The 57,671-nt window shown below is 48.2% G+C and carries 35 protein-coding genes and 2 tRNA genes (1 of these 37 only partly in view); 6 read left to right on the forward strand and 31 right to left on the reverse strand.

What is annotated here, in order from left to right; genetic code table 11:
- From DXA36_RS17605 to DXA36_RS17650, 10 genes are all read right to left on the reverse strand, one after another.
- A protein-coding gene (locus DXA36_RS17605) for an ABC transporter permease (RefSeq protein ID WP_118680794.1) crosses the window boundary here: on the reverse strand, nucleotides 1–406 show its 5' portion. Its footprint begins 542 nt before the window's first position; 406 of the gene's 948 nt are visible here — the first part of the coding sequence; it begins with the start codon at nucleotides 404–406; its stop codon lies beyond the left edge, outside the window.
- A gap of 116 nt (nucleotides 407–522) precedes the next feature.
- Entirely contained in the window at nucleotides 523–2,241 is a 1,719-nt protein-coding gene (locus tag DXA36_RS17610) for an extracellular solute-binding protein (RefSeq protein ID WP_118680795.1), read from the reverse strand.
- 291 nt (nucleotides 2,242–2,532) lie between these two features.
- Nucleotides 2,533–3,276, reverse strand: coding sequence for a response regulator transcription factor (locus DXA36_RS17615; RefSeq protein WP_118680796.1), 744 nt, complete (start codon nucleotides 3,274–3,276; stop codon nucleotides 2,533–2,535).
- A 2-nt stretch (nucleotides 3,277–3,278) separates the two neighbouring features.
- Nucleotides 3,279–5,006, reverse strand: a complete 1,728-nt coding sequence (locus tag DXA36_RS17620) for a cache domain-containing sensor histidine kinase (RefSeq protein ID WP_118680797.1) — start codon at nucleotides 5,004–5,006, stop codon at nucleotides 3,279–3,281.
- 154 nt (nucleotides 5,007–5,160) lie between these two features.
- Complete coding sequence (locus DXA36_RS17625) at nucleotides 5,161–5,391, reverse strand: hypothetical protein (RefSeq protein ID WP_118680798.1); 231 nt, start codon at nucleotides 5,389–5,391, stop codon at nucleotides 5,161–5,163.
- 132 nt (nucleotides 5,392–5,523) lie between these two features.
- On the reverse strand, nucleotides 5,524–7,767 hold the full coding sequence (locus tag DXA36_RS17630; protein ID WP_118680799.1) for a glycoside hydrolase family 88/105 protein: 2,244 nt from the start codon (nucleotides 7,765–7,767) through the stop codon (nucleotides 5,524–5,526).
- Nucleotides 7,768–7,931: 164 nt separating this feature from the next.
- Nucleotides 7,932–10,490, reverse strand: coding sequence for a hypothetical protein (locus DXA36_RS17635; protein WP_118680800.1), 2,559 nt, complete (start codon nucleotides 10,488–10,490; stop codon nucleotides 7,932–7,934).
- Nucleotides 10,491–10,608: 118 nt separating this feature from the next.
- Nucleotides 10,609–12,282: an extracellular solute-binding protein gene (locus tag DXA36_RS17640; protein WP_118680801.1), complete on the reverse strand. Its 1,674-nt coding sequence runs from the start codon at nucleotides 12,280–12,282 to the stop codon at nucleotides 10,609–10,611.
- Nucleotides 12,283–12,384: 102 nt separating this feature from the next.
- The gene (locus tag DXA36_RS17645; protein ID WP_118680802.1) at nucleotides 12,385–13,245 is read right to left on the reverse strand and encodes a carbohydrate ABC transporter permease; all 861 of its coding nucleotides are present in this window, start codon (nucleotides 13,243–13,245) and stop codon (nucleotides 12,385–12,387) included.
- A 12-nt stretch (nucleotides 13,246–13,257) separates the two neighbouring features.
- Entirely contained in the window at nucleotides 13,258–14,226 is a 969-nt protein-coding gene (locus DXA36_RS17650; protein WP_118680803.1) for an ABC transporter permease, read from the reverse strand.
- Between the two features lie 483 nt (nucleotides 14,227–14,709).
- Here DXA36_RS17650 and DXA36_RS17660 point away from each other — a divergent pair, with 483 nt between their 5' ends.
- Nucleotides 14,710–15,039 (forward strand): helix-turn-helix domain-containing protein, encoded by a 330-nt coding sequence (locus DXA36_RS17660; protein ID WP_118680805.1) that lies wholly within the window; start codon nucleotides 14,710–14,712, stop codon nucleotides 15,037–15,039.
- A gap of 735 nt (nucleotides 15,040–15,774) precedes the next feature.
- On the opposite strand, the gene DXA36_RS17670 is transcribed toward DXA36_RS17660, so the two are convergent.
- The 11 genes from DXA36_RS17670 to DXA36_RS17720 form a co-directional block, all read right to left on the reverse strand.
- On the reverse strand, nucleotides 15,775–17,529 hold the full coding sequence (locus tag DXA36_RS17670) for a hypothetical protein (RefSeq protein ID WP_118680857.1): 1,755 nt from the start codon (nucleotides 17,527–17,529) through the stop codon (nucleotides 15,775–15,777).
- A gap of 326 nt (nucleotides 17,530–17,855) precedes the next feature.
- A tRNA-Met gene (locus DXA36_RS17675) sits at nucleotides 17,856–17,929 on the reverse strand.
- A gap of 8 nt (nucleotides 17,930–17,937) precedes the next feature.
- Nucleotides 17,938–18,010 (reverse strand) — tRNA-Val (locus tag DXA36_RS17680).
- Between the two features lie 113 nt (nucleotides 18,011–18,123).
- The gene (locus DXA36_RS17685) at nucleotides 18,124–20,190 is read right to left on the reverse strand and encodes a beta-galactosidase (protein WP_118680807.1); all 2,067 of its coding nucleotides are present in this window, start codon (nucleotides 20,188–20,190) and stop codon (nucleotides 18,124–18,126) included.
- Between the two features lie 114 nt (nucleotides 20,191–20,304).
- Nucleotides 20,305–21,372 (reverse strand): LacI family DNA-binding transcriptional regulator, encoded by a 1,068-nt coding sequence (locus tag DXA36_RS17690; RefSeq protein WP_118680808.1) that lies wholly within the window; start codon nucleotides 21,370–21,372, stop codon nucleotides 20,305–20,307.
- A gap of 145 nt (nucleotides 21,373–21,517) precedes the next feature.
- Nucleotides 21,518–23,302: an ABC transporter ATP-binding protein gene (locus tag DXA36_RS17695; protein WP_182479134.1), complete on the reverse strand. Its 1,785-nt coding sequence runs from the start codon at nucleotides 23,300–23,302 to the stop codon at nucleotides 21,518–21,520.
- Entirely contained in the window at nucleotides 23,295–25,109 is a 1,815-nt protein-coding gene (locus DXA36_RS17700) for an ABC transporter ATP-binding protein (protein ID WP_118680810.1), read from the reverse strand. Before DXA36_RS17700 ends, DXA36_RS17695 begins: the two co-directional genes overlap by 8 nt.
- 95 nt (nucleotides 25,110–25,204) lie before the next feature.
- Nucleotides 25,205–25,921 (reverse strand): LytR/AlgR family response regulator transcription factor, encoded by a 717-nt coding sequence (locus tag DXA36_RS17705; protein WP_118680811.1) that lies wholly within the window; start codon nucleotides 25,919–25,921, stop codon nucleotides 25,205–25,207.
- A 361-nt stretch (nucleotides 25,922–26,282) separates the two neighbouring features.
- Nucleotides 26,283–28,061 (reverse strand): extracellular solute-binding protein, encoded by a 1,779-nt coding sequence (locus DXA36_RS17710; protein ID WP_118680812.1) that lies wholly within the window; start codon nucleotides 28,059–28,061, stop codon nucleotides 26,283–26,285.
- Between the two features lie 42 nt (nucleotides 28,062–28,103).
- Nucleotides 28,104–28,997, reverse strand: coding sequence for a carbohydrate ABC transporter permease (locus tag DXA36_RS17715; protein WP_118680813.1), 894 nt, complete (start codon nucleotides 28,995–28,997; stop codon nucleotides 28,104–28,106).
- A 14-nt stretch (nucleotides 28,998–29,011) separates the two neighbouring features.
- Nucleotides 29,012–29,941, reverse strand: a complete 930-nt coding sequence (locus DXA36_RS17720) for an ABC transporter permease subunit (protein ID WP_118680814.1) — start codon at nucleotides 29,939–29,941, stop codon at nucleotides 29,012–29,014.
- A gap of 336 nt (nucleotides 29,942–30,277) precedes the next feature.
- On the opposite strand from DXA36_RS17720, the gene DXA36_RS17725 reads away from it, so the two are divergent.
- Genes DXA36_RS17725 through DXA36_RS17735 form a run of 3 tightly spaced genes read left to right on the forward strand, consistent with a single transcriptional unit; the run spans nucleotide 30,278 to nucleotide 36,383 of the window.
- Entirely contained in the window at nucleotides 30,278–32,074 is a 1,797-nt protein-coding gene (locus DXA36_RS17725) for a sensor histidine kinase (protein WP_182479135.1), read from the forward strand.
- Complete coding sequence (locus DXA36_RS17730; RefSeq protein WP_182479136.1) at nucleotides 32,067–33,653, forward strand: response regulator transcription factor; 1,587 nt, start codon at nucleotides 32,067–32,069, stop codon at nucleotides 33,651–33,653. The genes DXA36_RS17725 and DXA36_RS17730 overlap by 8 nt, the downstream gene beginning before the upstream one ends.
- Before the next feature lie 45 nt (nucleotides 33,654–33,698).
- Entirely contained in the window at nucleotides 33,699–36,383 is a 2,685-nt protein-coding gene (locus DXA36_RS17735) for a hypothetical protein (RefSeq protein WP_118680817.1), read from the forward strand.
- A gap of 31 nt (nucleotides 36,384–36,414) precedes the next feature.
- On the opposite strand, the gene DXA36_RS17740 is transcribed toward DXA36_RS17735, so the two are convergent.
- From DXA36_RS17740 to DXA36_RS17755, 4 genes are read right to left on the reverse strand one after another with little or no spacing between them, the layout of a single operon-like run.
- Nucleotides 36,415–37,878, reverse strand: a complete 1,464-nt coding sequence (locus tag DXA36_RS17740; RefSeq protein ID WP_118680818.1) for a sulfatase — start codon at nucleotides 37,876–37,878, stop codon at nucleotides 36,415–36,417.
- Nucleotides 37,879–37,891: 13 nt separating this feature from the next.
- Nucleotides 37,892–38,758 (reverse strand): carbohydrate ABC transporter permease, encoded by an 867-nt coding sequence (locus DXA36_RS17745; RefSeq protein ID WP_118680819.1) that lies wholly within the window; start codon nucleotides 38,756–38,758, stop codon nucleotides 37,892–37,894.
- Nucleotides 38,759–38,772: 14 nt separating this feature from the next.
- Complete coding sequence (locus DXA36_RS17750; RefSeq protein WP_118680858.1) at nucleotides 38,773–39,660, reverse strand: carbohydrate ABC transporter permease; 888 nt, start codon at nucleotides 39,658–39,660, stop codon at nucleotides 38,773–38,775.
- A gap of 16 nt (nucleotides 39,661–39,676) precedes the next feature.
- Nucleotides 39,677–41,017 carry an extracellular solute-binding protein gene (locus tag DXA36_RS17755; RefSeq protein WP_118680820.1) on the reverse strand — a complete coding sequence of 447 codons (1,341 nt, stop codon included), beginning with the start codon at nucleotides 41,015–41,017 and terminating at the stop codon, nucleotides 39,677–39,679.
- A 312-nt stretch (nucleotides 41,018–41,329) separates the two neighbouring features.
- Here DXA36_RS17755 and DXA36_RS17760 point away from each other — a divergent pair, with 312 nt between their 5' ends.
- Nucleotides 41,330–43,108, forward strand: a complete 1,779-nt coding sequence (locus DXA36_RS17760) for a cache domain-containing sensor histidine kinase (RefSeq protein WP_182479137.1) — start codon at nucleotides 41,330–41,332, stop codon at nucleotides 43,106–43,108.
- Nucleotides 43,105–44,640 carry a response regulator transcription factor gene (locus DXA36_RS17765; protein ID WP_118680822.1) on the forward strand — a complete coding sequence of 512 codons (1,536 nt, stop codon included), beginning with the start codon at nucleotides 43,105–43,107 and terminating at the stop codon, nucleotides 44,638–44,640. Before DXA36_RS17760 ends, DXA36_RS17765 begins: the two co-directional genes overlap by 4 nt.
- A gap of 109 nt (nucleotides 44,641–44,749) precedes the next feature.
- Here the strand turns inward: DXA36_RS17765 and DXA36_RS17770 are convergent, their stop codons facing one another.
- From DXA36_RS17770 to DXA36_RS17795, 6 genes are all read right to left on the reverse strand, one after another.
- On the reverse strand, nucleotides 44,750–46,420 hold the full coding sequence (locus DXA36_RS17770) for a methyl-accepting chemotaxis protein (protein ID WP_243114679.1): 1,671 nt from the start codon (nucleotides 46,418–46,420) through the stop codon (nucleotides 44,750–44,752).
- Nucleotides 46,421–46,632: 212 nt separating this feature from the next.
- Nucleotides 46,633–48,402 carry an arginine--tRNA ligase gene (argS, locus tag DXA36_RS17775; RefSeq protein ID WP_118680823.1) on the reverse strand — a complete coding sequence of 590 codons (1,770 nt, stop codon included), beginning with the start codon at nucleotides 48,400–48,402 and terminating at the stop codon, nucleotides 46,633–46,635.
- A 112-nt stretch (nucleotides 48,403–48,514) separates the two neighbouring features.
- Nucleotides 48,515–49,195: an epoxyqueuosine reductase QueH gene (locus DXA36_RS17780; protein ID WP_118680824.1), complete on the reverse strand. Its 681-nt coding sequence runs from the start codon at nucleotides 49,193–49,195 to the stop codon at nucleotides 48,515–48,517.
- Nucleotides 49,196–49,200: 5 nt separating this feature from the next.
- Entirely contained in the window at nucleotides 49,201–52,398 is a 3,198-nt protein-coding gene (gene carB / locus DXA36_RS17785; RefSeq protein WP_118680825.1) for a carbamoyl-phosphate synthase large subunit, read from the reverse strand.
- Nucleotides 52,391–53,587 carry a carbamoyl phosphate synthase small subunit gene (locus DXA36_RS17790; RefSeq protein WP_118680860.1) on the reverse strand — a complete coding sequence of 399 codons (1,197 nt, stop codon included), beginning with the start codon at nucleotides 53,585–53,587 and terminating at the stop codon, nucleotides 52,391–52,393. Before DXA36_RS17790 ends, carB begins: the two co-directional genes overlap by 8 nt.
- A 200-nt stretch (nucleotides 53,588–53,787) precedes the next feature.
- The gene (locus DXA36_RS17795) at nucleotides 53,788–57,579 is read right to left on the reverse strand and encodes a phosphoribosylformylglycinamidine synthase (RefSeq protein ID WP_118680826.1); all 3,792 of its coding nucleotides are present in this window, start codon (nucleotides 57,577–57,579) and stop codon (nucleotides 53,788–53,790) included.
- Nucleotides 57,580–57,671 lie beyond the last annotated feature (92 nt).

Consider the following 57,671-nt stretch of genomic DNA (forward strand, 5'->3'; position numbering starts at 1 on the left):
CCACCCAGGATATAAAGTGAGGCATATAGGTCACCGTCTGTACAAGGCTCCGTATTTTCTGATTGGCAATCTCATTGATAAATAAAGCAAACAAAATAGTAACGGGAATCGTCACCAGCTGTCCTATCAGATTGATTCCCAGCGTATTGACAAGCATCCTCCCGAAATCATGATTGGCAAAAATGATCTTAAAATTCTGCAGTCCGTAAAAGGGGCTGGTAAAAACCCCCTTAATCCCTTCCGTCACCTGATAATTCTTAAACGCCAGTATCAGGCCGAAAAGCGGAACGATACTGAACATGAGAATTAGCAGGGTCCCCGGCAGCATCAGCAAATGAAGCTGAAGCTGCGATACCGGATCCTTTCCCAGCGAATATCCCTTTTTGTTTTTTCCGGCTCCCGCCATAATTGATTCCTCCTGTCTGCTGCTTGTTTTGCGGAACAAAAGGCGCCTGGGCAGCAACCGTTCAGCCGGCCCAAGCGCCTTTTCCTGGTTATATTACTTTCCGCAGGACATTTGTTTTAGTAAAGATCCGCATTCACATTTTCGATTGTTTCCCCGTAGGCCTCATAGTTCTGCTGCAGCGTCTTATTGTATTCCGCATCAATTTCCGAAATGGAATATCCCTCCAGTGTTTCCAGCATACTTTCGTATTCTTTCTCAAACTGTTCGTCTGTCGGGGCAGAAACTATCTTCGCCTTCTGGGATTCCAGATAACTCTTTACCTGGGAAACCTTGATTCCCAAATCGCTGGAAGGCTCAATCACATTACCATCCTGGAAGGAAAGCAAATCGGAATCATAAATATACGTGTCTTCATATTTGCCGATAGCTGTACTCACCTGATTAAATACAGCGCCGTCCGTCCCCTCTGCCGGAGGCGCCTGTGTGCTCCACGCAAAATCCGTATTGGCAAAAGGCCACAATGCGATGTTTTTCTTATAATCGGTCTCAAACCTCTGGTTTCCTTCTTCCGTCCTGGTTGCGATTCCCTTATCATCCAGCGTATAATCCACACCTTCCACACCGTACTCATTCAGGAACATTCCTTCCCGGCTGGTGGCAAAGCTCAGCATTTTGGCTATCTGCTCCGGATTTTCACAATCCTTGGAAACAAAGGTCTGAATCCAGCCGGAACCCGCCTGCAGTGAAATAGGTACAATCGGACGGGCTTTCGTCTCCGCAAGGATCGGTCCGTAGGATACAAAAGGAACCGTTTCCTTCTTACTGCTCTGTGCCGGATTTCCGATCCAGCAGAATACTCTTCCGCCTTCAATATAAGTCTTTAATGCCGCTTCATCAATCGTAAGGGAATTGATATCCAGATATCCCTTTTGAATCAGATTGTTTACAAATTTCAATGCTTTTTTATAGCCGGGATCCAATTCCTTATGCCGGTAATTCCCCTCCGCATCCACCGGTGACACGCCGAACGTTTCTGCTATAATACCATCCAGTGACTGCCGTATCCATAAGTCCGCATGGAGCATAACAGGGAATACGGATTGCCCGTCCACCGTATAGCCTGAATTCTTAACCAGTTCACATGCCTGGTAAAATCCTTCTTCCGTCTGCACATCTTCCTGCGTAATTCCCAGTTCATCCATAATTGTCTGATTGAACATAATTGCGGAATTATGCCCCTTTGTCACATTATCCACATAAACCTGGCTGCTGGGAGGATTCACCTTCCTGTTATCATTGGAATTCATATGGCTGGGTACGGAGTACCAGCCTCCAAATTTATAAGTAACCGCTTTCTTGATATCCTCCGGAAAATCCGTAAGCAAATGGGATTCCGGATCATACGTCTGCAAAAATTCTTCCATGGACCAAACCTTGCCGGACTGAATCAGCTGCTTAATCGTATCCGCATCTGTAATGGAAATCAAATCCGGAAGATCATTGGAAGCGATCATAAGCCCCAGCTTCGTGTCCGCATCCGTCGGCGGCTGCTCAATCGTAAAGGTTATCCCGGTCTCCTCCTTTACCGCATCCAGGAACGGAGAAGTGGTCACTCCCTTTTCCCAGCCGTTCGGTCCCCAGCCTGTCACATCGGAAAACCAGTATACATCCGCCGCCCCTGCCGAAACCGCTTCTGCACCGCTCTCCGTGCCTGCCGCCGTCCCGCTCTCTGCAGACGTATCGACTCCCGATGCCGATCCGCACCCGAACAGCCCCGCCAGCATCACACCTGCCATAGCAGCTGCTATAAACTTATTTGTACCATTCCTCTTCATAAATCAAAACTCCTTTACCCTCAATTAATCTGTTACCGGAACCATTTTTCTTCATCACCAATGCATTGTTGAATTCAATTGTCTGACTGTGTTTATTATAAAGACTTCCATTAACGAATAGTATGAAGATATTTTAATTTTTTAGGTAATTTTTTTACTTCCCCCTATTGTTCACACCCCTTGTGTCCTGTATATTCCGTGCATAAAAAAGGGCCTCTTCCGCCCTTTTTGGTTTTTCCCGGTTCCCGGTTTTTCTTCTTCACTAAAACCTGCCTTCCCTCCCTGCTGTGCCTACGAAAGATTTCTTCGGAAAGCGGAAGGGCTGATTCCTGTTGCCTTTTTAAATACTTTGAGAAAGTAAAAATAATCGCTGTATCCCACCTTTTCCGAGATATCCTCTATGCTATCATTCGTCAGACGCAGCAGCTCCTGGGCTTTGCAGATTCTGATTTCCAGAAGATGATCACTGTAGGATTTTCCCGTCCGCCGCTTTATCATCTGGCTCACGGAGCTGATACTTATCCCGAACTCCTCCGCAAGCTGCTGCTGCGTCACCGTCCTGTAATTGTCCCTGATATACTGCAGGATTTCCTTTAACAGACGGCCTTCCGACCGGTACCCTTCTTCTTCCGCTTCCTCCTCCGGATCATGTCCATGCATTCCATCAAGTTTTTTCTTTACCTTTTCCAGACAACTGATCAGTTCCTCTTCATCCACCGGCTTTATCAGATAATCCGTACATCCATATTTCAGGCCGGCACGGGCATATTCAAAATCAGAATACCCGCTTATGATAGCCACCTCCGCAGGAAGCCGTTCCTCCCTGACCTTTTGTATCAGTTCAATCCCGTCCATACCCGGCATTTTGATATCGGACAGAATCAGATCCGGCTTCGTGCGCTGTATCCGTTCCCATGCTTTCATTCCGTCCGTTGCTTCTCCGCAAATAAGAAATCCGTATTTCCCCCAGTCAATCAGGTTTTTCAGACTGATTACTATCCAGGGTTCATCATCAGCCAAAAATACTCGATACATATTTAATCCCCCATCCTTTTCGGTACTATCATGGTAATGCAAGTACCTTTTGCTACTTCACTTTCTATCCGGAAATCAGCCTTGTCTCCATAAAAAAGGCAAATTCTCCTGTACACGTTAGACAAACCGATTCCGTGCTTCGCTGTTGCGTATGCCTGCTCTTCATCATAAGACCTCATCCGCTTCCGAAGCTTTTCCAGCACATCCTTTTCCATTCCTCCGCCGTCATCCCTGACAGTGATCCGCATACGCTCCTCCGGTTCTTCGGCAAAATCCACAGATACTTCCCCCTTCTCCATCTTAGGCTCCAGTCCGTGCAGGACCGCGTTTTCCACCAGCGGCTGGACCAGCATTTTAGGAAGGGAAACCTGCAGAAGCGTATCTTCTGCTCCGATAGCCACCTTGAATTTCCCCATAAAACGGTAATCAATTATCAGTGCATATTCCTTCAGGTTTTTCACCACTTCTTTTACTGTGACCAGCTCATCCCCTTTCACATTATAGCGGAACAGCTTGGAAAGGGATCCGGTAAGCTTGGCAATTTCCTTTTCTTCATGATACAGGGCCATACCACGTATGCATTCCAGCGTATTGTACATGAAATGGGGATTGATTTGTCCCTTATAGGCGATCATCTCCGTCTGCTTCTTGGCATATTCCAGTTCCAGATATTTCCGTTCTCCCTCTACAATCTGTCTGTTCAAAGCTTCCAGGCCGTCAAGCATTTCATTTATCTTTTCTGCCATTTCCCCGAATTCATTATTTTCCGCCACTTCGATACGCTGGTTGGTATCTTTCGTATAGCCCACCACGAATTCCATCTGTCTGCGGATTGGCTGTACCACCTTATGGTACATCAGCATGCATATGGCTATGAGCGCCGCTGCTACCAGGAAATAGGTGAATAAATTAATGGTCTGTATCTGATTTACATAATTCATAAAGGAGTTCTTGGGAATCAGGTTTACTATTCTCCATCCGCTTTTTTCCAGCTTCGCACCGTAAACCAGATATTTGCTGTTTTCCTGCTCCCCGTCTATGAGATCCCGGTACTCTTCCTTCCAGTTTCCTGCAGAGGCAATCACGTTCCCGTCAGAATCCAGAACAGCAGAGTACACCTCTTCGTTCAAGGAAAGGGTATCCACGATATCCGCAAGTCCGCCGCTGCCAAACAACAGGACCACACTTCCCAATTGGTTATAGCCTCCCGAAGCTTCCCTGCTGTATACCGGCATTTCCACCTGGAAATACGTGTAGCCGGTTTCCTTATCTGCAATAGTTCCGGAAAAACCATACATTCCGTTTGTTACGAGGGAATCCTGACGGGGAAAGAAAATCGTCCCTTTTGTAGCAATAAGCTGCCCCGCCTCATCATAAAGCAAGATGGCCTCCACATCGGGATTGATTTTCATAACACCGCCCGTCATCTGGGAAAAATCATTCAGCCGCTGTGTCCGTTCCGACAGATCCGATGTTTTCAGATAGGATATTACTGTTTCACTTGAGGTTACCGTGGAATACAGATTAATGATATCCTTCTCCGCTTCTGCCGTCTTCTCCTGTGCCTGAAGGAACCTGGCCTGTGCGGACTGCTCCGCTTCTTTCATATACCATTTGTTGATGATGATATAGGTGAGCATGAAAGACAGGAAAAGAATGGAGCATATAACGGCGACGATAGTTATATATGTTCGGAGCAGACTTCTTTTTTTCTTATCGTATCGTTTCATATCCTTTTTCCTTTCCGGCCTTGACGCGGCGTACCGGCGTGCCCGTTTGGCTCGTTGCCTGCGGGAATAAAAAGAGCGTAATTACAAGAATTACGCTCCGGGCAGTCCTTCAGTATTATAATGAGTGAGGCATTAATTCATGTTGTTTTAAGACCTAAACTACATTTTCCATCTCATCATTCAGAATCTGGATATCACGGCGTATATCTCTTTCCGCAATTTTAACATCAAGCTGCAAATCACTTAATTGCCTGCTGCCTATGTCCTGCTTGACTTCAATCATATTAAGACGGCTGTCAAGCCTGGAAAACTGTTCATCAATCCGTGAAAATTTTCCATTAAGCATACCCATGATTGCATCGAAATCATCTTTGGTTAATGACATAACTTTGCACTTCCTGTCCTGTTTACAATGATTGTATCATTTACACAATGTAAAGTCTATAATATTTAATAATGATTATATATAGATTTTTTAACGTATTATATGGAAATATATTCTTTTGCATAAATCCATTTAACATGTCCTACTACATTTTTTAATAGTTATCTTCATCATTTCAGCAGCCGCCATCATCACGATTCCCGTACCATGGTCGTCATTTTTCTTAGTGGGAAGCTGTTTATAATACTCCGCATCCTTTGCGCAGCCGGATCCCAGGCATACGCCGTATACATCCCCCACGGCATCTACGGAATACTGTAGAATCGCAGTCCAGGCCTTTCGGATACAGGGCAGATAACGTTCCGCATCCAGCCATCCATGATTGATTCCCCGGGCAATGCTTAACAGAAACATAGCCGTACAGGAGGTTTCCTGATAGGTATCCGGACGGTTGAGTACCTGATGCCACATGCCGGAAGAATCCTGGCAGGCAAGAATGCCCTGCATGAAGCGCTGATACAGACGAAGCTCTTCACACCAGTGAGGGTTCTCCTTCGGAAGAAGGGTCAGAATTTCGGTAAGCGTCACGGCGATCCAGCCGTTTCCGCGTCCCCAGGGAATTCCGCTCATCTGCTCTTCCTCCGGAAAATATATGTGGGAGAAAATCTGTTCCTTTTCGATCCATAGGCGTTTCCTAAAGCCCTCTACCTGCAGGTGAACCTGCTCTTCATAGGTTTTGTCACCGGTCAGGCGGAACAGTCTGGCAAGAAAAGGACAGCTCATGTACAGATCGTCTGCCCACATGGTTTTTACGCGAAAGTAGGTTCCGTCCGGAAACCGGGGGATATGGTTCATCACTGCGTCCCCTATGGCGTGAATAACCGGAAGCAGTCTCTGATTTCCCGTTATTTCATAGGTTTCAATCAGGGACACGCCGATGGTGCCGCAGGCATCCAGATCCGGAAGGCCCCAGGCTCTCGGGATAAGCGTCGGATCGCCAAACTGCTCCTTATCCCAGTCCTTGTACTCAAAATAATCAGCCATGGTCTGGATGCTGTCCACAAAGTATGTAAGATGCTCCCTGTTACCGGTAGCTTTCGCTGCATGCATCAGGCCGTGCAGGCCCACCTGGACGGCATAGAACCATTGTCCGAAAAAGATGCCGTCCCGATACGGCCGGATATAGGTCTCCCTCTGAGGCATGCGCCAGAAGGCCTTCTGATAACCGCCCAGCGGATAAGGATGCCGGAACTGGATTTCATATTCCGGCGCAAAAGGAATCAGCAGGGGATTTCCCGTCCCCGTTACGTAAGGACCTGTCAGGATCCAGCGTGCGGCTCCATTGTTTCCAGCCTGTACAAAAGGAACGCTGTTGATTTCTTTTCCGTCTTTTGTGCGGACGGCGCCGTCCATCCACCAATCCGAACCGGTGCAGGGAAGCTTGATCAGAATCTCTATTTCTTTTCCGGTTCCGACAATGGGAAGCTCCGTTTTCCGGCCAGACGGAACCTCGAAAATTTTTCCCGCTGCAAAAACCCGGGAACTGCCGGAAGCGGTAAGCTGTAGTATGTAGTTTTCCCCTTCCCGGCTCTGCACATAACTCAGAGCATAGGCACAGCCCCCGCTGCTGCCGAACGTCTCCGTAAAATCCACCCGGCTTCCCAGGCATTTTTCGTCCCATCTGGGCATCCAGCGGAGCGTTTTTCCCGGGGAAAGCTGCAGGACGTCTCTATAACCGACCTCATTACGTTCAATCGTTTCTTCCAGCCTGCGGGTATCAAAATCCGCGGGCAGCGGCCCAATATGTGCGAAACCTTCCATTCCCTTCATTTCGTCAAAGGGAAGGGTGGGACGCACCGAAAGAAGATAATCTCTCGTCCAGCGAAAAGGGTAGCGGGGATAGGCGATATAAAGCAGAAGTCCCCAACTGTGTTCATTCTTTGTACATCGTATGAGCAGATCGTTTTTACCTTTCCGCATCGAAACATCCACAATCGTGTACTCATATTCCTCTTTCACATCGGACAGGGGTTTTTGCAGATCCTCTCCGGCATATATCTCTTCGCCGTTCATCCAGATTTTGGCATTGCCGGCGATTGTAAGCACTGCTTCGCTGTCCCGGTCCGCCATGGGCCAGGTTCGGATGTAGGCGACATCCCCGGTTTGTGCCTGCGGATAAACACCATCCAGATTCAGCTCCGCCATCTGGGAAATCGGCCTCAAAGCCATATGCTCCTGCTTAAAATAAGGGTGCAGGCTCAGTTCAACCCGCGGCCGGTGTGTCAGCATCCTTTCACTGATAAGCCGGATAGCCTCTTCCGGTTTCCGGAAGCCGCCGGCGTAAGCAGAATCTTCCTTTTTTAAAACTTCATTCATATGTTCCCTTCTTCTTTCTCTTCAGATAATTACAGCTATCCGGTCAGGGGAGGCTCGTTTAAGGCACGAGGGGAGTCCTGACCGGATGTGTTCTGTCCCTGCGGGCAGCGTGTCAGGCAGCCGCACTAACACGAATTAAGAACGACTGCCGTAGGAGCTCTGCTTTATTCGCTTGCCGGATAGGACCACTGGGTGAGCGTAAATCCGGGACAGGTATAGTTGAAGCGGCCGCTTCCATAGCGGGAGTGCAGATAAGGGCAGGATATCAAATCGTCCGGGACCGGAACCGGCCGGCCGTCTGCAAGGAAACCGTCCGTAAGGCCGAATTCCAGCCTGCCGCTGCCCGGAGAGACAAAGGTGAACTGTCCGTCTTCCTGAATGATTTCGGCGGAAAGCATTTTTTTTATGAAATCAGAAAAGTTCCCATCCTCACGGCTGCTGCCGCATTCAGCCAGCCATACGGTCTCGTTGCCGTCGCAGACCAGCTCTCTTCCTGCGTAAGAACCTTCCTTGCAAAAAGAATGGGGCATACTGGAATAGATTGCCACATAGCTGTCCCCCTTGCGGCCGAATGTCCACCCGCCTTCGGAAACCACCTCGTCAAACTTGCGGGCATTGAAATGACAGTGTGTGATCCAGATATCCGGATTGTTCACATCGTGCCAGATCACTGCCAGCGTACGGCCGTGCATAAGCACGCGGGGCAGGAATGCCTGACCGGCCCAATAATCCGGGCGAAGCCCGCTGCCTTCCGCCACATTATTGGGCGAAGAGAAGAAAATACTGATATCACCGGGCAGGGCGATCATAGCGGAGATGAAATGCATGTCACACATTCCCACATTATGATCCCGCACGCCGCCAATCATATAATCCGGTGTGCGGCGGATGGTGAAGTCCGCGTTGTGCTTGTCAAAGTGCATAATGCCCTCTTTAAAGGTAAAGGTCGCCGGAGTGAAATTATCAGCGAGTTCACACAGCGCTTTGGGAGGAACATAGCAGCTGAAAGCCATCTCCTGATTGGCAAATTTTGCGTTAGAAGGCGCGTTTCCGAAGAAAATCCAGAAAAGCCCGTTTATCGTACTGGCGAATCTGGTTCTCAGCGGCATGTTATAGCTGCGTCCCCTCGGCGTTGCCATAACCCCATCAAAATTGCTGACCGCAAAGAGGAAGGTCATAAAATCCAGAAGGATGTTCACCATATTACGCAGAGGATATTCCTCCATGGGAAGCACCTCACGAAGCACCAAAAGCGCTGAAATCGTCACTGGCAGATAGGAATCCGAATGAGGCTCGTCAAAGCCTGCGCGGCAGCGCTGGTTCAGCCACTCCGCCAGATGCATACGTCCCTTCAGAGAGTGATACATACCGTTCTGGCCGCAGTTCGTGAAGATCTCCTCCGGATACAGCAGCCCCGCCAGATACTCACAGACATGGAAGCCGATGCGGTGGTTTTCCGAGCAGTAGAACATGGAAGAGGTCCCCGGCTCGTCCACCCAGTAACGGAATCCAAGCGCGGCTTTCTTCACCATATGTACAATTTCCGGATCCAGCAGCCCGGTCTCCCGGTCTTCCCACATCAGCCATAATAATGGCATCAGGTCAAAATCAGCACAGTCCGCCCTGCGTTCGATTTTGTCACACATGCCGCGGATCGTATCCGGATCGATCTCTTTGACGCGGCCCAGGCGGTACAGCCCGAGAGCATTACCCTGCGCCGCCAGGCGATCCAGAACATTCCGGCGTCTTTCTTCAAAATGCTCCCAGCCGGGACAGGGTTCCAGCACTTCAACCATGGTAAAGTTCATGGTTTTCTCCGTCAGAAGAGTGCCGTCCGGCAGGAACCAGGACATGCCGATCTTATACATACCCGGAACGTCCATTCCTGCCAGAGTTATGTTCCCTGCCTGGTCAGCTGCGCTTTTTTCACCATCCGCAGCTTTGCATACGGCGGAAAACAGCGGGATTCCGTCCGGGGACGTAACCTGCAGCTTTACCCTGCAGTGTTTGAGGGGGAAACCTCCCACATGAAGCTTCGGCATTTCCCCCTGCACATAGCTGTCATCCTCCATGTGGGTTTCCAGCTGGCTGCGGAAAACTTCCGCCCGAACCTCTTCATCCATATTTAACGGCACCGCTGCATACAGGGGCGCCTGGCTGGAAACAAGCTCCATGCTGAAGCTGATACCCGTTCCTCTGTCAATTTTTCCGGTAACGGCAATCAAAGTGTTTTTTCCGGCTTTCAGATCCAACGTAACCGTTTCACGGTTCGGATTCTCCACATGCTCAAACACATAGCGGCGCGGACGTTTTCTGAAATATATATCTTTGTTATCATATATAACGTTTCCGTTTAACAGCATCACAAGCCGGCATTCCTGTGTCTGCACCGTGATTTCCTGATCGCTGCCGCTTTCCAGCTCCAGATAAACCGGCATCAGAGCCGCTTTTTCCATCACGTAATAATGCCCGTCCGCATACCTGGGAGACTGTGCGTCGCATACTGTCCATTTTCCCTTCATTCCGCAGAGAGTAAAAAAATCGAATTCCCGGAATTTCTTCTGCGCAAAATCTTTCTGCGCCTGTGCGAGCATCTCCTCCAGACAGGCCTGAGAAGCCCGGTTCGTCCGTTCCCCGGTATAATCCTTCTCCAGAACACCGGTCACCATAAATGGACGGATCGGTTTCCCCGGAAACAGTTCTTTTCTGAAATATGAGTCCATGATATCCTTTCTCCTTTTTCACCTTTCCCATTTTGTGCCATACAGTGATTGTTCACGCGGGAATAAACGCAAGCCTGCACTGACTGAATGCAGGCTTGTGTTTATCCAGAATATAAACTTATTTTTCGACTTCCAGCTCGTTATAAAGTGCAATCTTCTCGTCAATGATTTCCTGTCCGCCCTGTTTCAGGTATTCGTTCAGTATCGCATCATACTCCGTGTCAAACACTGCAGGATCACAGGCAATCAGCCTGGGCAGCTCGGCTTCGATATTAGGAACAAGGCCGCCGTACTTCCGGTCGGTTTCTGTCTGAATACCCTGGAAGTAGTAGTCTGCCTGTCCGCCAACGGTTGCAACCCCGGCGGAATCATACTTCAGCTGTGTCATTTTTGCCTTTACTTCATCCATTCCCTCCGTTGACTCCCGATAGCCAAAGGGCGCACCATTATAAACAAGGATAAGATCGCCGGTATTCAGACGCTCAAAGTCATATTCAGACTCTGCCTTTTCCTCATCCGTATGGGGAATGGTAACAAAGGTATTATCCTTTATCTCATAATGGATTCCTTCAAAACCGTAGCTCAGGACCTTTGCATTGTCATAATCCGCAAGCCAGTCGAGATATTTGATCGCATTTTCAGGATGTTCGCAGGTGGAAGGAACCGCTATATACATGCCGGTAGGTGCATATATTCTGTTAAACTGTGTTCCGTGCACGTTGTCCAGATACAGGGGAACCACCTCCGCGTCCGGATCCGCCTCATACAAAGCCGTTACGCCGGTAAGCTCGCTGTTCGCATCATGGGCGAACGCCAGAGTGCGGCCATTGCTCAGAAGACTGTTGAATGCTGTATAAGAGGTATCGGTATCCGTCATGAATTCCGGATCCACCAGGCCTTCGTTGTACAGCTGGTTCAGGTAGCGCACCCCTTCCTTATAACCGGGCCAGAATCTCTCGTTATAGCAGGCATGCATTTCTCCCGTCAGGTTTTCGGTTTCCAGGAAGGACCATATGATGGGTCTGGTCTGCGTTGCGTTCCAGGCACCAACCATGCCGAGCGGATACATTTCTCCCCCCTGGCCGGAAGGATCCAGATCCTTGAACTGATGGAGCAGATCCGTAAAATCATCGATGCTCATGTGATAGTATCCGTTTTCATCCGTCTGCAGCTCATATCCCACTTCATCCAGCCAATCTTTTCGGATATAGGTGGTCTGCCATCCGACATTGGAACGTTTCGCCGGAACAGCCCACTGCTGGCCTTCGGACTGTCCATAGAGCAGGGAATCCGCCAGGTTTTCCTTCAGGTTGGGACCGTATTGATCGATCAACCCGGTCAGCTCCACCAGGCCGCCGTCCTTGCCGTATTGGATGATCATGTTGCTGTCATAGCTGAAGATGATGTCGGGAGCAGAGCCGGAAGCCATCATGGTGTTGATTTTCTGGGTTTCCTCGTTTCGGGGTACCGGAATGTACTTCAGCGTAATGTTGTTGGGATCCCCAAACTCCTGCTGAATCCAGCGCGTCCAGTAATTGTCCGTCGCGGAACCATAGGTTTCGGTAGTGTTGCCGCGCTCATATACCATGACGGTGAGCGTAGTGGGTTCTGCCGCGTTTTCAGCAGCTGACTGCCCTTCTTCTCCGGCCGGGGTCTCAGCGGCCGTCTGGCTGCCCGTACCGGCAGACGTGCTGTCTGCGCTTTCCGTGCCTTTACATCCGATCAGGCTGAGGGCCAGCGCCGATGCCAGTGCAGCGGAATAAAACTTTTTCCTTGAAAATAACTTTCTCATAAAACATACCTCCACTAAATTGTATTTTATTATGGCAGAGATCCCGCAAACCGGAACACCCGCCGTTGTTCCGCCGGATGTCCGGCAGAATAACCCGCTGTATTATCCCTTGACGGATCCGATCATAACACCCTTGACAAAATACTTCTGCAGCCATGGATAGACAATCATAACCGGAATCATGCTGAAGGCCATACAGGCGGCTTTGATTGTTTCGGCAATCAGATCCGCTTTCATCTCCGGAATTTCTTCCATCATGGAGCTAACCTGGCTGGCCTGGATCATCTGACGCAGGCGGAGCTGAATGGTATACATACTTTCATCGTTAATATAGAGGATCGCATCCATAAAGCCGTTCCAGCGGCTTACCGCATAGAACAGGGCGATTGTGGCCAGCATGGCCTTGGAAAGAGGCAGTACGATCCTGATCAGTACCACAAAATCGTTGGCGCCGTCTACATAGGCCGATTCCTCCAGTTCTCTCGGCATGGCCTGGAAAAAGCTCTTCATCAGGATCATGTTATAGGTGGACAGCACGGTCGGAAACACCAGCACCCAGAAGGTATCCAGCAGCCCGAGCGACTTGATGTTCAGGTAACCGGGGATCATGCCGCCGCTGAAATACATGGTAAACAGTATGTAAAGCAAGATAGGCGACTTAAATTTCAGGCCGGGGTATGACAGCGGATAGGCGCATAAAATCGTCATTATTAGGCTGAACACGGTATACACTACGGTCAGGATTAACGTAAACCACATGGAATCCATCAGCCCCTTATTATTGAACACTGCCTTATAAGCAGACAGTTTAAATGATTGGGGCCAAAGAAGGACTTCTCCGCGTATCACTGCCGTTTTATCGGAAAAAGACACTGCCAGAACGTGCAGAAACGGGAAAAGGCAGCAGGCAGCGATGATCACCACCACCGATATCGTAATAACTTTAAATACTTTATCCTTCATAGCTTTTCTCCTTTACCAGATACCGTTGCCGGATACGCGCTTGCTGACGGCATTGGCGCTGATTACCAGGACAAAGTTGATCGCCGACTGGGCAAGGCCCACCGCAGTACCGATGCTGAAATCTCCCTGTTCCAAACCGACACGGTATACGAAGGTACTGATTACGTCACCCACTTCCATGACTGTACTGTTCTGCATAACATAGGGCTGTTCGAAACCGATGCTTGCCATGCCGCCAACCGCCAGGATCAGCATGATCGCAATCGTACCCTTGATGCAGGGGACGGTGATGGCCGTCATCATACGGAACCGGGAGCATCCGTCCACACGGGCCGCTTCGTAAATTTCCTGATCGATACCCGTCATGGCGGAAAGATAAATGATCGTATTCCAGCCGATACTTTTCCAGACGCCCACAATAAAATAGGTGAAAATCCACCAGGGTTTATTCGTGAGAAAGGGAACCGCTTCCCCTCCAAAAGCCTTGATAACGGTATTAATCAGTCCGGATGAGGCAAAAAACTGATACATCATACCGCCGATAACAGACCAGGAAATAAAGTGGGGCAGGTAAATGATAGTCTGCACGGTTTTCTTAAAACCGGTATGCATGATCTCATTCAGGAACAGCGCAAGAATAATGGGAAGCGGAAACCCGACTACCAGTCCCAGAATATTCAGAACCAACGTGTTCCGTACGGAACGCCAAAAGGGATCGGACTGCGCTACCCGTTTAAAGAATTCCATTCCCACCCAGGGACTGTCCCAGATTCCTGTAAACATATTATAGTTCTTAAATGCAATTACCACGCCGGGCATGGCACGGTAGCAGAACAGAAAATAATACAGCACCGGCAGAATCAGCATAGCGTAAAACAGCCAGTGCCTTCGAAAATAGGCCAGCGTTGCGTTGCTCGTCCTCAACCGTCTGCCTCCCCCTGTCTGGCTGCTTCCCGGCAAATTTTTTGTTCCCTTTTTCATTCCAACCCTCCATTACTTATATTTGATCATACGTTTCCTACATTTCCATAACTCCGGCCGTTCTGCAAATTCACATAAATATAGGTTTTATATTTTGGATTATAATAAATATTGATGAAATTGTGAGCAGCTTACGTTAAGCGAAACGGTTCTCAGGTGGTTTACGGGTGCGATCGGCCGGGTCTGGGGAACTCATAACGGATTGAGCGAACTTCAACGATCTCAAAATTATGAGGGCGATATCCTGATCCTTATTATTCAGAGTCAAGAAAAGGGAATTCAGCTCCGCCAGCCGTTTTATATCTGAACTGTTTTGCGGCATACCCTCAACCTCCTTTCATGTATTGTGTTGCAGACTCAGTATAACACAGTCAATAAGTGTTGTAAACACTTTTATGAGATTGTCGTTGTGTTGACTATTTTATTTTTGTGTTGTAAAATGAGGTGACATTAATCATATAAAAGTAGTAGGAGGAAACTCATTTGCCTAATAGAATAAGAGCCGTTCGTGAGGCTTTAAAGCTGTCACAACGGGAATTTGGCGAGAAGCTGGGTGTCAGCCGTGATGTAATAAGCAACTTGGAATATGATCGCGTAAAACCGAAGGAACTTCTGCTCCGCCATATTTGTCAACTGTATAGAGTGAACCCATATTGGCTGGAAAGCGGCGAAGGTGAAATGTTTGACAGCGACCCTGCCGACGTGGCAAAAGTTGACGAAGCGTTGTCCATATTCAAAACCTTACGCCCTGAATTTCAAGATTACGCTTTGGATCAGATAAGAAAACTGGCAGAACTTCAGGAAAAGAATTAGCTATCAATTTGCCATGGGATGATATGATTCTGGTGCCCATGCGGCTGGTAATTCCAAAAACGAAAAAGGGTGGGTATATAGATAATGGGATATAAAATGAATATACTATCTCAGATATGAATGAACGCTTAATTGCGTAACAGCATCCCGCATTATGGGACACGAAGAAGATGTAAGACAAAGTTATTATAAATATGATACCGCTGCGGCTGGTTTTGTCAAGTATAATGTGTAATTTTTATGCCTTTTGTGTTACTGTTCATTTTCCGCTGAACCAACGGGTATTTTTTTCTTTGACATCGAAAGAGCGGATCCTTTATTATCATTCCTTATGTATTGCTCCGCAGCTCTGCAATTAATGTGGCCAAAATTCCCGGAAATATTTGCTTCCTCTCCTTGTATCAACCAATTTGCGGCAATGGTGTATTGAACACTCTTAAAGGAAAATTCCGGGAATCTCATTACTCCTGGCACTTTCCACTCTGCTGTCTGGAAAATTCCCTAAAAAAGAGTCATACAATACAATTTTATATTGGAGAATGGCTGGGAAGTATCACAAGCCGTTTTTTATGGGTTTTGAAACCCTTACAGAAGGTTCTATCTTCTCCGGCTGTATAAGATATGGACATGAAAAAAGCGTAATTACAAGAATTACGCTCCGGCCGGTCCTTCCATAATATAATGAATAAGGTATTAATTCATGTTGTTTTAAGACCTACACTGCAGCTTCCATCCTCATTCCGCAAAATCCCATGAAATGCTTTCGCCGAATCCCAGGGTAACCTTCTTTTCTTTTCCATTCATACAGAGCAGGAAGGTCCTTTGCCGATCCAGCAGATTTTTTACTGATAAGCTGCTGCCGTTCATTTCATATTCCAGGGCATAACATTCCGCTTCCAGCCTCACCTTGCCGGGCCTGTTCAGCATTGGGGCAATCTTTACATCCACATCCAGATCAGGCTGTACCCCAAGATATCCGCGGATCAGGTTCCAGATGAATACACAGGGATATTCATAATAATGGGCGGCTCCATGCCAGTTCTTATCATCCTGATAGAAAATATGATTCATATCATAACGTTCCCCCATCAGATAACCGTCCAGCTTTGCCTGTCTGCAGACAGCCAGAAGCTGCCGCTCAAGCATATCCTTCCTTCCCAGGGACTCCCAGAAGGCAAAATCCCAGCACCAATATCTTCCTGCCGCACACAGGTCATAAGGCAAACCGATTTCCGAATCGGTATAGTCCTGTATCCTTGCGGATAAAAAGGTGGGAAAGCGCTGGAATTCATCAAAGCATTCTTCCAAAAGCTTCTGCACGGCTTTTTCCTGCCCCGCATCCGCATAACCAAACAGCAGAGGAAGTTCGTTTGCCAACAGATGGATATGATCGTGTGTGATACCACATCTGTCCACCCAGTCAATAAAACGTCCGTTTTCACGATCCCAGAAGCCTCCGGGAAGATCCGCCGTCATAGCCCGGGCCAGTTTCCTTTCCAGCTCCAGATACTTCTTTTCTTTTTCGGAATCCCCGGCTCTTCTTTCCAAATCTGCCATACGTCTCATGGCATCCGCCGCCAGAGCGGCTGACATACATTCCCTTCCGTCCTTGATGATTTGATCTTCATAGTAAACATCGGACCAGAGACGCCCCTGCCTGTCCATACAGTCCTCCACCAGCGACAGGGAATTTTCAAGCCCTTCCTTATGATTCAAAAACCAGTCCCAGTCTCCGGAGGCCGCCACATACAGCCATGCGGATTCAATGATTTCCACATTGCCGGTGATGAGGAACATCACCGCATTGGTCTGCCGATCCTTACTGCTTCTCCTCACATGGTATTCCCTGACACCGTCAGGCTGCAGAGAACAGGGATCCCGGTACAATTGTTCCGGATCCTCCGCCATCAGCTTTAACTGCAGCTCCAGCATCCGCCGGATCAGTCCCAGTTCAAAGGTATCCCCCATGGCTGCCCGGCCTTTGATTTGGAATTCATGATCCACATCGGGATAGGTTCCTGCATATACTTCTTTTTGAAGTGTGCTCACAACATAACCGTCCCGTACCGGATAGCCTGCCCCGGCCGTTCGTTCTGCAACAGAGGGAAGAAGTGTCTTCCAGTAAAATTGATAAACGGCTTCTTCAAACTCCTGCCCATTTTCAAACTCCAGGATCATAGCATTTCCCATCATGTCACAATGGGGAATTCCCGGATAGAAGGAAAGGCTGATTTCTTCTTCCGTGCCGTCAAACAGGATCTCCGCCCTGTGGTGCTTCTCATCTGCCGCGACCCGAAACGGGCGTTTGGCAGTGATGCGGCAGGCTTTATTGTTCTCCGATTCCTGTGAGGGGAGAATGAAGCATTCCTCCACTACAGGATTTTCACAGTCACAGTCATAAGTATGCTTCAGGAACAATTCTCCGTTTTCCTTCACCAGGTAATAGAGGATTGGTTTTGCCGCTTCGTAAATAATCTCTTTTTTCCACATTTTTTTTCGCTTCCCCATTCTGCAGGTTCCAATAGTATTCTTTATCTGATACTTTTCCGCATCCGGCCCACGTTGTTTTGATGATTCCCCGCTGTACTCACAGGCCTGTATTGTTGCCATTGTACCATAAGGTATATCCTTTTTCTACACAAAGGATGCCGGAAAAAACACGCCCTTTCCGTCCTTCTGCTCCGAACCGGAATGGATCCGGGCGGCCAGGAATAACCTTCTATTGTAAAATTGACCCTACTCAATTGTATTCCGGTTACTGCAATAAAAAACAGCAGAAATCCCCCAACAGGGCATTTCCGCTGTACTTAACATAGTAGCGAGAGGGGGACTTGAACCCTCGACACCACGGGTATGAACCGTGTGCTCTAGCCAGCTGAGCTATCTCGCCGAAATATATGGGACCTATAGGGCTCGAACCTATGACCCTCTGCTTGTAAGGCAGATGCTCTCCCAGCTGAGCTAAGATCCCATAATCAAACAAGTTTTGAAGTGTTTTGACCGCACCCGTAACCTGCTTGATTAGTATACAAAAAATGGGACAACTTGTCAACACATTTTTTGAAACTTTTTTCCAGTATGAAATTATCGGTTTATACTATTTATTTTTGCCAGTACCTTTGTCCCATAAGGGGGCAGCTCCAGTTTCCCTTCTGCTTCTTTTCCTTCAAACAAATCCAGGAATACTTCCTTCAGACAGATTTCCGCAGTTTCCTCCAGGTAGTTCATCACAAAGAAATACCGGCTTCCGTCCGCACTTTCCCTTACTGTCAGTTCGCAGCCCTCCGGAAGGGTGAGGATATCCCCATATGGCTGTGCAACTCCCAATTTTTCCAGGAATACACGGGCCGTGTGCTCATGAAAGGCGCCTCCGAAATAATAAACACGTCCTTTCCCTTTTGTATTGCTGATAAGGGCTGGTGTTCCGGCATAATAGCTGGAAACGTATCTTGCTTCCACCCTGGCCTGCTCCGTAAGGGGTTCCAGCAAATCATTGAAAATACAGGCTTCGATCTGCACGCCGTCCCAATCCGCATAAACCGTACCGTCCGCCGGGGACACGAAGGTGTATTCGGGGATATCCGTACCGGTAAGGGGCTGCAGCAGCCCGGGAAGCCTGCTCATCACGCATTTTCCGGTTTCATCCTTGTAACCGGTGCGGCATCCCAGTACAAGGCAGCCTCCCTGCTCCACATAGGCCGTCAGTTTTTCTGCCATTTCACTGGTTACTATGGTGGCATGGGGATAAAAAAGCACCTTATACCGGAACAAGTCCTCAGCCCGCATATGATCCAGATAACAGAAATCAAAAGGCGTATGGGTTTTCTGACAGGCGGCAAATAAGGACTTGCTGCTCTCTCTGTCCACTCTTTGATGCCACATATCCAGGCCGGCATCCCAAAGGTTATCATAATCCTTCACAATACCTACCTCGGCCCGGTAATGGGATCCGGTCACAGGCTCCAGCGCACCGACCATTTTATGTATCTGCTTTACTTCTGCCAGACGTCTGTTGTCCCTGCCGGAATAATCCAGAATCCCGTGCCAGTAGATTTCCGTCCCCATCGTACAGGTACGCCAGCGGAAGTAGCTCACATAGTCCGCCCCATGGCCGATGCTCTGCATGGTCCAAAGGGTCATCTGTCCCGGTTTAGGAGTAGGAGCCTCCATACGGGTATTCCAGCCGTTTGCCCCGGACTGCTGCTCCATGATGCCGAACACAGGGGATACGGCTCTTGCCTCCGCCAGGTTCCTGCTCCATTTCCTGTCCCGCAGACCGTCCTTCTCCGACTCGTAGGAATCCAGGCAGTAGGCAAAATTGGGATAGGAATCATAGGTGATGAAATCCAGGCTTTCTTCTGTCATGCGGTGGTTGTCCAGGTTGCCGAACAGACCGTTGGTGGTGATAAAATCACCGGGCTTCACATATTTTTTCAGGATATCACTCTGCATTTTTGCAAAAAAGCAGGTGCTGTCGGACACAAATCTGACATAATCCAGGACTTCATGAGGATTGGTTGCATTACTTGGTGTCGGGCGGGGAACATAGATCTCTTCCCAATCCGTATAGGTCTGGTTCCAGAAAACGGTTCCCCACGCTTCATTGAGCGCATCCAGCGTATGGTATTTTTTCTTCAGGAACACGCGGAAAGCTATCGTGTCACTCTCCGAATAGAATTCATTTTTTTCACAGTTGAGTTCATTGTCAATCTGCCAGCCGATAATAGCAGGGTGGGGTGCATAGTGGGCGGCGGATTTTTCCACGATCCGTGTAACCAGCTCCTGGTATTTGGGAGAATTGTAATTATAGTGGCGTCTGCAGCCATGACGGTAAAGGACGCCGTCCATATTGGCGTTAAGTACTTCCGGATATTTGTTCGTTAACCAGGCGGGAGGTGTGGCGCTGGGCGTACAGAAGATAACCTTCATGCCGGCCTTTTCCGCTTTTTCCAGAAAACGGTCAAAAAATCCGTAGGTAAATTCCCCTTCCCGGGGTTCGATTTTACTCCAGGCAAATTCCGCTATACGGATTACCTCAATCCCGTTTTCCAGCATACGCTGCAGATCCTCTTCCCACATTTCCTCCGGCCAGTGCTCGGGGTAATAGCAGGTTCCCAATGTAATTTTGTCAAGCTTCATACTTCGTTCCATTCCTTTTTCCTCCTTGTTTTGCGGAGCAAAATGCGAGTCCTCTGACGAGCAGAGGAATTTTCCTCCTTGATTCCCTTGTTTACTTCATTCCATTCCTTTTGCGCCAGACAGGCTTTAATCCAGTTTTTTTACGGATTCCCCTTTCACCAGCTTCACCGGTGACCCTGATATATATTTTACTTTTTTCCCCTCCAGCATATCCAGCAGGACGTTCACGCACTTTGCCCCCTGTTTTTCCGGAAACAGCCCTACCGAGGTGAGACAGGGATCCTGGTATTTTCTGGCGGAGCTGCCGTCTATACCTATCAGGGAAATATCCCGGGGCACCCGGATTCCCAATGCATGGAACCGTTTGCACATGCCAAGGGCAAATTCATCGTTAAAAGCCACCACGGCTGTGGCGTCAATTTTTCGTTCCACAAACAACTGGGCCGCCAGCTCTCCTTTTCCGAAGAAATCCTCTTCCAGCAGACGCATACCGTTTTCCGGTTCCTCTTCTTCCAGAAAGGCAAGGATACGGCTGTCCCCGGCAAGATCTTCCCTATGTATACCAATATAGTAATCCTTCATCCTGTCTCCGTACACCTCTTCCATGAGAGAACAGAAGGCCAGACGCCTGACATCCGTACACCGGAACGGATAAGGCATTGCCAGGGCCAGACGTCTGTGGCCATTGGCCCGAAGTTCCTTAACCGCAAGCTCCATCACCTTTTCCATATCGATTTCCACGCGGGGAACCGAACGGGAGAAGCGGACAGGACTTCCATAAGAAGCACTCACCACCGGAAGGCGGTAATTCTTTCCCACCGTGTCCAGATAATGCCGGGTGATCACCTCGTTGGGCATGATGATTCCGTCGATCATGGCATTGCGTATGTTCTCAAAATCCATACTGCCGTTAAAAACCATCATATAGTCCCGTTTTCCTGCGGCTTCCACCATCCCCTGGTACATGTCAATATAGAAGGAATTCCGCAGATCCTTACAGAAAAAAAGCAGCTGCTTTGTCCTGCGTTTCTGCAGCGCCTCTGCGACAGGATGGGGATAGTAGCCGAGTTTATCCGCCACTTCCAGTATCCTTTTTTTCTTTTCCGCTTCCACGTACCCGCTGTTGTTCATCGCACGGGATACCACGGAGACCGACACCCCTGCTTTCCGGGCTACTTCCTTTCTGGTGACCATGTGCTTCCTTCCTTCAGCAGAATTGCCGCGTTACCATCTCTTACGCTCGGCGCAGACCTGCCATATCTTTATTTTTATATTACCCTTATGTTCCTGTGGATTACAATAGCGAAATATGTGGTCACGCGGCCACACACAAATACTATCAGACATACCATTGCGCCTGTGCGTGATACATCTGCGCATAATACCCTTTTTTTGCCATCAGTTCTTTATGGGAGCCATCCTCTATTATTCTTCCCTCCTTAAATACAAGGATACGGTCCACCACGGAAGTGATCCCCAGCCTATGTGAAATCAAAATCGTTGTTTTATCTTCCGTCAGTGCCGTAAAATTATGATACAGCTGTGCCTCCGCAACCGGATCAAGGGCTGATGTGGGTTCATCTAAAATCATTATTTTCGCTTTGTTCCGGTAGGCGGCACGGGCCAGAGATATCTTCTGCCATTGACCGCCCGAAAGATTATTTGCTTTTTCAGAAAAAGATCCCACGAGTTCATGAAGGCCGTTTTTCTGCTCCTTTACAACATCATCCACATTTATTTTCTGCAGCAGCTCCATAATCTCCTGATCCGCAGCATTTCTATGTTTATCAGAAATTGTAATATTTTCACGGATACTTGTTTCATAATGGGCAAAATCCTGAAAAACCACGGACACCGCTTTCCGCGCTGCCGCCGGTTGGGAACCCACATCTGCACCGCCCACACGGATACGTCCGGTCAACGGATCGAACATTCCGCAGAGCAGACTGATAAAGGTGGACTTTCCGCTGCCGTTTTCCCCCACAACAGCAATTTTTTCCCCTTCGCGGATGCGCAGGTTTATGTCTTGTAAAACCTTATTATCTGAATTCGGATAAGCAAAAGAAACATTCTCAAAAGTAATCTCACCGGTGCCCTCTTCCGGGCTGTCTGCCGAACAGACTTCGCGCTCCAGCTTATCCAGATAGAAAAACTCCTGCATATAAGGTATATTTTGTGCCAGTACCATAATGTCCACAAGGCATTCACTCGCCGTATTCTGCAGTTGTCCGGAAAGTGTGAATACCAGGGTAAAGGTTCCAAGCCCCAATACCGGATTTTGATAAATTGCCCTTGCTGCAATGAATAAAACGGCCAGATAAACAATACTGCGGAGAAAGTCAGCCGCCATATTGCACTTGATATGTCTGGCCATTATTTTATTTTTTTTACCGATATACTCGTCGGCAATGGCACGCCAGCGTGCTTTTAGATAATCAAACAGGGCAAAATGCCTGATCTCCTGTAAGCCATCATAGGAATACCCGCCCCCTCCGATAATATGGAAATAATGAATGGCAAGGGATCCTTCTTCCATCCATTTCGCCCTATAGCGAAAGGTTTCCTCCTGTTGGAAATAAGACAGCAGGGCGGCAGGAATACTGGTTATAAACAGAATCAGGACAATAAAGGGGCTTACACTCCACAGGGTAAACGCTGCCGCACAAAATGCGAGCAACAGCTGCAGAACCGTTATCATATAAGTGATACTCCTGGCCATTTGCTTTCCTGCATATTCCTCAATAAAAGCCAGACGGTTGTGAAAGTCATCGTAATTTTCCACATATTGATACCGTACCTCACATTTATGGCGCATTATTGTCCGTTTCAAGTACCGTTCCATCTTTATCTCATCCAGCCCGACTGTATATTGCTGCACGTTGGTTATAACGACCTGTACGATATACAGCATAACGATTCCGGAAAATAGCTTCAGCGCTTTCCCGGGAACGCCGCCTTCTCCTGCCAGCATTTGCAGTGCATCGGTCAATGCCCGCAGATATCCCGCAAGCAATACTGGTAAAAAAGCCGCAGCAAATCCCAGAAGGCTGATTATCACGGAAACAGGCCCTTTGATTTTTATACTGATCCATAGCGCTTTAAGCAGTGTACGAAGTTTACTCATCCGCTGTTTCCTCCGTTTCATACCACTGTGCCTGCTCCCTGAAAAAACCGGCATATATACCGTTCTTTTGCATCAGGCTGTCATGGGAACCATTCTCCACAAGGTGTCCTGCGTCAAGCACCAGAATGCGGTCGGCAAGCCTGGCAAATCCCACCCTGTGACTGATTAAAACAGCAGTCCGCCCTTCAATTTTTTCCCGGATTGCATAAAACTGTTTCATCTCCGCAATGGGATCAAGCGCTGCCGCAGGTTCGTCGAAAATTAAGATTTCTTTATCACTCATATGAGCACGAGATACCGCAACACGTTGTTTTTCCCCTCCGGAAAGCATGGCTCCGTCTTTGATAACATCTCTCAGCAGCCATTGCTCCATCCCTTTAGGGAAACGATCCGGAAGCTTATCGGCACCGCCTTTCTCCATGGCAAGCTTTATGCGCCGGATTTGGGCGAGACTTTTTATATCACCAAACCCCACATTTTCACGAAGCGTAGCATGGAATATATAGAAATCCTGAAAAAACATTCCCACTCTCTGGATAACCGCCCCCCGGGTGCGGCTGTCATAGGGTTTGCCATAAAAGGAAAGCCTGCCTTTAGTCGGGGAAAATAAGCCGATCAGCAGCTTGACAAGTGTCGTTTTGCCACTGCCGTTTACCCCTACAAGGGCGATGGTTTCCCCTTTTTTGATTTCAAAAGTAAGGTCATGCAATACTTCCGTCTGACCGTCATATGAGAAAGAAATATTATCCGCCCGGAAAACGGTATCCGCTTCGGCGGGAACAAACCCCTCATCCCAATCCGCCGCCGTCTGCGGAACCGCCTGTACAAACTTCCGCTGCAGATTCAGAAAATAGAGTCCCCGGTCAGCTTCCTGAAAGCTGGAAGATAGGACCTGTACCACTTCGCTTATACTCAGCCCGCAAGCATACAGCATTAAAAATACATCTACAGACATCCTCCCATCCGCAACCTGATAAATGCAATAAACCATCATTGCAGCTATAAAAATATAAAACACCAGACTGCTGAAAAAAGCTACTATCTGACGGTTTTTTACATACTGCCTGTCGATTTTTTCCACCTTTTCATAAGCGTTCTCCCATTTATGGAGAGTTTCCGCGCCTAAATCATAAACACGCAATTCTTTGGCAGCTCCGGGTTCCATCACCGATTCCTGATAATAATCCGCAAGGCGGGATGCTTCATTATACACACGTCCGTCCCACCTGAGCCTATCGGCAGTAAGTATATTAAGCACCAACACTGCGGCTATATAAAGGGAAGAAAAAGCAAATATCACCCAGGATATCCTTGCTGCCACAAAAAGAAGAGAAACCGCACCCGTGAGCTTTGTAAGAAAAAGACAGCCTGAACTCATGAAATCGGCAAGCGCTCCGCACCGCCCCATTACAGACCAATGCTCATCCCGGTATTTCTTATCCATGAGCGTTTTAAGCTCTATTCTTTTCACCACATCCATCATATACTCTTCCAGTCCGAAATAATAAGAATCGTACATGATGAAATACAGGAAATTTCCATTGACACGCTTTGACAACCCGACAGCTGTCAAAATAATACCCAGGCTGATGACAGACGGCAACACATCACCGAACGTTCCTGTCCCCGTACGTAAAAAAGCAGACAATATCGATACGGTCCGGCGATTAAAATAAAGGGCAATGGAGGGAAGTACGGAAAGCCCGATTCCCAACGTCCCCCACAGCAAAAATACACCTGCATTGATTTGCAAAGCAAGCTTTACTGACCAGCCGATTGTCCGGATATTTTCCGCAAGCTTTTTCACCGTTACTCCTATCTGCGCACTCCGGCGCGTACTCTGCCTCTGTCCCCTGCCGCCAGGTTAAACGGGTATACGTGTGCATCCGACCGGTTCGTTGTTCATGGGAACAATTGCCTGATCCGTTCCAGAACGGCCGCCCGCCTGTGGCGGCTAACCGGTATAATCTCGCCGGATGCCGGCCCGTTAGACATCAGAATCATATGATTGGCTTCCTGTTTTTCGAAAAAAAGAAGATTCACAATATACCCTGCATGACACCGTACAAAATACGGCTCATATAATGCCGCCTCATGATCTTTCATCCTTTTATAGCTTACGATCGAATCTGACTCGGTATGGATACGGGTATTATGCTCCTGCGTTTCAATAAAACGGATAGATTGTGTGTAAATCTTATAAATGCCGTTTGCATTTGCTTCAATAAAAAAACGGTTCTGCCCTTTACGGGCCCTGGCCTCTTCCACCTCTTTGAGAAAACGGGAATATTTAAGCGGTTTAATCAGGTAATTATCCGCACGCACCTCATAGGCCTCCAGCACATGATTGAGAAGCGTGGTCAAAAATACGATTCCAACCTTATTGTCCACTTTACGGATACCTTTTGCGATTTCAATACCACTCATTTTAGCAAATGATATTTCCAGAAAAATCAGATCCATTTCAAACGAATAATGCTGTAAAAGCTTTTCCCCATTATCATAAGCGAGTACCTGTACAGCCAATCCCGTTTCCGATTTATAACGCTTGATAAAATCGGCAAGCATGACGCGCACCGCCGTATCACTGTCACATATTCCGATAATCAGCACCGTCACACCACCTCCTCACATCAATTATAGAGTGGGCTTTTTTAGAATGCAAGGCGGAATGCATACTTGGCTGTTTCCAGTTCATAACTGGCATTATCGTTCCCCGCTGTCTTTTAAGTTGTCACACATATAAAAAGACGACTGCCTCCATTTAAGGTGACTATCGTCTTTCCTGTCTGAATAGTTGTCCACTATATATTATTTTTATTTTCCACAAAACATGTCATAGGTATGTGGGTAAAGCAGGGAACAATAATTACCATTCCAAGTCCCTTTGCGCCCTGCTTTCCCCTACCTCTTAATCCTCTTTTGCATCAATTTATCGGCATATATGTTTTTACATACTTACTTCTTCTTTTTCCGCTCCTTACTTCCCCGTCAGTTCCTTATAGTTGGAAATTGCATGATTCCAAGCATCTTCAAAATACGCAGATACTTCATCATAACCCATATTCTTTAATTCCGCTTGTATCTGACTGAATTTTTCCTCATATTCCTCCGAAGTTGCACTGAATACCATATCCGGTACGGCCTGCTGCAGATAATCGCTGATTTTTGTCATGCTTCTCTGTATATCTGTCGGATTTTCAGCTGGCATCAGATTAATGTAGCCTTCATAAATCGTGGATTGATTTTCCCTTTTTGTGGCAGCTTCCAAAGGAACTTCCACCCCATAAAATTCACAATAATCTTTGTCCGCTTCTGTCATACTTTCCTTTATATAGTCACTATTAAGTCGTAAATCAATATATTTTCCTTCATTTGCCTGGCTGGCTGCAAATGCATCGTAATCCTGACCAACCAGCCCAATATATCTGTATGCCCCCTGTTCCAGCAAATATTCCGGGTTTTCTTTCAGTTTCTGCCGGCATTCATCGGTAAAAACGGCCACTCCGTTCTCATCATAGTCCCAGGTAACTCCTTTCGGTCCGATCATAATAGAACGGGAACCATCTTCAGAGAACAGGAAATCAAACAAACGCATAATAGCTTTCATCTTGGTTTCATCACATTTGGAAGAAACGACAAAGGTTCTTGGAGCCATACCAAATTCTGAAGCCCTGGAAACCCATGCGGGAAAATCAGGAATATCATCCCAAAGTACGTCTACATACTTATCCTGTCCTCCGGCTTTATTCAGATCCAGATTACCCGCGTCAAAATCCCACTCCATAGAGCTATAGAAAACCTGTCCTTCCCTTATCTTCTGCCCATAATCTTCATTTTTCTGGGTATAAGTTTCGGGATCCAAAAGTCCCATCTGGTTTGCCTTAAAATACATATCCGCAGTAATCCAATACATATGGTTGTCATCATATAAGTCGATGTACTTTAAATCGGGGATATTGAAAGAACATACATCATTAAGGCCATACTGTGCACAATATTTCCAAATAACCGGGTCAGAGAGCATATGATTCAGTCCCCAGTCATTAAATCGCGAAATCCCATATGTCTTTTTCCCGGACTCTGTCTGCGGATGATTGGTCTGTATTGTTTTTAACAGGTCCAGAAAATCATCAATGGATCCAATAGTAGGGCTTCCTGCTTCTTTATACCATTCCCAACGAATAAAGTTTCCATATCTTGAGGTTGCCAAAGGTGATGGATTATTTTTCCCCCTGGCACAAATTGCATACATTTTGTTTTCTCCGTTGCTCAAGTATCCTCTGCTGTAATTTACCATTTCAGGAAAAGCTTCAGCCATATTGGGAGCAATAGCAAGATACTCATCCAGACTTTGTATTGCGCCCGCCTGAATTAAAGGCGTTATATACTGCAATCCCATACGGGTAACGTCGTAAAGATCCCCGCTTGCCGCCATAGCCTGCTGTTTTTCATTACTGAACAAAACAACGTTCAAGGTAACTCCTGTCTGTTCTTTAATATACTGTGCTACCGGATCTTCCTGTATTCCCGCAGTAACCGGATTCTCACTGGCAGAATCCATAAAGATATCAATTGTCACCTGCTCTAATTCATTTTCCCCTGACTGATTCTTCTCTTCCTGTACTGCGCCGGAATCGGTTCCCGATACTGCCGCAGAATCCTTTCCTCCTCCGCATGCCATGACACCAGCCATAAGTACTGCTGTCATTACTGTTGTTATAATACGTTTTCTGCTTTTTCCTAATATCCGTTTCATCAAACCCCTCCTTTTCCATACGTTTTTGTATGGTGAATTTTTTTAGCCTTTTACAGCTCCAATCATAATACCGTTTATAAAGTATTTCTGCATAAAAGGATAAACGATAAGTATAGGAACGGTAACCACCATAGTGATTGTCATCCTTAAAGTAAATGGACTGATTGCTGTTCCCGAAACCGCACTTGCACCTCCCGTTCTGGCCATACTTGCAACGTTTGTGGCCTGGTTCAGATACTCCAGCAATGTCATCTGCAATGTCCTGAGATTCATATTGTTTACTAACAGCAGATTGTCCGTCCATGAATTCCATTGTCCGACTGCAGTAAAAACAATAATTGCCGCCAATACCGGCTTACAAATGGGCATAACAATTTTCAGATAAATAGTAAAATATCCTGCGCCATCAATCATGGCTGACTCTTCAATTCCTCCCGTTATTGATTCCATGTATGTTTTTATCAGAATCATGCTGTATGCGGATACTGCGGTGGGTAAAATATAGACAAAAAAACTGTCCTTTAGTCCGATTGTCCTCATCGTCAGGTACCAAGGAATCAATCCTGCATTAATGTACATGGAAATAATTGCTATGGAATAAAACACTTTTCTGCACGGTAATTCCTTTTTTGTTAAAGTATAAGCAAGAATACTAGTAAAGAATAAAGTCACGGCCGTTCCTGCAAAAGTCCTGGCTACCGAAATAAAAAACGCATTTAAAATCCCATTCAGTTGAAAAACCTGGATATAATTTGAAAAGGTGGGTTCCAGAGGATACCAGGTTATCATACTTCTCTTCACCGCTTCCGGATTACTGATGGAAGCAATAAAAATATAATAAAACGGATAAATACAGCTTAAAAACAACAAAGTGAATAAAATAACCATTAGTAACTGAAATACGATTTCATTTCCGGGAAGCTTCTTTTTATTCATTCCCACACCTCTTCCTATAAAATAGATTGTCCCAGCGCACGTTTAGACAACTTATTCACACTGAATACAAGAATTACGCTGATAAATGTCTTAATCATACTTACCGCAGTGGACGCAGGAATATCGTTGTTCAGCATACCGATACGGTAAACATAATAATCCAGCACTTCGATATTTTTCTGAATCATAGGATTTACAAACACATAATACTGTTCGAATCCATTATTTAGTATGGCTCCCACCGATATTATCAGCAGTGTTATGAAAGTAGGCAGAATCCCGGGAATCGTAATATGAACAATTTTCTGCCACCGTCCTGCTCCATCCACTGCTGCAGCATCATAAAGCTGAGAATCAATCCCCGTGACCGCCGCAAAGAAAATAATGGAATTATATCCCACGGTTTTCCAGATGTTCGTCATCACCATAAATAGCTTCGCGCTCCCCGGATTCGTAAGCAGTGTCACCGTAGAATCCCGGTTTCCTGACAGGCCGCGGAATAAGGTTGTAAGAAGTCCGTCATTGGAAAACAGAGAAAACATAATAGAGTAGATAATGATCCAGCTGATGAAATTAGGGATTGTAATCGCTGTCTGTACCGTTTTCTTAAATTTTTTTCCTCTAACCTCCGAAAGGAGAATGGCGATCATTCCAGCCAGCGGCAGACCCAGCAGACCCAAAACGCTGATGATCAGCGTATTCAAAATCACGGTGATGATATACGGATCGCCGAACGCATATATGAAATTATCCAGCCCCACAAATTCACACTTGGACAGCTTATATCCGATCCTGTAATCAAAAAAAGAATAGATCCAGCCCGATATGGGAAAATAGGAAAATACAAGAATAAACAAAATTGATGGAATTGTCATACACAGCAGTGTCAGTTTCCCTTTTGTCATATGAGCCTTTTCGTGGAGGCTCTGTCCTTTTGTCCCCATTCCTCGTCTCCTTCCTTTTATTCTAAATTTTCGGAATCCTATATGTCCGTTTCATGTCTAAAGCCATTATCGCATGCATTTTGTATATCTTCTATTTCAAAAACCATATAATCGGTTATAAAAAACATAACTTTTAATATGTTTTGCAATATTTATACAGCATTTTACCCAATATAATATTTTTTCTGTAACGCAACCTATGGTTTTTATAATTCAATTTTTATGACACAAGTGATACTATCTAAATGTAGCAAGTCTATGATGAGAATTATATATGTAATAGTTCATACTTGTCCGAACTATTACGATCTTATAATACAAACAACGGGGAGAATCATGCAGAGAGAAAAACATACTTACCATAAAATGCATTTTATATCCAATGTATACCGGTTTATTATTTTTCTCATTCTTCTTATCGTCACCATGCTGATTCTGATAATCAACTACAATTTTTCCAGGCAGAACCATCAATACACCCTGGACTACAATATGTCCGCAGTAAAAGGACTCAAGGAGCTGATCGCGGATCAGGAACATTATTTTCTGCAGCAGCTCAACAATACCTATGAATCTTATTACGCTTATAAAGAAGGACTTTTTTCCTGCCTGAATTCCACCCGGCATGAATCCTTCCCTTATCGTCAGAATATTTACCGCTTTCTAAATGAATCGTTTCCGCCCAGTTCAGAAATGAATTCCCTTACCTTATACGCCGCCAGCGACCACCAGATTTATTCGGTAACCAAACAGGTACGGAAGAATTTCTCAGCCTCCCTGCCCGAATTTTCACCTCTCATAGCCTGCTATGAAAATCCATATACCGTCCTGCAGATGATGCCGTCCCACTCTTCCCGGGTCCTGGACACCTCACGCGGCTACAGCTTCATTTATTGTCTCAGGGATGTCATTACCAAAGTCAACATCGGCGCCATCCAGGCAGACTACAGTGTGGCGGAGGTGGAAAATTTCCTGTCCTCCAATTACCCGGGCGTAAAGGGGGATTTCCTTGTCATCGATATGGCGGGCAACGTCCTTTTCGATACCACAGGCGTCTGGTATGACAAGCCCTTCCCCTATGCGGAAACATTTGTTTCAGCAAAGAAGCTGGATAACGTTCCTGTCACCTTGGAGTATGAAAATTACTTTGTTAACATGGAATCGCATTCCTATCCCAATATCCGGGTAATCGGCCTGGTATCCGGAAAAACACTTTCCGAAGATATCAGTCGGAATATCGCCCTAATGCTGTTCGCAACCGCAAGTGTGACCATCCTTACCTGTATCGGCATATACCTTTACTTAAACAGCAGCTCCCGGCAGCTCAACCAAATATACCACACTATGCTACGGATACAAAATGGGGAGCTAGACTCCTATATTCCCGTTGACAACAAGCATAAAAACGAGCTGGTTGATATTTCCGTTTCTTTTAACGACATGCTCCGCAACCTCAATCTGTACATTGACAAAGTTTACAAGACGGAAATTGAAAACCAGCGTTACAAACTGAAGGCCCTGCAGTCCCAAATCAACCCGCATTTTCTCTATAATACCCTGGAAGCCATTCGGATGAAGGCCGTATTGCAGGAGGAACCGGAAATCGGAGAAATGATATATATCCTTTCCAAAATTTTCAGGAACTCTATAAAAAATGAAAGCATCCTTGCCGTCCGGCAGGAAATCGAGAACTGTAAAAATTATCTCCGCCTGTGTGATATCGAATATAAAAACCTCTTCCGTTACGAATTTCAGGTGGAACCCGCCCTGCTGCCGGAACCTATTATCCAGCATGCCCTCCTGGTTATAATTGAAAATTACATCATGCATGGCTTTGACAGCAACCGCACCGATAATTATGTCCGCATAACCGGCGTCGTGGAAAATGGATTTGCTGTATTCCATATCGTGGATAATGGCTTTGGCATAAAAACCGGAGAACTGGAAAAGCTGCGTCTCTCCTTCCTGGAAAAATCCATAGATACGGTGGAACGAATCGGCCTAAAGAATATTTACCAGCGGATGAAGCTTCTTTACGGTGAGGACTGCGATTTGCAGATTTACTCGGAATATGGAAAAGGAACTGAAATTATTTTTTCATTTATATACAAAGGAGATTCGGAAATTGTTTGATGTAATTATTGTAGACGATGAGCCTCTGATCCGGGACGGGCTGGTCAAGCTCTTTTCCTGGAAGGAGTACCAGATGCAGGTCAGGGCTGTCTTTCCTAACGGTTCCCTCGCCCTGGAGTATCTGGAAAAGCAGTCCGCAGATGTTATTATCACGGATATCAAAATGCCGGTCATGAACGGGATCCAGCTCATGCAGGAATGCCAAAAAAAGAATATTTTGGTGAAATTTATTGTTCTCAGCGGCTACTCCGATTTTGAATATGTAAAGATGGCTGCCAGGCTTGGCATCGAAAATTACCTGTTGAAGCCAGTAGACACCCTGGAAATGTCCCAGACCCTGCTCCAGGTAAAGCGGAAAATCGAAGCCCAAAGGCATAATAAAATACTGCTGGATGAAGGGATCCGGATCCTGCGCAACAATCTGCTCTACCGTCTGATGACAGGGGAAATTTCCTACGAAGAAATGGAGGAAAGAAAGGAATATCTTCCAATCCCTTTTGACAGCTGCTTATGCCGTGTCGCCATCCTGAAATTCCTGCCCCAAAACCCGGACACCACACGGCACGGGCAGCAAAAACCTCCGATCCAGTCCGTTCTCCGTCATCTGGAGCAAAAGGAATACATCCACGCCGTCACGGATTTCGGCGGCAGGCTGCTGTTTCTGCTTTTCTGCGGTGAAGGCGGCATATGTAGTTCCAGGGAAACCGTCAGAGCCGATTTAGAGCATATCATCCACTATGTCCTGGCAACCTCCCCTTTCCACGCTTTTGCCGCCGCAGGCCCATTAGCAGACAGCATTTATACCATTCCCAACAGCTACGCAAAGGCATCCGCCCTGATTAATACTGCCGGCTTCAACAGTGCCAGCAGCATACGCTGGGCGGAGGATACCTGTGAAAATGAGGCGTTTCTACTGCCGCACATAGAATTTGACCAGCTGATGCAGCTGAATGAAAAATTCCTGTACAAAAAGCAGGAGGATATCGTGTCCATCGTAGACGAAATATTTTCCACCAACCGCTTTATCCCTCTGGACGGACTGCAGATGCTGGCCTCCATGATAGTCTCCAAAATTTACTCCAATAGCAGGGCTTACAGTTCCGATCACGATCCGGAGATACTCAGGCTGGAAAACCGTTTGGATGACGCTTACACCCTTGGGGATTACGATTCCATATACCGCTGGACCAGAGATATCATACATACTATTTTTGTGTACGAAGAAAGAAACCCATCCGAGAAAGCTCCGTCCGGCGCCACCAATTTGAAAAAGCTCCTTCTGTATCTGAACGAAAATTACACGAAAGATATGAATCTGAAAACCATTGCGGAAACCTTCCATTTAAACGCGCTGTATCTAGGAAGGATTCTGAAGCTGGAAACTGGCTGCACCTTTACGGATTATATAAACAGCCTACGTCTGAAAAAAGCACAGGAATTACTGCTGCACACCGATTTATCCGCCAAACAAATTTCGGAACAGACAGGTTACAGGAACGATAAATATTTCAATACCCTTTTCAAAAAATACACGGATATGACCCCGGGAGAATATAGGAAAAAAGGAAATCCATCGTAGCATTTCCCCTCAACCGATGGGGATAACCAATCAAAAGGAGGATTTATGAAAACAAGAATTCACGAAGCACTGGCCGGAAAACAGGGAAACTACATACTCCCTTTCTTCTGGCAGCATGGAGAGGATGAAGAAACCCTGCGGGAATACATGGGAGTTATCCAGGATATGGGCATTCAAGCCGTCTGCCTGGAATCCCGCCCCCATCCCGATTTTGCCGGCCCCAAATGGTGGGAGGATATGGACGTGATCCTTTCAGAGGCAAGGCGCAGGGACATGAAGGTATGGATTCTGGATGACTGCCATTTTCCCACGGGCTACGCCAACGGAGCCATGGCGGATGCGGATGAAGATCTGCAGAAATGGACGGTTTACCACCTGATGGTGGATCTGGCCGGCCCCGCCGACCTGCGGGTGGATGTGGATTCCCTGTTGTCCGGCTTAGGTGTTGGATTTCCTCTGCCTCCGGACGGCCCCCTTTCCCAAAAGAAAGAGCTTCTATGTGCGGTATTATATGAACGCCGGGACGAATATTCCAACGCCCTCCGTCCCGGCGGCAAGCTTGTAACCGATTCCCTGCAAAACGGCCTGCTGCCTCTCTCTCTTCCGGAAGGCTTCTACCGCCTGTTTCTGGTATATAAATCACGGAATGCGGGGCTTGCCAACAACAGCTACATCAATCTGCTGCAAAAGGAATCCGTAAAAATTTTGCTGGATGCGGTTTATGAACCCCATTTCAAGCGATATCAGGAGGATTTCGGCAAAACCATCGCCGGCTTTTTCTCCGACGAACCCGGGTTCTATAACTGCATTGATACGCTCTTTAATTTTCATGCCGTAATCGGGAAAGAAAAAATGCCGCTCCCCTGGTCCCCGGAGCTGGAGGAGCTTCTTTTTGCCGGCGGCAGGACCTGCAAAGATTGGATACGCCTCTGGTATGACGTCTCCCCCGATGAGGATGCCGCTTTCCGCTACCGGTATATGGATACGGTAACCAGGCTTTATGAAAAGAATTTTTCCCTCCAGCTGGGAAACTGGTGCCGGGCGCACGGCGTGGAATACATAGGCCACATCCTGGAGGACAACAATTCCTCCTCCCGGCTTGGCCCCAGTGCCGGCCACTATTTCCGGGCTATGACCGGCCAGGATATGGCAGGCATCGATGTGGTGACCAACCAGATCCTTCCCGGGCGGATAAATACCCATACCACCAATGCCGCCCTGAACACGGAAGCGGACGGGGAGTTTTATCATTACGCCCTCTCCAAGCTTGGCGCCAGCGACGCCCACCTGGACAAGAAGAAAAAAGGGCGGGCCATGTGTGAAATATTCGGCAATTACGGCTGGTCGGAGGGTGCCCAGCTCATGAAATGGCTGACGGATTTCATGCTGGTAAGAGGCATCAATGTTTTTGTCCCCCATGCCTTTTCTCCGGGAAGCTTCCCGGATCCGGACTGTCCGCCCCATTTTTATGCCCATGGGAATAACCTGCAGTCCCCTTATCTGAAATATGTATTCCGTTATATGAACCGGGTGTCCCATATCCTGAGCGGCGGAAAAAGCGCTTCCCGTACCGGCATCCTTTATCATGGGGAAGCCGAATGGTCCGGGGAGGCCCAGCTGTTCCAGAAACCGGGACGTATCTGCCTGGAATGCCAGACCGATTATGACGTCATTCCCGCCGACTTATTCCGGGATGCCGGCAGCCTGACCGCAGGCCTGACAGAAGGGTGTGAGCTGACCATAGGCGATCTGACCCTGCGCTGTCTGATCATCCCCTATGCAAGACGCCTGCCCCATTACCTGATCCGTTGCCTGGCGCAGCTTTCTTCCCTCGGCTTTCCGGTTCTCTTTGCGGACGCCCTGCCCTCCGCCTCCAGTGAAGGCAGCGATATAACAGAAGAACGGGATATCCTTGAAAAGAAAGCCCTTGTAATGCCCCTTGCTTCCATAAAGGATTACCTGCAGCAGCATTCCCTCCCCGTCGTCACCTTCCCCTCCGGTATGGAGTATAAGGATCTGCGCGCCTATCAGTATACAGGCCGGGGCTATGAATGCGTCATGCTTATGAACGAATCCACAGGCAGGGCCGTCCATGACAAGGCTGCCTTTACCTCCATGGATCCGGTTATGGAATACGATGCCTATGAAAACAGATTATATGAAATAGCTAAAACGGATACCAGCCTTCCTTTGGATCTGGAACCCGGAGAGGCCCGGATTTATATTTCCGGGTTCCCGGCCGACGAAACCGCCGCTCCCAAACCGCCCAGACACCGGCTGAAAAAGAGACAGGAGCTGCAGGGACCTTTCCGCCTCTCGGCTTCCTCCGCACCGGATAAAGAAATGCAGAATAAGGAAACGTTTCAGCCGAAAGGAACCCTGGACCGTCTTTGCGACTTAGCCATGACGGAAAGCTTTCTCCGCTTTCACGGTACCCTCCGGTATGAGCTGGACTTTTTCTTCCACGCCGGCAGAGAACACACCGGAGAGGAAACCATTTTCCTGGACGGTGCCAATGAAATCGTCACCCTGCGCCTGAACGGGCAGGAAGCCCCCGTCCGCATCGGCCCTCCCTACCGTTTTGAAGTGGGAAGTTTCCTGCAAGAAGGGGAAAACCATCTGATCATTGAAAATGTCACCACGGTATTCCCTTACGTCAAGGATCATCCTTCCGTGAATACCGGGCTGCATCCCATGGGGATCTGCGGGAAAATATGGCTGGAGAGCTGATTCCTTTGTTCCTTTTATCCGCCGGAACCGTTTACAGTCCCAGCCTGCGGTACTGCTCCCCCGGCGCCTCTGCTTCCCGCATGCCTGCAATTAGCTTCCTGCACATATCCGCCTCGATTTCCCGGTCATTCAGGGGATAAAGCTGTGCATAGTCCGTTTCCAGATCAAAAAGCAGGGACTGCATAACAAGCTCTATGTTCCCGGAGTAATCCTCCGGATACATCGCAGGGATCCGATACACCGGATACCGGGTAAAGGGCAGGAAACGCCCCATCTCCATACGTTCCGCATATCTTTCATCAAAATAGCGCCAGCAGGTGGAAGGCATTCCGCAGTATTGATACAGCGGGCTGTTTTCCACGCTTGCGGGGGCCCTGAAATAGGTATATCTCCCGTCATAAACATTGACGGCCCTGCCAAACCATCCGTAGATCACCTGTTCTCTGGGTGCAGCAATCCCGTCACGGATATCCCGCAGACTTTTCCCCTTTACCCGGTCCGGAATATCACACCCATGGTGCTGCAGAATGGTGGGCATCAAATCAATATTCTGTGTCAGGGCCTTTACCCTCTGCCCCGCCCCCTCGTTCCCGGGGAAATGGATCATCAGCGGGATATGTGCCATTTCATTATAGGCATGCATGATATTTTTTCCGGTAAAGCCATGCTCCCCGAGCATATGTCCGTGATCCGTGGTAAAAATAAGCAGCGTGTCCTCATACATTCCATTCTTTTTCAGCGTGTCAAGCAGCTTCCCAAACCAGTAATCCGCCATGCTCAGGGTACCCAGATAACATTTCTCCAGATGCGCCACCGCATCCGCAGGCTCCGTCACCTCTGCATAGGAAGGCCAGCAGAATTCCCGGCCGCTGTAGGTATCCTCATACATCCGGTGATATTTTTCCGGACAATCAAAAGGCTCATGGGGATCGAAGCTTTCCACCATCAGGAAAAAGTCATCGCATCCCTTGTTGTTTTCCACCCACTCACAGGCCGAACGGAACGTCCTGGGGGACGGATACTCTTCCTCCGAAACAAATGCCGTTTTATTCAGCAAATATTGGGATGACTTCTTCCCGTAGCTTTCGCAGTCAACAGGAGGCTGTCTGACCCGGGAAATCCAGGTATCAAATTCCTGCCCTCTGTGATAATCCCAGGTGTTGAATAAATAACAGTAATTTTCCCCGCCGATTTCGAAATAATGGGTGTGATCCGTGGTGATGTGCGTAAAGATGCCTTTTTCCCGGAGCCGTGACAAAAGGGTGATATCAAACGGCTCCACGCCTCCCCAGCCCCGTTCCAGAAACTGCATCCTCCCTGTAAAAATATCCCTCCTTGCCGGCATACATGGCGCCGACCCGATAAAATGATTGTCGTATACCACACAATCCTCTGCAAAGCGATCCATATTCGGCGTTATCCCTTTTGCATGTTTCCCATAGGTCTTTAAATATCTCCGGTTCAGCGTATCCAGCAATACCAGTATCGTCTTCATTTTTATACTCCCTCTACCCTTTTATTCCCGTTGTTACGATCCCTTCCACAAAATACTTCTGCATAAATACATACATGACGAGCAGAGGAAGCATGATCAGAGTGGTGGCCGCCATCAGATAATTCCACTGGGTGAGAAATTCTTCCTGAAATACACTCAGGGCCAGCTGCACCGTCCACATGTTTTTCCTGGTGGTGATGATCAGCGGCCAGGTATACTCATTCCAGGTGCTTGTTGTCTTGAAAACGATCAGCGTGGCAAATATAGCTTTGCTCAGGGGAAGATATATCCGGGTAAAAGCCCCCAGCCTGCCCAGTCCGTCTATTTTGGCCGCATCGTCCAGCGACTTTGGGAAATTCATAAAAAACTGGCGGAATAAAAATACACCGAAGGCTCCCGCAATATAGGGAGCCACCATCCCCGCATAGGTATTAATAAGCCCCGTCCCTCCCTGCCCCAACAGGTTATTGCCCCCTGCCAGCGGCACGTACTTCATAGCCACGAAATTGGGAAGCATTGTGACCTGCTGGGGAATCATCATCCCCACAAGCGCGAGGAGAAATAATAGATCCTTTCCTTTAAATTCCATTCTGGCAAATGCATAACCTGCCAGGGAATTGATCACAAGGCTTATCGCCACAGCCAAAAACGTGGTATAAAAAGAGTTCCAGAAAAACCGCCCCCAATCTGAGGACCGCATGGCCTCTATATAATTGGAGAACAGCCATTGTTCCGGAAGCAGCCGGAATGCGGCCTGCGATATTTCTGCCTGGGTTTTTAATGACGTAAAAAACATGATGAGAAAAGGCACGATAATCAAGATACAAAAAAACAGCATACATAAAAATAACAGGAACCGGGCGGCCTTCTTCTTTTTCATACATCCATTCCCCCTTATCCGATATCCAAATCCTGGCCCTGGTTGCCATATTTAAAATTCAATAACGTAAAAACCAATATTATCAACAGCAGGAAAACCGCCTCCGCTGCCCCATATCCCATTCGGTATTCCGTAAAAGCGCGGGTATAAATCTGATGTACAATGGTGGTGGTGGCATTCATAGGCCCGCCTCCCGTCATCACATTCACCTGTTCGAACACATTAAACGCATTAATTACCCCGGTGATAACAATAAAAAAAGTTACAGGACGCAGCATGGGTATGGTAATGCGAAAAACCTTCTGCAGACTGCCCGCCCCGTCTATGGACGCCGCTTCATACAGATAGCCGGGTATATTATTGAGGCCCGCCAGATAAAGGGTCATATAGTAGCCCACTCCCTTCCAGACGCCCATGACAATCACGGCACCAAGCGCCAGTTTTTCATCATACAGCCACTGCCTGGCATTTAGTCCCAGCGCCTCCAGTATGACATTGAATACCCCGTGGGTGGGATCATACATCCAGAGCCAGACCATGGACATGGATACCATGGAGGTAACATAAGGCAGATAGATAAAGCCCCTGAAAAAACGGGTCCCCGCGAGCGCCGCATTATTCAGGGCCAGCGCCAGGACAAAACCGATAACGAGTGTCAGAAAGACTGTAAAAACCACATAAATCAGCGTGTTTTCCACCGATTTCCAGAACAGGCCGTCCCGGGCCAGATCCACATAATTTTGGAAACCCGTAAAAGAGATTGTTTTTAAATTAAAATCGGTAAAACTTAAAACGATATTCACTACGATTGGAAATAATACGAACAGGACAAAAAACAGATAATAGGGCGTGATAAACCAATAAGCACATCTGTCCGTCGTAACACTTTTTTTCTTTTTCATTCCGACCCCCGCCAACTTACCGGATTTCCTTTTCCAGCTGATCCATAGCATCCTGCAAAGCCTGCTCCGGCGTCTTTTTCCCGTTAATCACTTCTTCATAAGCGACGGAGACATATTTGTTATACACACTGATCCAGGGAACCGTGGCTTTTCCCTTTCCGCTTTCCACATAGCTGATAATAGCGCTGTTCATATCCTGATCCCCGGACTGGATATACTTGTCTTCCAGAGACTTCTTAACGATAGGCATCTTGAAATCTTCCGTTCTCATCCATACGGTTTCATTGGAAAGCATATGCTGCATAAACAGCCATGCCGCTTCCTTATGTTTGGAGGTGGCCCCCATCGCGATCAGGTTATATCCGCAGAAAGCTACGCCGGGTTCGCTCCCGTCTTTGGAAAGCACCGGCAGATATCCCAGCTCCACCTCCGGGTTATCCGCCATAAACTGGCCTATCTGCTGGGGGGACAGATTGCTGATAGCAGACATGCCTTTCATAAAAGGCCTTTCATCCCCCTTCTGCTGATCATGAGGAATGGATACATTCATCTGTGCCATCTCTCCCAGAAAAGTGAAAGCATCCAAAGCCCCCTGATCCGTAAAAGCCGGTTTCTGATTTAATTCATCGATCACCGCAGAACCGGCGCTGCGCATATAAGGCTCCGTAAATACAAGAGAACTGTCAATGGAGGGAATATCCATCCCGGCAAAGACCACCTTGTCCCCTTCCCTCTCCGTCAAAAGCTGTGCCGCATGTTTCAGTTCTTCCCAGGTGGCAGGCGGATTGTCCGGATCCAGGCCGGCTTCCTCAAATTTATCCTTCCGGAACGTATAAACCTGGGGAATCGGGAAAATCCCCAGCGCGACCTGATCCCCCTGATACTTGCCCATTTCATAGGCACTGTCAAACAGATCGTCCTTTTCTTCCCAGCCTTCTATATAGCTGTCCAGTTTTTCAAAATCCCCCAGCGCCCCTCTTGATCCTACCTCTGCCAGCACCAGCTGGATTACATCCGGGTAGGTATCGCTCAAAACTGCTGCATTCAGCTTTGTTTCCTGATCGGAAATGGTGGATGACATCCCCGTGGCTTCCACCTTGATATTGGGATATTTTGCCTCAAAGGAGTCAATACACTTCTGGGTAAACTCCGTATCTATCTGGGAAGTCCCCTGGTGCCAATACTGGATGGTTATCTGTTCCCCGCTGTCCGCCTGTTTTTCATCCGGTGCCGCCTCTTGTGCCGCACTGCTGCCCTGTACAGTGTCCGATGCATCCTTGCTGCCTGCGCATCCCGCCAGCATGACCGCACTCAGCGCAGCCGCCAAAATCCTCTTGCTATATTTTCTTTTCCTCATAATTCCCTCTCCTTCCTGTTTTTCATAAGACGAAGGCCCTCATCCCTTGTAAATCCATGTTATCATTTACCCGGCGGAAAAACTTCTTCTATTTATTGGTAAATTTAAAATATATTCGCATTATCCCACCTGTTTTTTATGTGCACAATTATTTTTGAAATATTTTTCGAATGTTTTCTCTTATTTTTGGATTGTGCACTTTATCCATGGCAAGATGTTTACCAACTACACTTTTGTATTATATAATAAATATAGTACAAATCAAGGTAACCCTTCAGACCTGTCTGGATGGTTACATACCGGGGGGAAGTTATGCAGAACAAGCAGAGTATTTCGTTTCAGATCATCATTACCGTTATCGTATCCTTTGTGGTTTTATTCCTGTTTTTCTCCATTCTTACCACACAGCTGTATTACCGGAACGTAACGGATATCATGCAGGAATCCCAGCAGCATTCCATCACCCAGCTCAATGAAAGCTTTGATGTATTTTACCAGCAGCTGATTTACATCCTGATTCAGCTCTCAGGGGATTCCACATTAAAACAATATCTCACGAAAGAACCGGAGGACAATTTTGAATATTATCAGATGCAAAGATACGTCCATGATTTTCTGCAGACTTATATCGGTTTTTTCCCCAATTCCAATATCCATCTTATCCTTTACGGGGAAAACGGCCAGACCTATACCAGCTATAACGAAACGCTGCATCTGGAAGATACCGGTATCCTGGAAGAGGATTTTATAAAAAAAGCGGAAAATAACCATCGCCGTCTGGGAGTATCCTATTTTCATCCCGGCCTGACCCCCAATACGGCGGACAATGAATACATGTATATTGCCCACGCTTTATACGATCCCTATCGTTCCCGCTATTACGGCACCATCCTGATCGTGATAGACGAATCCTGTTTTTCCAGGCTGTACTCGGATTTGGTACAGGATAATACCCATTTTTCCGTTATTACCGGGGATGGACTTATTATCTCAGACAGCAAACGGGAACTGCTGAACAGTACCGATCCCGCCCTTCTTTCCATTGCCCGAAAGGATGCCGACGCCTCCCTGACCTATAGCGGGGAAAAATGGATTTCCAGCGCTGTTTACAACGGTTACTTTGATTTTTATATTCTCCAGCTGACTAAGTACAGTGCCATTACCTCCCGGGTTTCCCCTTCTATTATACAGATTATCGGGCTATGCTGCCTCGCCCAGCTGCTTGTCATCGCCATACTCGTATATTTGTTTAAAAAAATAACAAGGCCCATCCATCAGCTATCCATCGCCATGCAGAACGTATCGGACAGGGATTTGCTCTACCGGCCGGAGCGCATGCGGTTTACAGGCTGTTCAGAGGCCCGTCTGCTGGGGGAGAGCTTCAATGAAATGTTTGCCAGGCTGGAATACTATACCAAGACGCTGATGCAGGAACAGGCGGCAAGGCATACGGCGGAACTGAATTCCCTGCAGCACCAGATCAATCCCCACTTTATCTACAATACCCTGACGTCCGTCAAATATTTATCCATGGCGGGCCAGCGGGATAAAGTCATCACAGGCATCAATTCCCTCACAAAGCTGCTCCGCAAAACGCTGGGGGACATCCGGGAAACGATTCCGTTATCCCAGGAGCTGGACTTGCTCCGGGATTATTTTCAAATCCAGCAGCTCAGGTACGGAGAGGGAATCCGGCTCAACCTGAACGTCCGGGAGGACTGCCTGTCGGTGCCGGTCCCCAAATTCTTCCTGCAGCCTCTGGTGGAAAACTCCATATTCCACGGTTTTTCCACGAATACGCCAAATGGTACCATCAGCATTTATGCCTGCATAAGCAGCGGGCTGCTTAAACTGGAAATCATGGATAATGGGAGCGGAATCCCGCCCGCCATCCTGGACCATATCATGGATGTGTCCCTGCATAATACCGGGCAGGGCCTGACTAAAATCGGCTTAAAGAATATCGAAGATCGGATAAAAATGATATACGGGCCGGACTACGGGCTTTCCATAACCAGCACATCGGGCTATGGCACACAGGTTACCATCAGCCTGCCTGTAACCGTTTCCGCCGGAGGGGATTTCTTATGAAAAATTTGTTGAAAATAGTCATCATTGATGACGAAATGATATTGAGAAACGGTTTGAAATACCTGTGTAACTGGGAATCCCACGGGTTTACCATAGCCGGAGAGGCCGCAAACGGAATCGAAGGCTTTCAACTCGTGGAACAGCTGCGGCCGGATATCGTCATTACCGATATTGTCATGCCCGGAATGGACGGAATCAGTCTCACCGCCCGGATAAAAGAACATTTTCCCGACATCCACATCATTGTCCTGAGCAGCTACGATAATTTTTCCTATGCAAAATCCGGTTTTAAACTGGGCATAGACGATTACCTGCTGAAACCGGAGCTGGAAGCCTCCGACCTGCTGCACCTGCTGGAAAAGCTGCGTGCCTCCTCCAATCCCGCCGATAAAAAAAGCACAGCCTCCCAATTTTTCCAGGAGGTACTCACCTTTTATACCATGCAGGAAAGCCAGTGCCTGGAGGAATTCCGCGAACGGGGGATCCTTTTCCAGGAAACCAATCCCTATACCCTGCTGGTCACCGCCTATAAAGGCACCGTCCCCATTCACCGGATTCTGCCTTCCATAACCAATGCCTGCCTGGAGTGTTTTCCCGGTTTTCCCTGTATTTCCTGTATCACCAACCAGGGATATCTGTGTATCCTCCTCCAGCCCGCCTCCGGTTCCCGGCTTCCAGCCAGCCTGGAACTATATCCCTTCATAGAAAAGCTGGAGCGGCAATTGGGCAGCACGTTCCTTTTCGCGCGTTCGCTCCCATTCTTTTCTTTGGAAAAGCTCTCCCAAACCTACGGGGAAATGTGCCGCCTGCTGTCCTATGGTTTTTATTTCCCGGAGAAAAAAGTACTGTCCTCCGGGGATATCCATAAAGAAGAGACTCCCTTCCCGGAAGCTCTTTTTGCCAAATGCCTGGATCCTCTTCAGCCGGAGACTGCCTATTCCCTCCTCTGCAGCTATATCAATGAGGCGCAAAGAGAAGCGGGCACGGACGTTTTCACCCTGAAAAAACAGGTGGAAAATGCGGTATATACCCTGATTCAGGCCCTCGCCGACGCATCCTTCCCCACCGACGGAATCAATGCGGAAAAAGTGATGTTATTTAAAAAGATGGATCTCTCCAATGACTGTAATTCCCTGAAGCGGGTGCTGGATGAAACCTTTGAAGCCCTGTACCAAATCGTACGGAAAGGCACCAGAGAAAAAGAAGATACTATCTTTAACCGGATAGAGGATTACATCCGGTTAAATTGCAGCCAGGATCTGAAGCTCTATGACCTTGCCAGACAATTCCATCTGAATTACACCTATCTCTCCACCGTTTTCTATCAGAATACACAGGAGCATTTTTCCGATTATCTGAACCGCACCCGTGTGGATAAAGCAAAGGAACTGCTCCGCTCAGAAAGCGCTTCCATTCAGAGCATAGGTGAAAAATGCGGTTTTATGAACCAGGGATATTTTTCTAAAATTTTCAAGAAATTTACCTCTTATTCACCGAAAGAATACCAAAAGCTCTATCATAAAAAATTGTAAGACTATAGTCAAATGGACGCATGAATGCGTCCGTTTGGCTCGTTTCCCGCGTATATAAAAGGTCCCGCTTCCCACGCCTCGGAAGCGGAACCTTCTAACCAATCATCATTCACTCAACAGAAAGCCGGAATGCCTCTACCAACTGCTTCATCTGGCCGGCCTGACTGCTGAGTTCTTCCGAGGTAGCGGCACTCTCTTCAGCCGTAGCCGAAGTATTCTGCACCACTCCGGCAATCTGGTTCAGCCCCATACTCACCTGGGACAAAGCATCCGCCTGGCGCCCGGAGGCCGCCGCGATCTTCTCTACCAGCTCAGAGGAGGTCCTGGTACCTTCCACTACCTGCTCCAATGTCCGACGCGTATCCTCCGCCAATTTTACTCCTACTTCCACTGCCTTAATGGAATTCTCAATCAAGGCTTCCGTTTGCTTGGATGCCTCCTTACTTTTATTTGCCAGATTTCTAACCTCATCAGCCACCACGGCAAAACCTTTCCCCGCCGAACCGGCACGGGCCGCTTCTACCGCCGCGTTCAGGGCTAAAATATTTGTCTGAGAAGCGATATCCTCAATCGTATTTATTATCTTACCGATTTCTCCGGATGCGTCTGACATTTTTTTCATAGCCTGCTGCATATCATGCATCTTCTCATTGCATATTTCCAAAACATTTTCTGCCTGCAGAGATATTTTTTTTGCATTGTCCGCACTTTCTGCTATATGTCCCATATCACCGGTCAATTCATTTACCGTGGCAGATAATTCCTCTACCGAACTTGCCTGCTCTGTCGCCCCCTGGCTCAGGGCCTGTGCCCCGGAAGACACCTGCTCCGAACTACCGTCTACCTGAACCGCCGCCCGGCTTATCTGGCTCAGGGTATGGTTCATGGAATCCAATATAGTAACAAGCGCATCATGAATAGGCGCAAAATCCCCTACATACTTTAATTGCACGCTCTGATTCATATTACCGGCAGCCATTTCTTCAAGCTTCACAGTAATGTCACTTATATATTTCTGTAATTCCTTCTTCGTATGATGGATTGCCGCAACCAGCCCTCCTATTTCGGAGGTATCCGGCTCCATCGCAAAATCGCCTTTTATATTTCCCTGTGATATCTTATACATTTCCTCTTCAATAAGGATAACCGGATGTATCAATTGAGACTTTGTTACTCGGTTCGTCACCACCTGCAGAATGATGATCAAACCTATAAATATCATCTCAATCAGGCTGATTATCTTGTTTTGCCCAATTCTCCATTCCACCTCAGCCGCCGCACGTTTATCCAATTCACTCAGGAAATCCGATTTAATCTGATTGATTTTGGCTATTTCTTCACTGTAATCTGTCCCATACACATAATTGACAGCTTCCTCCATATTTCCCTTCTGCACATTTTGCATTGCTTCTTCTTCCAAAGGGACTAATTTATTAGATAAAGCCGACATTTCATCTATCATATCCTGTTCGGAATCTGTTATGCCGATTTCCTTCATTTTACTGATGCCAATATCCCTGTTTTTCTTATTGTTTACTTCATCCCAGTAATTATCATAATGCTCCGTATTCCCCGTAGTTGCGTACGCTCTGACTTCATTCGTCAGATAGGCGGAACCATCCATAAACCGGTTAGCATTGTAAGTGAGATCAAAACGATCGGCATTGGCCTGATTCACTTGTTCCGTAACATATGCAGTCAAAATAAATGTAGCTGCACATCCCAACAATAAAATAACAGAGATAACATTCAAAATAAGAATGATGGTTGATTGTTTCATAGCCTTTTTCATTTCGCTTTTTCTGCCTTTATCAAAATAATAATATATTATACATCGACCAAAAAAAGCTTTTATTAATATGCGGATATCTATTTTATAAAAGAAAATCAAAACAATCTGACCATTCCTTTGTAAAAAAGGTCCCGCTTCCCACCTTTCGGAAGCGGAACCTTCTACTATAAACTAACCCGGCAAAACGCGGAATCCGTTGTTTACATCCGGTCAGGGGCCGAAAATCCCAGCAGATCAATGCAGGTTTCCAAAACCTCCCTGGTCAGGACAAGCAGCGCGATCAGACCGGCCTTCTTCGCTTCGTCTTCCTCCGCGATAATCTTCGTTTCATGATAAAAACGGTTGAAGGCATTCGCCAGATCATAAATATACGCGCATACCTTGTGGGGCGCACATTCCGTGAAAGCGGCCTCCATCATGGTATTGAATTTGGCAATTTCCATCATCAGGGCCTTTTCATCCGGGCTGACAGCCGGGCTGAGCTGCGTGTTTTCCAGCGTTCCGCCCTGCTCCTGGTATTTTGCCAGAATGGATTTGATACGGACTATGGTATACAGGATATACGGCCCGGTATCCCCTTCAAAAGAGGTGAAGCGATCAATATCGAAGCTGTAATCCTTGGCGGCCTGGTTGGACAGGTCCCCGTACTTCAGTGCAGCCAGTCCTACGATATCTGCAATTTTCCGGGCTTCCTCTTCCGACATATCCTGACGGCTCTCCAGAATCTTACGCAGCATTTCCTCATCAATATCCGTTATCAGCTTTTCCAGCTTGGGCACACCGCCGTCCCTGGTCTTGAACGGTTTTCCGTCTTTGCCGTTCACCGTGCCAAAGCCGATATGGACCAGCTTCACGTCTTCGCCTATCAGCTTTGTCTTGCGGGCGCAGCGGAAAACCTGTTCAAAATGCATGGCCTGCCGTTTGTCGGTAATATAAATCATGCTGTCGGGATCGTATTTTGTCACACGTTCGCTGATAGTAGCCAAATCCGTGGTGCTGTAAAGCGCCGCCCCGTCGGATTTGAGGATAATGCAGGGAGGGATTTCCCTGGTATCGCTCTCCACTTTCACATCCACCACAAGCGCGCCTTCGCTCTCATGGGCGTATCCGCCCTTCTTCATCCCCTCTACCATATCCGCAAGCAGATACTGTACGGTGGATTCTCCGTTCCAAAGGTCGAATTCCACATTCAGCTTATCGTAAATACGCTTCATATCCGTCACGGACACGTTCATGATATGCTCCCACAATGCCCGGTGGCCCCTCACACCCTGCTGGATTTTAAAGGTATTCTCCATGGCCTTTTCTTTATAAACCGGATCCTCTTTGGATTTTCTGCTGGCTGTGGGATAGATTTCCTCCATCTCTGTAATGGTAAACGGAGGCTCCTTGGGATATTCGCCGGTATAATCCTCCTGGAAATACACCAGCTCCGGTTTTCTTTCCTGAAGTTCCGTTATGATGAGTCCCATCTGAAGGCCCCAGTCTCCCATATGGATATCGCCGATAACCCTGAAGCCCGCAAAACGGGCAATCCTCTTGATGCTTTCCCCGATGACCGCGGAACGCAGATGGCCCACGTGAAGGGGCTTTGCCACGTTAGGTCCGCCGTAATCCACGATAATGGTCTTTTCCTTATCGGGGGCTTCCATGCCGAATTTATCACAGGCCTGCATCTCTTTCAGATAGGTGCACAGGAAGTCATCAGACAGCTTCAGGTTCAGGAATCCCGGGGCCGCCGCTTCCGCCTGGGAAAAGACCGGACTGTCCTTTAACTGCTCCGCCACTTCGCCGGCTATGGCAATCGGGGCTTTATGATACCTTTTAGCCCCGGCCATAGCGCCGTTGCACTGGTATTCACACAGATCCGGGCGGTTGGAAAGGGTTACCTTCCCCAGCTCTTCGTCGTAGCCCGCATCCGCAAATGCTTTTTTCATTTCTTCGGAAATTGCTTCCAGAATTTTTTTCATGATACCAACCTCACTTTGCTGCTCTTTTCGTTGTTAATCCGGCATAACCTGCGGGGCGGCAGGCTGGTTTTCCTGCCGCCTGCACATTTCTTCCCGCCTTTCGCGCAACCGTTCAGAGCTGTCTGAACGGTTGCGTGTGCTGCTCCTTTTCAGAAAAAATGCATCCGCAGTAATCCTGGCGGTACAGTCCGTAATGTTCGGATAGCTCCACAGAACGCTTGTAGCCGTTTTTTTTCTTAAAATCTGACGGAAGAAAGGGGACACCGTACTGCACGGCAAGCCTTTCTCCGATTTCATTCAGCTTGTCCGCATTCTTTAAAGGGCTGATGGTGAGAGTTGTGGTAAAGTAGTCAAAGCCCTTTTCCCCGGCAAGCCGGGCGGTCTCCCGCAACCGTAATTCATAACAGCGAAAGCACCGCTCCCCGCCCTCCGGCAGCTGCTCCAGGCCCTTTGCCGCGGCAAAAAACACCTCCGGTTCGTAGCGACCCGCTTCCAGGGCGATAAAGGATGGGGCTTCCCCGTTCATTTCTTCAATCAGCCTTTTCTGCTCCGCCATCCGCATGTCATATTCCTGACGCCGTGTAATGTTGGGATTATAATACAGGACGGTAATGGCAAAATGGCTCCGCAGGCATTCCAGCACGTAGCTGCTGCAGGGTGCGCAGCAGCTGTGGAGGAGCAGCTTTTTTTTCCCGGTCACAGGCCCGGCCTGCGAAACGCCGCCTCCGTCGTTTTCTTCCGGCAGCCCGCGGAGGATTTCCTCCATCCGCTTCTGATAGTTCACTTTATTCATAATTTTTATTTCAGCTTTGCAATATCAATCAGCGACAATTCTTTACTTTTTGTCTCCAGGCTTCCCACAAGGGCTCTCGCGGTATCCAGGCTGGTGAGGCAGTTAACGCCCGTTTCAATGGCGGTTCTGCGGATGAGGAAACCATCCCTGGATTTATCCCTGCCCTGGGTGGGGGTATCGATAACCAGATCGATCCGGTGTCCCAGAATCAGATCCATCACCGTCGGCGACTCCTGGTTGATTTTATTCACCTTACGGGCTTTGATTCCCGCTTCCTTCAGGGCTGCGGCGGTACTTCTGGTGGCGTAGATAATATACCCCAGTTTTTCAAAACGGCGGGCGATTTCAATCGCTTCTCCCTTATCCGCATCCTTTACGGTAATGATCATCTGCTTGTGTCTGGGCAGATCGATGCCGGCTCCCAGGAAAGCCTTATAGAGGGCTTCATGGAAGGTTTTGGCGATTCCCAGACATTCGCCGGTGGATTTCATTTCCGGCCCCAGGCTGATTTCCGCGCCGCGGATCTTTTCAAAGGAGAATACGGGCATCTTAACCGCCACATATCCGGCTTCGGGCTGAAGCCCCGGCTCGTAATCCAGCTCGCGGATCGTTTTTCCGATGATGACCTGGGTAGCCAGATCCACAATAGGAATGCCTGTCACCTTACTGATATAAGGCACCGTTCTGGAGGAACGGGGATTTACTTCAATCACATAGACATCCTCGCCCACCACGATGAACTGGATGTTAATCAGGCCGATTACGTGAAGGGATTTCGCCAGCCTTCTGGTATATTCCGCAATGGTCGCCTTCACGCCTTCGCTGATTGTCTGGGCAGGGTATACGGAAATACTGTCTCCGGAATGCACGCCGGCCCGTTCCATATGCTCCATGATTCCCGGAATCAGGATATCGGTCCCGTCGCAGACCGCGTCCACTTCCAGCTCCTTGCCCTGCAGATATTTATCCACCAGGATGGGATGATCCTGCGCAATGCGGTTGATAATTTCCATGAACTCTTCCACTTCCTCATCGGAAATGGCGATCTGCATGCCCTGGCCGCCCAGCACATAGGAAGGACGCACCAGAACCGGATAACCCAGCCTGTTTGCCACGGCTTTGGCTTCCTCCGCCGTATATACGGTTCCGCCGGAAGGCCTTGGTATCCCGCACTCCTCCAGAATCTTATCAAATAACTCCCTGTCCTCGGCAGCATCCACATTTTCTGCGCTGGTGCCCAGAATGGGAACGCCCATTTTCATCAGGCTTTCCGTCAGCTTGATGGCTGTCTGGCCGCCGAACTGTACCACCGCCCCGTCGGGATGCTCCATGTTCACCACATTTTCCACATCTTCAGGAATGAGAGGTTCAAAATACAGCTTATCCGCAATATCGAAGTCGGTACTCACCGTTTCCGGGTTATTATTGATAATCACGGTTTCATACCCTTCCGCGGCAAACGCCCAGGTCGCATGTACGGAACAATAGTCAAATTCAATCCCCTGGCCGATCCGGATCGGGCCGGAACCGAGAACCAGTACCTTTTTCCGGGACGAGGTTTCCACGGCCTCATTTTCCCCGCCATATACGGAATAATAGTAAGGGGTGCTCGCTTCAAATTCCGCGGCACAGGTATCCACCATCTTATAGGCCGCCACAATGCCGTTCTCATAACGCAGCTGTTTGATTTGGGCTTCCGGGATTCCGGTGAGGCGGCTGATAACCGTATCCGGGAATTCGATGCGCTTCGCTTCCCGCAACAGTTCCGGGGTAAGGGGGCCTTTGGCAAGGGCCTGTTCCATTTCCACAAGAATAGCAATCTTATCGATAAACCAGTGATCCACCATGGTGATTTCATGGATCGTATCATAGTCGATTCCTTTACGGATAGCTTCTGCAATCACATATATCCGCTGGTCGTCCACCCTCTTCAGGCGCTCCTTCAGTTCTTCTGCGGAGAGGGCTGAAAAATCATAGCTCATGAGGCAGTCCACATGCTGCTCCAGGGAACGGATAGCCTTCATGAGGGCGCCTTCAAAGCTGTTGCAGATACTCATAACCTCTCCGGTAGCCTTCATCTGTGTGGTCAGTGTCCGTTTGGCGGTGATAAACTTGTCAAAAGGAAGGCGGGGCAGCTTCACCACGCAGTAATCCAGGGTGGGTTCAAAGCTGGCATATGTCTTTCCGGTTATGGCATTTTTAATCTCATCCAGCGTATAGCCCAGGGCTATCTTGGCCGCAACCTTGGCAATCGGATAACCGGTAGCCTTGCTTGCCAGGGCCGAGGAACGGCTCACACGGGGATTCACTTCAATGACGCAGTATTCAAAGCTGACGGGATGAAGGGCAAACTGTACGTTGCAGCCGCCGGTGATCTGCAGCTCGTCGATAATATTTAAAGCCGCGCTGCGCAGCATCTGGTATTCCTTGTCGCCCAGCGTCTGGGAAGGCGCCACAACAATACTGTCCCCGGTATGCACACCTACGGGGTCAATGTTTTCCATGTTGCAGACCGTGATACAGTTTCCTGCGCTGTCGCGCATCACTTCATATTCGATTTCCTTCCAGCCGGCGATACAGCGCTCCACAAGCACCTCGCCCACACGGGAAAGACGCAGGCCGTTCGCCAGGATCTCTTCCAGCTCCATCTGGCTGTGGGCGATGCCGCCGCCGGATCCTCCCAGGGTATAGGCAGGACGCAGAACCACCGGATAACCGATTTTTTTGGCAAAAGCAACGCCGTCTTCTATATTCCTGACTACCAGGGAGGGAGCGCACGGCTCGCCTATTTTTTCCATGGTGTCCTTAAATTCCTGTCTGTCCTCCGCCTTGCGGATGGTCTGTGAGGTGGTGCCAAGAAGCTTCACATCATGGGAAGCAAGGAAACCGGACTCGTCCAGCTCCATCCCCAGGTTCAGCCCGGCCTGTCCCCCCAGTGTGGGAAGAATACTGTCCGGCTTTTCTTTTTCGATGAGCTGTTCCAGCACCTTGACAGTAAGAGGCTCAATATAAACCTTGTCTGCGATATCCCTGTCCGTCATAATCGTGGCCGGATTGGAATTTACCAGGATTACCTCTACCCCCTCCTCTTTCAGGGAACGGCAGGCCTGTGTGCCAGCATAATCAAATTCGGCGGCCTGTCCGATAACGATAGGGCCGGAGCCGATGACCATAACTTTTTTTACATTGGGATCTTTAGGCATCCTTGTTTCCTCCATTCATCATCGTAATAAACCGGTCAAACAGAAAACCGGAATCCTGCGGTCCGGGACAGGCTTCGGGATGGAACTGGACGGTAAAAATATTCTTTCCCGTATAGCTTAAGCCCTCGTTCGTACCGTCGTTTACATTGATGAAAGCGGGCACCGCCACCTGGGGATCGAGTTTGTCCATATCCACCACATAACCATGGTTCTGGGAGGAAATATATACCCTTCCCGTGGTCAGATCCTTTACCGGATGATTACCGCCCCTGTGCCCGTACTTCATTTTAAAGGTATCGGCTCCGGTCGCCAGCGCCATGAGCTGATGTCCCAGGCAGATGGCAAAAATCGGTATATCGGTCTCATACAGCTTCCGTATTTCCGCAATAATGCTTTCACATTCCTTGGGATCCCCGGGGCCGTTGGAAAGCATGATGCCGTCCGGCTTATCCCCTATGATTTCCTCTGCCGGCGTGAGCGCCGGATATATGGTTACATCGCAGCCTCGCATGGCAAGGGAACGGGCGATGTTGTCCTTCGCCCCCAAATCCAGCAGCGCCACCTTGCTGCCGGCACCGTTTAACTGCTTTACAAGGGAAGGCTTCTTTTCCCTGGCTCCTGCCAAAAAGCTTTCCTTATTAAATACGGTGCTTCCGGACACCTGCCCGTTTTCCGCCAGATCCTTCGCACCTTTGATTTCATATTTATTTTCACAGGTTACCTTTTCCACAACCTTCCCTGTAACAAGGACCGAAAGGCGGGGAAGGATTTCCTCCAGACGGTAATCGGCATTGGTGGTAATCATCCCGTTCATGGTTCCTTTTTCTCTCAGGATCTTCGTCAGCGCCCTTGTATCAATACCTGCGATACCCGGTACGCCGTAGCTTTCCAGATACTCCTGAATGGTACAGTCTGAACGGAAATTACTGGGCATTCTGGACAGTTCCCTCACAATGAACCCGTCCGGCCATGGTCTTCTTGATTCGCAATCTTCCCTGCATATGCCGTAATTGCCGATCAGCGGATACGTCATACATACGGCCTGTCCTGCATAAGAGGGATCTGTCAACACTTCCAGATAACCGGCCATCGACGTGTTAAAAACGATTTCGCTGATTATCTCTTTTTCGGCCCCGATATGAATTCCTTCAAATACCGTGCCGTCTTCCAGTATCAAAAATGCCTTCATTTTCATCTGCACATCCTTTCCCATAATCGATTAATTGTATCACAAATGAAATGAGGGTTCAATCCATTTTTTTATTATATGAATAGCTTTTTCCCCCGTATAAACAGACCTCGTATAAAGGTCTTCCCCTCTATACAAGGTCTGTAAAATAAGCGATTCATTAGGTTTACGTAAATGTGAAGGACTGGGCGGTTATATGTTTATTTAAAATAGGCTACACCGGATTCGAAAATCTTAAGATCCTGTTCGCCGTAAATGTTGATGGCGACAGAAGCATCTCTTCTTTCCACATGGGCCATCTTGCCCAGGATACGTCCGTCCGGAGAGGTAATTCCTTCAATCGCCGCATAGGATCCGTTAACATTCCATTCTTCATCCATAGAAACATTTCCTTCCGGATCCGCATACTGGGTTGCCACCTGTCCGCTTTCAAACAGCTTCTGTATCCATTCCCTGCTTGCCACGAAACGGCCTTCGCCATGGGATGCGGGAGTCACATAAGTCTTGCCCGGCTGTGCACCTGCAAGCCAGGGTGACTTGTTGGATACCACCTTGGTATAAACCATTTTAGAGATATGACGGTTTATGGTATTGAAGGTCAGGGTAGGGGAATCCTCCTTCTGTACCGCAATCTCACCGAAGGGCACCAGTCCCAGCTTAATCAGGGCCTGGAAGCCGTTGCAGATACCAAGGCACAAACCGTCACGCTCATTTACCAGCTTCATGACAGCTTCCTTAATCCTGGCATTCTGGAAGGCGGTAGCAAAGAATTTAGCACTTCCGTCCGGCTCATCGCCTGCGGAGAATCCGCCGGGGAACATGATGATCTGGGCATCATTAATTGCCTTTTCAAATTCCGCCACGGATTCACGGATATCTTCAGCGCTCAGGTTTTTAAATACCTTAGTCACCACGCCGGCCCCCGCTCTTTCAAAAGCCTTTGTGCTGTCATATTCGCAGTTGGTTCCGGGGAACACAGGGATGAATACGACGGGCTTCGCCACCTTCTGTCTGCATACATATATGCTGTCCGCTTTATAAATGCTGCTTTCCACCGGCGCCGTATCCCCGTTCGTTTTGGTGGGGAATACTTTTTCCAGTGTCCCTTTCCATGCCGCCAGCATATCATCCAGATCAATTTCCACATCGCCGAAGGTCACTGCGGGTTCTTTGGTAACCGTACCGATAAGCTCATAGGCCGTATCAATCAGATTGATCTTATCTGCGGGAACTTCAGCCATGATATCCCCCAGCGCATTTTCAAACAGTTCTCCCAAATCCGCATCATCACTCAGTTCCACACCCAGGTGATTGCCGAAGGCCATCTTGGGAAGGGCTGCCGCGGCGCCCTTGCTGTCCAGGGCATATGCGGATACGATAACGCCGTCGCGGATCATTTCCGTGATTTTGTCATAAAGCTCCATAACACTGTCATAAACAGGGACATCATATTCATCCCTCTCCATGCAGAACCGTACTATTTTATTGCCCGGCCGCTTGAATTCCGGGGTGATGATATCCGTTTCCTTCGCCACATCCACCGCAAAGGATACGAGGGTGGGAGGCACGTCGATTTCATTAAAGGTACCCGACATGGAATCCTTGCCGCCGATGGAAGGGAGGCCATAGCCCACCTGTGCGTCAAAGGCGCCCAGCAGCGCTGCAAAAGGCTGGCTCCAGCGCTTGGGATCCTCCGTCATCCTGCGGAAATATTCCTGGAAGGTAAAACGGATTTTACGGAAATTCCCGCCGGCTGCCACGATTCTTGCCATGGATTCCGTTACTGCATAAATAGCTCCGTGATAAGGGCTCCAGGAAGAAAGGTAAGGATCAAAGCCATAGCTCATCATGGTTACGGTATCGGTCTTACCCTTCAGGACAGGCAGCTTTGCCACCATGGCCTGGGTTTCCGTAAGCTGGTACTTTCCGCCGTAGGGCATCAGCACGCTGGCGGCTCCAATGGAGGAGTCAAACATTTCCACCAGGCCCTTCTGGGAACACACATTCAAATTGGAAAGCAGGGTGAGCCAGGCTTTCTTCACTTCGCCCGCTTCCAGAGCCTCGCCCGCTTCAGGAACGGCGTATTTATCAAAGTAGCTGGTGCCCTCTGCCGGGATATCCACATATACGCCGGTCTCCTGATGGGCGCCGTTGGTATCCAGGAAAGCCCTGGAAATATTTACGATTTCCCGGCCCCTCCAGGTGAGGACAAGGCGGGGTTCCCTGGTCACCACCGCAACGCTTACGGCCTCCAGGTTTTCTTCCTTTGCATAGCCCAGGAAAGCATCCACATCCTGAGGGGATACCACAACCGCCATTCTTTCCTGGGATTCGGAAATAGCAAGCTCCGTTCCGTCCAGGCCCGCATATTTCTTGGGCACCTTATCCAGATCCACCCGCAGCCCGTCTGCCAGCTCGCCGATGGCTACGGATACGCCGCCGGCCCCGAAATCGTTGCATTTCTTAATCAGCCTGCTTACCTTGGCCCTGCGGAACAGCCTCTGGATTTTACGCTCTGTGGGCGCATTTCCTTTCTGCACCTCAGCACCGCAGGTCTCGATGCTTTCTTCGGTATGTACCTTGGAGGATCCGGTAGCACCGCCGCAGCCGTCCCTTCCGGTACGTCCGCCCAGAAGGATGATGATATCACCCGGATCAGAGGTTTCACGGATTACATTCTTCCTGGGTGCGGCTCCCATAACCGCACCGATTTCCATACGCTTTGCCACATAATTGGGATGGTATACTTCCTTGACATAACCGGTAGCCAGCCCGATCTGGTTGCCGTAGGAGGAGTAACCGTCCGCCGCACCGCGCACCAGTTTTTTCTGGGAAAGCTTGCCTTTTAAGGTATCCGCCACGGGAACGGTGGGATCCGCCGCGCCGGTCACACGCATGGCCTGGTATACATAGCCGCGCCCGGAAAGAGGGTCACGGATGGCACCGCCCAGACAAGTGGCCGCACCGCCGAAGGGTTCGATTTCAGTGGGATGGTTGTGGGTCTCGTTTTTGAAGAAAATAAGCCATTCTTCGGTAACGGGCGCGTCTCCGTAATCCATCTCCACAGGAACGATGACGGAGCAGGCGTTGATTTCATCGGATTCCTCCATATCCTGGAGCTTTCCTTCCTTCTTCAGCTTACGCATTCCCATAAGGGCCAGATCCATCAGGCAGACGAACTTGTCCTTTCTTCCTTTAAATATATCCTCTCTCGTATCCAGGTAACTCTGATATGTGCTTTCCATGGGTGTCCGGTAATAGCCTTCCCCGAATTCCACATCCTTCAGCTCTGTGGAAAAAGTGGTATGACGGCAGTGATCGGACCAATAGGTATCCAGGACACGGATTTCTGTCATGGAAGGGTCTCTCTTTTCTTCCTTAACATAATAATTCTGAATATGAAGGAAATCCTTGAAGGTCATTGCCAGACCCAGGGACCGGTACAATACCATAAGCTCGTCCTCTCCCAGGTCCCGGAAGCCGTCAAAAATCTTCACATCTTCCGGCTCCTCAAATCTGGTTTCCAGCGTTTCCGGCTTGACCATACCCGTTTCCCTGGAATCCACAGGGTTAATACAGTAAGCCTTTATCCGGTCAAATTCCTCATCCGTCAGTTCCCCGATAATCAGATAGGTCACTGCGGTCCTGATAATTGGTTCTTCCTCTTCGTTTAAAAACTTTACGCACTGCAGGGCAGAATCCGCTCTCTGATCGAACTGTCCGGGCAGAAATTCCACGGAAAATACCCTTCCGTTTTCCGGAATCTCAATCCGCTCTGCATAGAGATCATCCACCGGCGGCTCGGAAAAGACCGTTTTACAGGCTTTTTCAAATACCGCATCGCTGATATGCTCCACATCATAGCGGATGAACATTCTAACGTCCTCTATCCTTTTCAGGTTCAGATAGTTCTTCAGATCGCCTTTCAGTTCCTTCGCCTTTACGGCAAAAGGGGCTTTCTTCTCTACATAGATACGTCTTACATTTCCCATGAATGGCTCCTCCAAATGTTTGTGGCCGGCATTTTTATCTTCCCAAGCCGCCGGCTGCTTCAGAGTGTGTTTGATGATTGCCGGAATGGATT

The organism is Eisenbergiella sp. OF01-20, from assembly GCF_003478085.1.
Taxonomy (GTDB): Bacteria; Bacillota; Clostridia; order Lachnospirales; family Lachnospiraceae; genus Eisenbergiella.

Excerpts from the sequence above, each read along its gene's own strand:
- DXA36_RS17630 (WP_118680799.1), bottom strand. The coding sequence starts at position 7,767 with ATGAATGAAGTTTTAAAAAAGGAAGATTCTGCTTACGCCGGCGGCTTC.
- DXA36_RS17695 (WP_182479134.1), bottom strand. The coding sequence starts at position 23,302 with ATGAGTAAACTTCGTACACTGCTTAAAGCGCTATGGATCAGTATAAAA.
- DXA36_RS17770 (WP_243114679.1), bottom strand. The coding sequence starts at position 46,420 with ATGAAACAATCAACCATCATTCTTATTTTGAATGTTATCTCTGTTATT.
- DXA36_RS17765 (WP_118680822.1), top strand. The coding sequence starts at position 43,105 with ATGAAAAATTTGTTGAAAATAGTCATCATTGATGACGAAATGATATTG.
- carB (WP_118680825.1), bottom strand. The coding sequence starts at position 52,398 with ATGCCTAAAGATCCCAATGTAAAAAAAGTTATGGTCATCGGCTCCGGC.
- DXA36_RS17780 (WP_118680824.1), bottom strand. The coding sequence starts at position 49,195 with ATGAATAAAGTGAACTATCAGAAGCGGATGGAGGAAATCCTCCGCGGG.
- DXA36_RS17685 (WP_118680807.1), bottom strand. The coding sequence starts at position 20,190 with ATGGAACGAAGTATGAAGCTTGACAAAATTACATTGGGAACCTGCTAT.
- DXA36_RS17720 (WP_118680814.1), bottom strand. The coding sequence starts at position 29,941 with ATGGGGACAAAAGGACAGAGCCTCCACGAAAAGGCTCATATGACAAAA.
- DXA36_RS17645 (WP_118680802.1), bottom strand. The coding sequence starts at position 13,245 with ATGAAGGATAAAGTATTTAAAGTTATTACGATATCGGTGGTGGTGATC.
- DXA36_RS17650 (WP_118680803.1), bottom strand. The coding sequence starts at position 14,226 with ATGAAAAAGGGAACAAAAAATTTGCCGGGAAGCAGCCAGACAGGGGGA.
- DXA36_RS17725 (WP_182479135.1), top strand. The coding sequence starts at position 30,278 with ATGCAGAGAGAAAAACATACTTACCATAAAATGCATTTTATATCCAAT.
- DXA36_RS17670 (WP_118680857.1), bottom strand. The coding sequence starts at position 17,529 with ATGTGGAAAAAAGAGATTATTTACGAAGCGGCAAAACCAATCCTCTAT.
- DXA36_RS17740 (WP_118680818.1), bottom strand. The coding sequence starts at position 37,878 with ATGAAGACGATACTGGTATTGCTGGATACGCTGAACCGGAGATATTTA.
- DXA36_RS17760 (WP_182479137.1), top strand. The coding sequence starts at position 41,330 with ATGCAGAACAAGCAGAGTATTTCGTTTCAGATCATCATTACCGTTATC.
- DXA36_RS17625 (WP_118680798.1), bottom strand. The coding sequence starts at position 5,391 with ATGTCATTAACCAAAGATGATTTCGATGCAATCATGGGTATGCTTAAT.
- DXA36_RS17795 (WP_118680826.1), bottom strand. The coding sequence starts at position 57,579 with ATGGGAAATGTAAGACGTATCTATGTAGAGAAGAAAGCCCCTTTTGCC.
- argS (WP_118680823.1), bottom strand. The coding sequence starts at position 48,402 with ATGAAAAAAATTCTGGAAGCAATTTCCGAAGAAATGAAAAAAGCATTT.
- DXA36_RS17615 (WP_118680796.1), bottom strand. The coding sequence starts at position 3,276 with ATGTATCGAGTATTTTTGGCTGATGATGAACCCTGGATAGTAATCAGT.
- DXA36_RS17790 (WP_118680860.1), bottom strand. The coding sequence starts at position 53,587 with ATGAAGGCATTTTTGATACTGGAAGACGGCACGGTATTTGAAGGAATT.
- DXA36_RS17710 (WP_118680812.1), bottom strand. The coding sequence starts at position 28,061 with ATGAAACGGATATTAGGAAAAAGCAGAAAACGTATTATAACAACAGTA.
- DXA36_RS17640 (WP_118680801.1), bottom strand. The coding sequence starts at position 12,282 with ATGAGAAAGTTATTTTCAAGGAAAAAGTTTTATTCCGCTGCACTGGCA.
- DXA36_RS17690 (WP_118680808.1), bottom strand. The coding sequence starts at position 21,372 with ATGGTCACCAGAAAGGAAGTAGCCCGGAAAGCAGGGGTGTCGGTCTCC.
- DXA36_RS17735 (WP_118680817.1), top strand. The coding sequence starts at position 33,699 with ATGAAAACAAGAATTCACGAAGCACTGGCCGGAAAACAGGGAAACTAC.
- DXA36_RS17635 (WP_118680800.1), bottom strand. The coding sequence starts at position 10,490 with ATGGACTCATATTTCAGAAAAGAACTGTTTCCGGGGAAACCGATCCGT.
- DXA36_RS17610 (WP_118680795.1), bottom strand. The coding sequence starts at position 2,241 with ATGAAGAGGAATGGTACAAATAAGTTTATAGCAGCTGCTATGGCAGGT.
- DXA36_RS17755 (WP_118680820.1), bottom strand. The coding sequence starts at position 41,017 with ATGAGGAAAAGAAAATATAGCAAGAGGATTTTGGCGGCTGCGCTGAGT.
- DXA36_RS17750 (WP_118680858.1), bottom strand. The coding sequence starts at position 39,660 with ATGAAAAAGAAAAAAAGTGTTACGACGGACAGATGTGCTTATTGGTTT.
- DXA36_RS17745 (WP_118680819.1), bottom strand. The coding sequence starts at position 38,758 with ATGAAAAAGAAGAAGGCCGCCCGGTTCCTGTTATTTTTATGTATGCTG.
- DXA36_RS17715 (WP_118680813.1), bottom strand. The coding sequence starts at position 28,997 with ATGAATAAAAAGAAGCTTCCCGGAAATGAAATCGTATTTCAGTTACTA.
- DXA36_RS17620 (WP_118680797.1), bottom strand. The coding sequence starts at position 5,006 with ATGAAACGATACGATAAGAAAAAAAGAAGTCTGCTCCGAACATATATA.